The sequence below is a fragment of the Rhizobium sp. AAP43 genome, assembly GCF_001296045.1.
Lineage (GTDB): Bacteria > Pseudomonadota > Alphaproteobacteria > Rhizobiales > Rhizobiaceae > Allorhizobium.
In genome coordinates this window covers 56,213-104,767 of the sequence record NZ_LJHS01000066.1, presented here as the reverse complement: position 1 = coordinate 104,767, position 48,555 = coordinate 56,213, and the positions used below count along the sequence as shown (strand labels likewise).

Below are 48,555 nucleotides of genomic sequence, written 5' to 3'. Positions count from 1 at the left end.
ACCGGCTACTTCTACATCCCCGGCACCGAGACCTGCCTCAAGATCGGCGGCGAAGTCCGTGCGACCCTCAACTTTAACGATGACGACACCGTTCTCGATCAGGACAACTGGGAAAGCGAAGTTCGTGCCCGTCTGACGTTCGAAGCTAAGAACGACTCCGAAGTCGGCACCATCGGTTCCTACATCCGCCTGCAGGCTTCGCAGGGCGCAGAAGGCAGCCGCGCATCGGTTGGCGTCGACCAGGCTTACATCACCGTTGGCGGCTTCAAGGTCGGTCGCGTAGTGACCTGGGCTGACGACTGGGGTCTGGCTGGTGAGTCTGACGACTTCTTCGGCAATGTTCGCTTCAACACGGCCACCTACACCTATGCCACGGACGCTTTCAGCGTTGGCCTCGGCGTGGATGACCTCGCAGTGGTTGACGGCTACTCCAACTCTGTTGGTATCCAGGGCTTTGCATCGGCTGCTTTCGGTCCGGCTTCGATCGTCGTCAACGGCGTTTACGACGTTGAAGAATCTGAAGGTGGCATCGGCGCTGTTCTCTCGGCTGACCTCGGTCCGGGCACGCTCGGCATTGCTGGTGCATGGGCTTCTGGCCAGTCGGCTTACGGCTTCAACTCCGAATGGAACATCGGCGCAGCCTACACCTTTAAGGCAACCGAAAAGCTCTCGATCACCCCGCAGGTCACTTACTACAGCGGCATCAACGACGCTGGCCTGTTCGGCGACGACCGTGGCGCATTCACCTCTGACGACGCATGGGCTGCAGACCTGCTCGTTGAATACCAGATCGCTACCGGCCTGAAGGCCTCTGCTGACCTGATGTATGTTGACGAAGACAACTCCGACGACAGCTTCTCGGGCTTCGTTCGCCTGACCCGTTCGTTCTAATCCACAACGGATTAGCGAATAGCTAGAGGGTCCGGCTTCTTTTGGAGCCGGGCCCTTTCGCTCAAGCAGCAGTTCACCTGACTATTGTTGTAATTCAATATCTTTCCCGCCCTTCCCTCCATAAGGGCTACCAATCCAGGAGACGCAAATCGAAAGCATGGCAGGGGCTCGCATCGAGCCGATCACAAAAGTTTGTGCCGTTTTGCCCTATACTTTTTATATCTTATAACAATTATGCCGCTCGCGGGGAAACGAGCGACGGGCTCGTTCGCGCATGCGAATGAGATGTGGGGGACATATGCAAGTGGAACTGCCGGTCGGGACGGGTTTCGACAGCTTTGTCGAGGTACCCAATTACTCCGTCCATTATCAGTACAGTACCGGCAATATCCTGCACGAGGTGCGGGAAACCTCCCTGCGTGAGATGTTCGCCAAATATGGCGACCTGCTGTGGATGAATGGCAGCCACAAGTACAATGTCACCAATTTTATCGGAGAGCTTCACGATCTCCTTGATATCCCGAGCTTTGCGACCTTCTCGCAGTCGATGCTCGACGAACTTATCGGCAAATTGCGCAAACGCGGTAATAGCAACGCCACCATCAATCGAAAGATGGCGGCCCTCAGCAAGCTACTGCGAAAGGCCTACAAGATGGGAGACGTCCATAGTCTGCCCGAATTCAAACGGCAAAAGGAAAAAGCCGGGCGAATTCGATTCCTCGATCGCGACGAGGAGGACCTGCTGTTCTCCGAAATTCGCGCCCATTCCGAACTTTACTACCGCTTCTGCATGTTCCTCGTCGATACAGGCGCCCGCCTGAGCGAGGGACTCGATCTGCGTTGGGGCGATATCAATGCCCATCGCGTCACCTTCTGGGTCACCAAGTCGGGCCGTTCGCGCTCCGTCCCCCTCACCCAGAGGGCCGCAGCTGCCATTGCAGCGTCTGACAGGCGCCACTCCGGCCCCTTTGCCGAAATCGATCAGCAGCGCTTCCGGATTGCCTGGCACAATGCCAAGGACAAGATCGGATTTGCGGACGACAAGGATGTCGTGCCGCACGTTCTTCGCCACACCTGCGCCTCGCGCCTGGTTCAGGGCGGCATCGATATCCGCCGAGTGCAGATGTGGCTCGGACACCAGACGCTGACCATGACCATGCGCTATGCGCATCTTGCCTCGCATGACCTCGATATGTGCGTCCCCGTTCTCGAACGGGCTGCTGCATGCTGATTGCATCACTTTTTTTTGAAAGTGATGTGATAGCGCTACCATCACTTTGAAAAGATTGAGCTTTTAGATTTATGCGACAACTATTCTACAAACAAATAAAGGGTCCGGCTAGCACCGGACCCTTTCTCATTGTCTTCAGAGGAGCGCGGACAGGACCCCCGCTTCACACTCTCACAGCAACTGTTTGAGATCGGCCGCTGGGTCAGCAAGCACAGCCTTGTCGACGACCTTTGCCGTTTCCAGAAGTTTCTTGCCGGTCACATAGGCCTTGGCATCGTTGATCGCATCGACCGCAACCAGCTGGCCCTTGCGGAAATACCAGACCGAAGCGCTGCCCTCCCGGCTACCCGCACGCACCAGTGTTTCATCATATCCGAGATTGAAGCCCGCGATCTGCAGCTTGACCTCGTATTGGTCCGACCAGAACCATGGTTTCGGCTGATAGGCCGCAGTGCCACCGACGAGCTGGGCCGCGACAGCCTCTGCCTGGTCTACGGCATTCTGAACCGATTCCAGCCGAACTCTCTCACCGTTCCAGGTTTGCAGGGCGCAGTCGCCCACGGCGAAAATGGCAGGATCGGCAGTCCGGGCGTGATCATCGACGACGATACCGTTCATGGTTTCAAGACCGGCGTCAGAGGCCAGCTGGTCATTCGACAGAACACCGATGCCGACAATGGCCATATCGATGTCAAGAACAGTTCCATCGGAGAGTTCGGCAGCCGTCACCCGGCCCCCATCCTCGATCAACCGGACGAGCCCTGTCCTCTGCCTGATATCCACACCTTCCGCACTATGAATTGCCCGCATGATCTCGGCCGTCTCCTTCGCCGCGACACGCGCGAGGATCCGATCCGCCATTTCGATGAGCGTGACCGAAAGACCGAGCTTGCGGGCGACGGCGGCGGCCTCAAGACCGATATAGCCACCGCCAATGATCAGCACGTGCCGACCGGCTTTCATTTCCACGGCCAGCTTGTCCGCATCGGCTTTGTCGCGAACCGTGTAGACGCCTTCAAGATTGCCGCCAATCGCATCCGGCAGCCGGCGGGGCGATGCCCCGGTCGCGAATACGAGCGTCTCGTAGTCGATGCTGCTGCCGTCGAACAGGCGGACAAGCCGCGCTTCCCGATCGATCATCTCGACCGATGTCGAAAGCCTGAGCTCGACATTGTTCTCGACATACCATTCCTCCGGGCGAAACAGGAGGCGGTCGAAGCTCATCTCGCCCAGAAGGTACTTCTTCGACAGTGGAGGGCGCTGATAGGGGGCAACTGGCTCGGCACCAAGCATGGTGATCGGGCGCTGATCGCCCAGGGTCCGCATTTTGGCCGCGAGCGCAAACCCCGCCTGCCCCGCTCCGATGATCACCAGTCTGCCCGTCACGATCACTGCCTCTTCAAAAAATCACTTTGCACTGCCCGGTTGAGCCGACACAGCCGAGCTAGGCGTATCTTCGTGGCCCTTTGTGGTCAACAATCGATCGCGTGTCCCGCATCGGGACCAAAATGCAAAGTCCGGTAGAATTTTATCGAATGATTGCAGCATGGATACAGAAAGTTGCGCTAGTTTAGGATCAGGCAACTCGTTGAGGAGCGCGACATGCCGCTACAGTCGATACCAGACGTCAAAGCCCCCATCCCGCGGGACCAGATCTTCGAGAAATTCAAGATCGACCGGCCGGGCAAGATCGTATTTGTCGGCCATCACCTGAGCACGGCGACAAGCCTGCGCTGCGTGATCCGGACAATATCGCTCTATGGGGCCGAGCTCGACGTGTCGCCACATGTTGCCGTACCGAGCAATTTCTTTCTCGAGATCCTGGGCATCCATGATCATATCGGATGCACCGTGATCCGACGTGAGGCGGAGAAGCTGACGATTGGCTTCAACATGCTGATCGATGCAGAGTTTCTCCATCATGTCGTTCGGCTTAACTTCGAGCTTAGCCACTGAACCGGATTGCTCTGTCGCAGGACAATATCAGAGCTTCCTAAATGTTGAATCATCTTATTGATCCAATTGAAAAGCTTCACCTCTAGCGTCGTGTCGAGTGGGAAAAGGGAACACGCTGCGATGGCCATGGAAAATTCGACACATCTGGCGGGCGTGACCTCGGAAATGTACGAGCGCAAGTGGGAACGCTTTTATGTCCGTCGGCCGGCCAAGGTCATGGCCGTCAATCCGGGTTTGACCGGCATCACCATCCGCAGCTGCCAGGTCGTCGACATTTCCCGTGGCGGGGCCGCAATCGAAGTCACGACGGCCATGGGCCTCTCCTCCCATTATTATCTGCAGATCATCGGCCTTGCGGCCCGGATCGGTTGCGCCGAGGTCTATCGGAGCGCCAACAGGGTCGGTGTGAAGTTCATCGCGCCCATCTCCGAAGCCCTGCTGCATCAGATCGTGCGGGCGGACTTCATGCTCGGCGAAAAGCTGGATGCACCGTCGAAACCGTTCCAGAACGGCAGCGGCGCACGCCTCGGACGCTGATACGCCAACTGAACGCCGACCTGAATTTCCCCGCGAACATCGCCAGCCAACCGAACCAGATGCTGTCCCAAAGGGCTTGTCTTTAAACAGGCCCGACCTATCCTGTGCACCCTCACCAATGCCAGGACGCCTCCCGCATGACTGCTTTTTCGCGCTTCACACCGCTTGCCATCAGCCTTCCCGCGACCGTTCCCTTCGTCGGACCGGAAGCCATTGAACGCCTCAAGGGACAAACCGTCCGGGCCCGGATCGGCGCCAATGAAAGCGGCTTCGGCCCTGCCCCTTCCGTGCTTCAGGCCATCTGCGAGAAAGCCGGCGAGATCTGGAAATACAATGATCCGGAAAACCATGCGCTCAAGGCAGCTCTTGCCAGCCATTTGAATCTGCTGCCGGAGAATTTTGTCATCGGCGAAGGGATCGACGATCTCCTGGGGCTGATCGTTCGGCTGGTGATCGAGCCCGGCATGCCCGTGGTGACCTCGCTCGGTGCCTATCCGACCTTCAACTTCCATGTGAACGGTTTTGGCGGGCGTCTGGTAACAGCACCCTACCGGGATGACCGGGAAGACCTTGAGGCGCTTCTGGCACTGGTGAACCAGGAAAATGCGCCGCTTGTCTATTTCGCCAATCCTGACAACCCGATGGGCAGCTGGTGGGATGCAAACGATGTCGTGGCTTTCGCCCGCGCATTGCCGTCCACGACGCTCCTCATCCTTGACGAAGCCTATTGCGAGACGGCACCTGAAGGCTCGATTCCGGCTTCAGACGCGCTGATCGATCTGCCAAACGTTATCCGCACGCGGACGTTCTCCAAAGCGTATGGATTGGCCGGTGCACGTGTCGGCTATGGCATCGGTACGGCGGGCACCGTGTCTGCCTTCGACAAGATCCGCAATCATTTCGGCATGCCGCGCCTGTCGACGGAAGCCGCCCTCGCGGCCCTTGCCGATCAGGCTTATCTCACCGCTGTCGTCAATCGGATCAAGGCAGCGCGGGAGCGGATTGCCACGATCGCACGCGCAAATGGTCTCACGCCGCTTGCTTCGGCAACCAATTTCGTTGCGATCGACACCGGGCGGGACGGTGTCTATGCCCGTGCGATCGTCGACGGCCTGATGGAGCACGGCGTCTTCATCCGGATGCCGGGTGTTGCTCCGCTCAATCGCTGCATCCGCGTGTCGACGGGATTGCCCGCCGATCTCGATCTCTTCGAACAGGCCCTGCCCCTGGTCCTGAAGGCAATCGGATAAACAGTCGCGCATGAAAAAGACCGCGCCGGCCTTGTTCCTGCCGGTCACGGTCTTGAAAAGTGTTGGCCTTGGCCCCGTCCAAAGGTCCCCGCCACGTTCCCCAATCGGGTTGTTGTCCTGACGTCGCCGGCCACGCTTGGTGGCCGGGACCGTATCAGTGCATCGTCATCCATTCGCGGGCGGCACGAAGCGCCTCGGCGAGCTCGGACTTGCTCATGGTGTGGGCGAGATCCGCGCGCAGCTCGGCGGCGCGGTCGCAACCCTTGATCGCTGCGATGTTCAGCCACTTGTGTGCCGAGACCAGGTCGATCGGGCAACCGCGACCGGTCGCATACATCAGACCCATGTCGCGGAAGACGTCGGCCCGGGTTTCGCCACCCATGGTGGCATTTTCAGAATTGTGCATTTCAAAGCGTGCCATTGGTTTTGTCCCTGTTTGCCTAGTGGTTTAAACGTCCCTGTTTTTCCCTTTCGGGCCCTTCCCTCACGGCGCCGGCTCGTTGTCCGGTCATTCTCGCTTGGGTCGGGTATCGGCTGGGTTTGTCCCTGCTCGTTTGATGGGTCCAATATGCAGGAAGGCTTTTGAAAGTCGCTTAAAATGCATCCTTAATTTGCTGAAAACAAAGTACAAAAGCTTCGTAAACTTGAGTTTCTGTTAAGTATCGCAAGGCCTGCGAAACAAGAGATTTGCACGGATATTTACGAAAATTTCAGATCTCAAAATCAACCGATCATTCACCACGAACGACGAAGGGCTTCGCAGTGCATCCGCTGAAATGCCGAATTCCCACGGGAGAAACACCTCCGGAATGCTGCGGATTGCATTTTACCTTTACGTGTGCGTAAGATTATTTTTAACCGTTGCGCTTGCTTGGAAGAGGATCCAGGCAAGAGTATCGGCCAGGCATCACCATCTCGGGAGGAGACAACAGACCATGCGGACCATCATCATTGCGGCGGCGCTCGCCTTTTCGGCCATCACGGCACAGGCAGCCGAGCCGATCGAGGGCAACTGGAAGACAGCATCTGGCGCCACGGCGCAGATCGCGCCCTGCGGCGGCGCCTTTTGCGTGACGCTGAAGAGCGGCAAGCACAACGGCAAGCAGATCGGCAAGATGTCGGGCAGCGGCGACAGCTATTCGGGTGAGATCACCGATCCGGAAAACGATAAAACCTATTCGGGCTCCGGCACCGTCTCCGGCAATTCGTTGAAAATGAAGGGCTGCGTTCTGGCCGTTCTGTGCAAGAGCCAGACCTGGTCCCGCCTCTAAGGCGAACAATATCTCCAATCAAAGGGCGCCGGCATCAACCGGCGCCCTTCTCATTCATGGCCTGCCGTCTCAGATGGGCTCGCCCACATCGATGCGGTTCCCATCAGGATCCTCAAAGACGAAGGCCCTGAGACCATAGTCCTTGGCCTGAAGGCGTTTGACGACCCTCAATCCGTGCTGCTGGATGAGATCATGCAGCCGATCGATGTTCTCAACCATCATGTGCGCGATATTGAAATCGGTTGCCTTGTGATTCTTCTGAAGGCTGAGATGAATTTCCGCATGATCCCGCTTGAGGATCACGAACCCGACGGGATCGCCGTTTTCGAACACTTTCTCGAACCCAAGCAGGCCCACATAGAAATCACATGCCCTTGCCATGTCCTTGACCGGCACGGTCGTTGCGACACGTCCGAAACGGAGGGGCATTTCAGTCTCTTTGCTCATGGATGACACCATGTTGCCGGGCGGCGAGGCAGCCTGGGGACGGTGCCCTGTACCCCCTGTTCGCCCGAAGGATGCATTGGGCGAGACGGTGCTCGCCAGCAGTCGTCATGATTATCCCCTCCGAAAACGAAAGGGAAGGCTGCGGACACGCGGCTCCCAAATCCAACCAAAACTTCGCCCGCTGTCATGCCTCGCCTCTGCCGTCGTGGCGCTCCTCGCACCACCACGTATTAGAAACTGTTCATTCTTGTGAATGCAGGATGAACCGGCACCTCAGCCTTCATTCAGTCCGGGCCCGCTAGAACCGTAAACAGGGAAAAGGACAGATAGGGAGTTCTGGACATGGCTGATCTGGCGAAACGCATGACGATCCTCACGCTCACCATGGCGGTGTTTGCCGTGGCCTTCAGCCATCTGGTCATTCACAATGCGCCGACACGGCGCGAGGTGTCGACCGGTCTTGTCGCCAGCTGTGCGCCGACAGGCCTCAACACTTGCCGCCCGACGTTCTAATTGGCGCAGTCCGGACCTGAAGCAGGCCCTGACAACTCTGTAGCGGAAAACTTGTCGCCGGCCCCGAGACGTCGTTTGCTTGTCAAGTTTCGTCTCCTATAATGTGCCATGAAAACACGAATCTCATCCTCCGCCGCCCTTCCCTCGTTCAGCCCGGAGCCCTTCAAGGCTCAAGTCTTTACCGACGCCACGGCCGCCGTGGATGCGCTGACGGTGCTCTATGAGCGAAACACCAATTTCCTGATCGACGCCTTTTCAAAGCTAGCTCAGGGGGGAGCCATTGAGGGCCGATACCGCGCCTTCTATCCGCAGGTCAGCATCGAGACGACGAGTTTCGGCCATGTCGACAGCCGCCTGTCCTATGGACATGTGACATCCCCCGGCATCTACACGACCACGATCACACGGCCGCAGCTGTTCCGTCATTATCTGAAGGAACAGCTGGCGCTTCTGATGCGCAATCACCAGATGCCGATCACGCTGTCGGAATCGACAACACCGATCCCGCTGCATTTCGCCTTTGGCGAAGGCGCGCATGTCGAGGCCTCGGCCGGCGGACTTGCAGACATGCAGCTGCGCGACATTTTCGATACGCCGGATCTGACCGTCACGGATGACGAAATCGCCAATGGCGAATACGAGCCGAAGCCCGGCGAACCGCATCCTCTGGCGCCGTTCACGGCCCAGCGCATCGACTATTCGCTGGCACGGCTATCGCATTACACGGCAACGGGTGCCAAGCATTTTCAGAACTTCGTGCTGTTCACCAACTACCAGTTCTATGTCGACGAATTCTGCGCCTATGCCCGCAAGCTGATGGCGGATGGCGGTGGGGACTACACGGCCTTTGTCGAGCCCGGCAATATCATCACACCGGCCGGTCATTCCGAGCCCACCGAGGGCGTCGCCATCGGCCGCCTGCCACAAATGCCGGCCTATCACCTGAAGAAGAAGGGGCATGGCGGCATCACCGTGATCAATATCGGGGTTGGTCCCTCGAATGCCAAGACGATTACCGACCATGTCGCCGTGCTGCGTCCGCATGCCTGGCTGATGCTTGGCCACTGCGCAGGCCTGCGGAACAGCCAGCGTCTGGGCGATTACGTTTTGGCCCATGCCTATATGCGCGAAGACCACGTGCTTGACGACGACCTGCCTGCCTGGGTGCCGATCCCGGCACTTTCCGAGGTGCAGCTTGCGCTGGAAGACGCGGTCGAGGAGGTCACCGGCTACGAGGGCTTTGAGCTCAAACGCATCATGCGCACCGGCACGGTCGCCACCATCGACAATCGCAACTGGGAACTTCGTGATCAGCGCGGTCCGGTAAAGCGCCTGTCTCAGGCCCGAGCCATCGCACTCGACATGGAATCGGCGACGATCGCTGCCAATGGCTTCCGCTTCCGCGTGCCGTACGGAACTTTGCTCTGCGTTTCGGACAAGCCGCTGCATGGCGAATTGAAGCTGCCGGGCATGGCGACCGCGTTTTACAAGACACAGGTGAGCCAGCATCTGCAGATCGGCATCCGGGCGCTGGAAAAGCTCGGCGCCATGCCGCCGGAAAAACTGCACTCCCGCAAGCTGCGCAGCTTCTTCGAGACAGCGTTCCAGTGACCAGACACGGGCGGCCCTGCGCGGGCCGCCCTCTCCTTTCAGGCCCGTGGCCAACTCTTCACCTTTCGCCCGCGAAACAGCACTTTTGACGGCATGTGGAAGATGAAGTCAGGGTTGAGCACCGGCAGTGCGCTTGCTTGTTCAAGGCCTTCACGCTGATCGGACGACAGAACCACATCCAGCGAGGCCAGGTTCTGCGCCAACTGGTCCGGCTTGCTGGCCCCGATCAACACAGAGGAGACACCCGGCCTCTGAACCACCCAGGCAAGCGCGGCCTGCTGGCACAAATTCCAGCCCCACCGCCCGAGCAATCAGCGAATAACCATATCGCGGCCCGGTCTGCCTGGGAGGCGTCACCGCTTGCGCGGCGCGATCAAAACGGCCAGCGCGGTGCCGACGAAGGCAGAGACCAGGATGAGGAGATGGGCATTGACCGCCGCCTTGCCGAGGCTTTCCAGACTGTCCCTGGTTGCAGGCGCCCCGAACGACACGCTGCCTGCGACGATGCCTGCCGGATAGGTTCCAACGCCACCCGGCGCGTGGACGGGTAGAACGGACGACAGTTCCCCGCCCAGCGCGCCGCCGAAGCTCGCCGCGATCGGTGTTACGTCCATAAAGGCCAGAACCCAGGCGAGAACCAGAACCTTGACGCCCCAGTTGATCAGCGTAGCGGCCCAGGCGCGCAGAAAAGCGGCTGGCCCCGCCGGAAGGCCGCGCTCGATCTCCGCCACGAGGGTCTCGAGCTTTGTCGGAAGTTTCTTTGCAAGCCGAAGGATCGGGCGCTTCAGGGCAAAGGCCGGCAGGGGCGCGAGCACGAAGGCGAGCCAGGCAAGCACCGCCCAGACAGCCCAGTCCTGCCTGATGACGAGACCGATCCCGGCTGCCGCGAGAAGCGCATGGAGGTCGAGGAGCCGCATCACCAACAGTGCGGCCGTCGCCCGAGCCAGCGGCATACCGAACTCGGAGCGCATCAGAAGCGGAAAACTCGTCTCCCCGGTCCGCATCGGCAGCATGATGTTCAACAGATTATGCACGAGCGTCAGACGCAGCAGCCGGCGAAACTGTCCCCGCGTTTCCTGGGGGAAATAGTCGGCGATCCGCCAACAGCGAAGCGCATAGGTCGACACGAGCAGGATCAGCGCCACTGCGAGCGGGAGAACGCCGATCGCCTGGAAACGGTCGGCGAGTTCACCGAGGCCGAAGGCCCAGTGCAGGAAGAGCACATAGGCCAGAAGTGCGGCAAATGTCACGAGGCCCATGCGGTTGCGCATGATCCATGTCTGGCCGCTTTCTTCCGCATTCGATTTCATATAGTCAAGCACCCGACGACGGTTACAGGCGCCTCTACCACGATTGCACTGCCTGAGGCCATCCGGACGACATGGAGTTTTTCAGTGAGTGCGATGATTGAAGCGGGCCTGCCCTTTTCACCCGAAGTGACGGGCCTTGAGCTTTCCCTCGTGGTGCCGGTCTTCAATGAAGAAGAGAGTGTCGGCCCGCTGATCGAACGGATCGTCGATGCCATGTCCGCCTACGGCGCGCGCTGGGAACTGGTTCTGGTCGACGATGGCAGTGCCGATCGCACGCTTTTGAACGCGCGGAGCTATCTGTCGCGTCCCGGCCTCGACCTGAAGGTCGTCGAGCTTCAGCGCAATTTCGGCCAGACGGCCGCGATGCAGGCCGGCATCGACACGGCGCGCGGACGGCTGATCGCAACACTTGACGGCGATCTGCAGAACGACCCGAAAGACATTCCAGCCATGGTGGCAGCCCTTGAGGAGCGCGAACTCGACCTCTTGGTCGGCTGGCGCAAGAACCGCAAGGACGGGCTGGTCTTGCGGAAAATCCCCTCCTGGTGCGCCAATTACCTGATCGGCCGCATCACCGGCGTGAAATTGCACGACTACGGCTGCAGCCTGAAAATCTACCGTGCTTCCGTCATCAAGCAGGTGAAGTTGATGGGCGAGATGCACCGCTTCATCCCCGCCTGGGTGGCGGGTGTCGTTCCAAGCTCGCGCATCGGCGAGATGGAAGTGACCCATCACGCCCGCCAGCACGGCACCTCGAAATACGGCATATCCCGCACCTTCCGGGTGATCCTCGATCTGCTCTCGGTGATGTTCTTCATGCGCTACAAGGCGCGTCCCGGCCACTTTTTCGGCTCGCTCGGCCTCGGCACCGGCTTTCTCAGTGCAATCATCCTGTTCTGGCTTTTCGTTCAGAAGGTCGCCTTCGGCGAAGACATCGGCGGCCGTCCGATGCTGATCCTCGGCTTCATGCTCTTCCTGTCATCGGTCCAGCTGATCACAACCGGCATCCTCGCCGAGATGATCGCCCGGACCTATTACCGCGACGACGCCTCGCCGAACTATATCGTGCGGACGATCTTCGGGGCGGAGACGGATGCGTAATCTGATTATCCGTCGGCCCGACAGCGTCCTTCTCCTGCTGGCTGGCTACTTCGCCCTGCAATTTGTCGTGCGGCTGATCATGCCGGATGCGATGCGCTATGATGAGGCGCAGCAGGCCTTCTTTTCACAATGGATGGTTCAAGGCTACGATTCGCAGCCGCCACTCTACAACTGGATTCAGGCCGCCTTCGTCTCCGTGTTTGGCCTGTCGATGGCCTCGATCGCCTTCGTCAAAGCCGTGGCGCTTGTCTTGCTTTATGCCAGCCATTATCGCCTGGCGCGCGAACTCCTGACCGACAAACTCTTTGCCGCCCTGTCGACCCTCTCGCTGATGACCATTCCTCAGATCTTCTGGGAGGCGCAACGGGATCTCACGCATTCGGTCGCGCTCGTCATCTGCATCAATCTCTTTCTGCTGGCGGCCATTCGGACCATTAAGGCGCCTAGCACCTTTCTCTATGCCATGCTCGGCCTGACCGCCGGACTCGGCATGATCTCGAAGTATAATTTTGCGCTGGTCTTTTTCGGTACCTTCGTCGCAGTTGCGCTCAATCCAGATTGGCGCAGTCGGCTATTCGACCGCCGAATTCTGATCTCCGCGCTGGTGGGCATCCTCGTCGTCCTGCCCCATGGCTTGTGGCTGATCGACAATCTTTCGATCGCATCGGGCAAGACACTGTCGATCATGGCGCAGGAGGCGCCAGAGAATGCATTGGCGAAACTTCTCCAGGGACCGCTCCGGTTCCTACGTATCGTGCTTGTGATTCTCGCTCCCCTCGTTGCCGTATATGTCTTTGCCTTCCGCCAAGAACTCGTCCGCAGCCTGCGGCAATCGACCCAGTGGACGCGCTTTTTCGAGCACTTCTTCCTGACGGTCATTCTGACGATCCTTCTGCTGATCCTCACCATCGGCATGACGGCGCTTCGGGACCGCTGGCTGATGCCTTTCGTCGCGCTGGTGCCAATCTGGCTTTGCCTCAAGCTCCAGGCTTCTGCGGTGCGACCGAGCGACTACGCCCAACGCTTGCTGATCGTTCCCCTGATCGTCATGTGCCTCGCGCCGATCGCGCTCGTGCTTCGGACGAATGCACCGCAGCTATTCGGCTCCTATCAGGCGTACAACATGCCATACGGCGATTTCCTCGAACGCGTCATCGCCGAGGAAGGCCGCAGGCCGGGGCTCATGCTTGCCGACAACTGGCTAGTAGCCGGCAACCTGCATCTTCAAATGCCAGACGTGCCCGCGATGGCCATCGTCTACGATCATTTGAATGCGGCCTATCAATGGACGGCGGAGAAGCCGATTCTGCTCGTCTGGTTGGGCGGTGACGGCTCTGCAGTTCCCAAGAGCCTGACCTCCTGGCTCGACCAGAAGGGAACGGCCTACCGGCTCGGCGAGGCACGTCTGATCGATCTTCCCTTCCAGCATTCGTTCAATGAGGAAAAAGCCCGTTTCGGCTATGCCTGGGTCTATCCGCGCTAACGGGTTTACGAGGCCTCAAACCTCTATGATCTCCGGCTCGCAGCGGACAGGGAAATTTACCGAATTGGCGATGAAGCATTTTTCATGCGCGTCTTCGTGCAATTCGCGGGCGATGTCTGGAAATGTGCCGCGCTTGATCGTTACGCGGGGCTTCAGGACGATTTCAGTAAAGCGACCGCCGCCGCTTTCATCCATTTCCATCACGCCTTGCGCATTGTCCTCATAGGCCGTGACAATCACGCCCGACACGGCGCAGAAATGCAGATACCACAGCTTGTGGCAGGCCGAGACGGAAGCTACCAGCAGGTCTTCCGGGTTCCAGCGGGTGGGATCGCCTAGAAAATGCGGGTCGGCTGAGCCTGGAATATCCGGCTTGCCAGCCACGGAAATCGTGTGATCGCGGCCATAGGCCCGATAACCGGATGTTCCCGTTCCGCGATCCCCCTGCCAGGTGATCTTCACCGCATATTCGTGCCGATGCTCAGACATTGCCGTCCCTTTCGTTTTGCCCAGACCATAGGGCAAGGCGGCCAACTCATCCAAGGCCTGCCGCGCCGCTCCACCAATTTTTGAATGAGTCCCTTGCATAAAGCGATCTAAGATATATCGTAGATGCACTTCAGACATAAATTACGGAGCTTATGATGAGACACGGACACAGAGACCACAGACATTCAGGTGACGGCTGCGGCCGGGGCATACATCGCATGATGGGGATGGCCCGACGCGGCGGCCCCTTCGACGGACCGGACGGAGGTCCACGCGGTCGCGGCGAACGGCGACGCATGTTTGACGGCGGCGAATTGCGGCTCGTACTGCTGAAACTGATCGGCGAGCAGCCGCGCCACGGCTATGACCTGATCCGCGAGATCGAAACGCTGTCGGGCGGCGCATATGCCCCCTCGCCCGGCGTCGTCTATCCGACGATGACTTTGCTTCTCGACATGGGGCTTGCAGAAGAGCAGGCAAGCGAAGGTCCGCGCAAGCTGCTTGCGATCACGGAGGCGGGTCAGCAGCATCTTGCCGAACGCGCCGATGAAGTCGCCATCGCCATCGGCCGGTTGACGGCTCTGGCCAAGGTTAGCGAGCGGACCGATGCGGCTCCCGTTCGCCGGGCCATGCACAACCTCAAGACGGCCCTGCATGACTGCCTGTCGCGCGAAGGTGCGACCCGCGAAACCCAATTGGAAGTCGCCCGCATTCTCGACGAAGCGGTCGGCAAGATCGAAAGGCTTTGACAATGAAAACAGTAAAAGCGGTGATCCCTACCGAAAACGGCTGGAAATACGTGCAGCAACTTTGCAAGCACTGGGCCCACAAACTCGACGTCGAGCTTGGAGAGCAAAAGGGTATCGTGCGGTTTGCCGAAGCGACGGCCGTCATGACATGCGACGCCTCGTCCCTGACCGTGGACATCGAGGCCGCGTCAGACGACGTGCTGGAGCGAATGAAAGGCGTGGTGGCGAGCCATCTCGACCGCTTCGCCTTCCGCGAAGCGCCGCTGCCGTTTGACTGGACACCGGCCTGATCCTTCCTGGAACACGGACGTCGAAGCGGGTTCAGGTTGCCTCTGGCTGTTAAAACCTGAATCCGAGCCCCTCGTGATTTGATCGATGGTGACAGGACCCGAGCCTGCAGCCAGGTTCGCGCTCGAACACCTCCGATCTTTCATCATGACAGACGGCTCAAGACGAGCCACGGCCCATGCGCAAACCCAGAACAGGTCGGCCGTAGATCAGTCTCGTTTCGGAGCCTGAACCACGTGCTGGACGCGCGAGAACTATATCCTCACCAAAGCCTAATCTTCCCAAGATAAGATCTTTCGCCCATGGCAAAAGTTGCTAGAAAGCCTCCTGGGTAAACAAGGGCGCTTAATAGTGGGGGCTGCCATGAATTTGGTAACAAAAACATCAACATCTTGGTTTTCACGTCTGGGCGGGGCGCTGACGGGTGCATTGTTCGGTTTGGTTCTACTCATCGTGGCAATTGTCGCGCTGTTCTGGAATGAAAGTCGATCGATCGAGACCTATAAGTCTCTGGAGGAAGGATTATCGATCGTCGTTACGACCGATGCATCCCGCGTCGACCCGGCGCTTGATCGCAAACTGGTTCACATCGAAAGCGATGTGGTGCCGACCGCAGATGTAGTCGATCCTGAGACGGGGATCAGCGTCTCCGGGGCGATTGGCTTGGCGCGCAAGGTGGAGATCTATCAATGGGTCGAGGAAAAAAGCAGCACGACCGAGAAAAAGCTCGGCGGCGGCGAAGAAACCGTGACGACCTATAGCTACTCCAAGGAATGGAGCGAGAAGGCCCAGGATTCATCGGAGTTCAAGGAGCCTGCGGGGCACGAGAACCCGGATTTCTGGCTGCCGTCGTCAGAAACCCTGGTGGATACTGCGCAATTGGGGGCCTTTAGCGTCGCCGGTTCGCAGATCGCCTCGGTTGGCGCGCGCGTCGCCTTGCCGATCACCAATGAAACAGCCGCTGAAGCCTCGGAGGCCCTCGGTTATCCTGGTGAAGGCCGTGCCGTGATGCAGGCGCTCTATTTCGGCGCCGATGAAAAGGCACCGCAGATCGGCGACACCAAGGTTCGCTTTGAAAAGATCATGCTCCCAGAAGTCAGCATCGTCGGCATGCAGCACGGTGACCGTCTGACGGAATACACCACGCAGAACGGGTACACTCTGTTCCTGTTGGCCGCAGGCCGGGAACCCTTCGCCAAGATGTTCGCCGACAGCCAGGCCGAAAATGTTGTGCTGACCTGGGCCATTCGCCTGGCGGGGATTTTTGCGTTGTTCGTCGGCTTTGCGTTGATCCTGCGGATATTCAGCGTGATCGGTGACGTTATCCCGTTTGTCGGCTCCTTGATTGCCTTCGGGACGGGGCTGGTTTCCTTCGTCATGGCGCTCGCCGTTGGCGTGACTGTCATCGCAATCGGCTGGTTTGCCGTCCGGCCTCTCCTGTCGATTGGGCTCATTGTGGTCGTTGCAGCCGTTGTATGGGCCTATTCAAAATATGGTCGGAAGAAGCCAGTCGCGCCTGCCGCGTGACCGCGGGAAGCTGAAGCACGGGAGGCGACCTGGTTCTTGCCTGAACTGCGCTCGGTCATAGTGAACCAACATGGATGAGACCGGCCTTGCCAAATGACGGCAGGGCCGGTCTAACTTTTTCCGACACGAGGAGGACATCACCATGACGACACTCACCATCCCCGATCTCGCCGGCAAGGCCGTCCTGATCACCGGCGCATCGAGTGGGATCGGCGAAGCCCTCGCCCGGGCCTTCGCAGCACAGGGCGCGCTGGTCGGCCTGCACTACAATTCCAATGTGGAAGCCGCACATACCATTGCCCGCGACATCGAAGCGGCCGGGGGCTCCGTGTTTGCCGTGCGGGCGGATGCCACGGATTCGGACGCAATGGCGACAGCGGTCGAAGAGGTTGCCAGGACTTTCGGTCGGCTGGACGGGTTGATCAACAATGCCGGCAGCATGATCGCCAGACTGACCTATGAAAAGATGACCGACGCCCATTACGACAAGGTGATGGACGTCAATGGCCGGTCCGTGCTGTCGACCGTGCATGCAGCACTGCCCCACATCAAGAAGCAGGGCGGCTTCATCATCAACACGACCTCTGTCGCCGCCCGCAGTGGCGGAACCGCAGGTTCCGGCGTCTATGGCTCATCGAAGGCTTTCGTCGCTGCTGTCACCAAGGGCATGGCGCTGGAATTCGGCAAATACGATATCCGCGTCAATGCGGTGGCACCCGGCGTTATCACCACACCGTTCCAGGAGAAATATGCGCTTCCCGGCCAGCTCGATCAGGTCGCCGGTAGCGTACCGCTGAAGCGCACGGGCACCCCGCAGGATTGTGTCGGTGCCTATCTGTTCCTCGCTTCGTCCATGCTTTCGGGCTACATCACGGGACAGACGATCGACGTAAATGGCGGACAGCTGATGCCGTGAGCGACCAGTATCTCCGCAGCCAAAGGCGGCGGAGAACGGAGTGCTTGCCGAACCATATCATCCGGGAATTTGGGAGAGCCGCAGGCTGCGGCTCCTCGCAAGCAGCTTCGCGCGCCGCCTTTTGCTGTTTTGCCCGATCGACGAGCGCCTGAACGAGAGCGGCTTCCAGAATATGCATAACCTGATCCTCCGGTTGATGTAACCTCTGGTCGCACCGGCGATCCTCCATTCGACAAAGTGGATTTCTTTTTTCTGCACGCCGCTCGCCTGTCGAATTCGCCACCGGCCGTTCGACAAGATCCGTGTCTGCGATAGGATCAGCAGACGGAACGGAGGATCCCATGAAGTATCTTTGCCAGGTCTGGCTCGACGAAACCGTGATGCAAGCCTTAAGCGATGCCGAGCGACGCGAGCTGGATCGACAGTCACTCGCTTATGATCTCGCCCTCGCAGAACGCGGGCACCTCGTCATGGCCTCGCCGCTCACAGCTCCAGAAACAGCACTCACGCTCAGGGTCAGGCAGGGCGATGTGCTGACCACAGATGGCCCATTTACCGAGAGCCGGGAACATCTCGGCGGCTTTCTCCTCATCGAAGCGCGGGACCTGAGTGAAGTGACCGAGATTGTCGCCCGTGTTCCGATCGCCCGGTATGGCAGCATCGAAATCCGTGCGCTCTGCGATATTCCTGTTCATGACGCGGAGCCGGTCTGATGCGCTTCGTCTGCTTCATCCACACCAACCCGGCCGATATCGACGCGATTTCCGAGGCAGATCACCGCCGGATCGTCTCGGAACACTTTGCCTTTGACGCCGCGATCACGGCATCCGGCCATCACATCGTCTCGGAAGCGCTGGACGAGCCGGAGCATGCCGTCACGATCAGGCGCTCGGCAAAAGGGCCTGTGGTCCATGACGGCCCTTTTGCCGAAAGCCGCGAACATATTGGCGGCTTTTACCTGCTGGAGGCGGCGACGTTGAACGAGGCAATCAACATCGCCAGCCGCATCCCGTCCCTTCAGCACAGCACCATCGAGATCCGGCCAGTCCGCACCCTCACCCTGTCATCCGGCTAGGAGGGGCCGAATGGCAGATCCGGTCCACCAACAGATCGAAGGCATCTATCGCCAGTCTGCACCGCGTATCCGTGCCACGCTCATCCGTCTGCTCGGCAGTTTCGAGCTGGCCGACGAGGCCCTGCACGATGCCTTCCTGCAAGCCTCGATGGTCTGGCCATCAAAGGGCGTACCGCGCAATCCGGAACCCTGGCTCGTTTCGGCGGGCCGGTTCCGAACCATTGATCGGCTACGAAAGCGGGCACTTGCCGACCGACACCAGGACGACCTCGCCTATCTCGCCGAGATCGAGGGGCGTGCGGAGGACGATCCCATGATGATCGAAGACGACATGCTGCGGCTGATCTTCACCTGTTGCCATCCGGCCCTGCCGGACGAGGGACGGATGGCCATGGCACTGCGTGAGGTCTGCGGCCTGACCACGGAAGAAATTGCACGGGCCTTCCTGACTCTTCCGGCGACCATCGCCCAACGGATCGTGCGGGCGAAGGCGAAGATACGCGCTCAGCGCATTCCCTATGCCATACCCGAAATGCAAGACCTGCCCGAGCGCATCGAGACCGTTCTTACCGTCGTCTACCTGCTGTTCAATGAGGGGCATGGCCGTGCTGGGCCATCTGAGCGTCTGTCGGATGACGCTATCCATCTCGGAAGGCTGATCGCCGGCATGATCGCCGATACCGAATGTCTGGGGCTCCTCGCTTTGATGCTGTTCCAGCAATCGCGGAAATCGGCCCGCCTCGACAAAGGAGGTGCACTTGTGTTGCTCACGGACCAAAACAGAGACCTGTGGGACGCGGGCATGATTGCAGAGGGCGAAACGCTGTTAAGCCGCATTCATGCGACCGGAGAGATCGGCGCCTATGGCCTCCAGGCATCGATTGCCGCCTGCCACGCCCGCGCAAGGTCCGCTGAGGACACGGACTGGCACCGTATCCTTGCGCTCTATGACATGCTCCTCGAAGCGAGCCCCTCGCCCGTCGTCGCGCTCAATCGCGCCGTCGCCCTCGCCGAAGTCGACGGGGAAAGCACCGCCCTGGCCGTCGTCGATCGCCTCCTGCAGGACCCTGCGATGAAACGCTATCATGCGGCATACAGCGTGAAGGCTGACCTGGAACGCCGGCTGGGCCACGTGAAAGATGCCCGCGCCAGCTATGTCACCGCCCTTGCACTTGCAGGCCACGCCCATGAGCGAGGCTTCATCGAGGCCAGATTGAAAGAACTGGCGTGATCACCCCTCGCCTCTGTTGTCCTTCAGCCAATCCAGACCGTTGCGCAGCGTGTCCACCGCCTGATCGATCTCGGTGCGGGAGATGATCAGCGGCGGCGAGAAGAGCATGCGGTCGCCGGTGGCGCGCAGCACGACGCCTGCGTCAACGCATTGGTTGCGCACCGCAGTCCCCGTATCGTCAGGCTTCTTGAAGCGGCGGCGAGTGGCCTTGTCGGCAGTGATCTGGACGGCACCCATCAAACCGACACTAACGGCTTCGCCCACCAGTTCGTGGTCCGTCAGCGAAGCAAGGGCGGCGGCGAGATAAGGGCCGGTGTCGTCCCGGACGCGCTCCACCAGTCCCTCATCCTCGATGATGCGGATGTTCTCAAGGGCTGCGGCAGCGGCCACCGGGTGTCCGGAATAGGTGTAGCCGTGGTAGAAATCGCCGAGCTCGTTGACCATGACTTCGGCCACACGGTCGGAGACGAGAACGCCGCCGATCGGCAGATAGCCAGATGACAGACCCTTGGCGATCGGGGCGAGATCCGGCTCGAAATCATAATGCTGGTGGCCGAACCAGGAGCCGAGGCGACCGAAGCCCGAGATCACTTCGTCGGCGACGAGCAGGATCTGGTACTTGGCGCAGATGCGCTTGATTTCTGGCCAATAGGTCGATGGCGGCACGATAACGCCGCCGGCCCCCTGGATCGGCTCGGCCACGAAGGCGGCGACATTCTCCTCGCCGAGTTCAATGATCTTCTCTTCCAGTTCGCGCGCCACCTTGACGCCGAAGTCTTCGGGCGAAAGATCGCCACCTTCGGCATACCAGTAGGGCTGGTTGATGTGGTGGATGCCCTTGATCGGCAGGTTGCCCTGCTCGTGCATCCACTTCATGCCGCCGAGCGAGGCGCCGGCGACCGTCGAGCCATGATAGGCGTTCTTGCGGGCAATGACCTGCGTCTTCGTCTCATGGCCGAGCGCCTTCCAGTAGACGCGCGCCATGCGGAACCAGGTGTCGGAGGCTTCCGAGCCCGAATTGGAGAAGAAGACGCGGTTGATCTTCGGGCCGGTCTTTTCGGCGATCTTCTGGGCGAGCAGCGTGGTCGGCGGCGTCGTGGTGCCGAAGAAGGTGTTGTAATAGGGCAGTTCGAGCATCTGGGCATGCACGACATCGGCGATCGACTTGCGGCCATAGCCAACATTGACGCACCAGAGGCCGGCAAAGGCATCGAGATACTGTTTGCCCGTCGCATCCCAGATATGCACGCCTTCCGCCCGGGTAATGATCTTGGTGCCGGCAGCATTCAGCTTCTTCATGTCCGAGAAGGGATGAAGATGATGGGCAGCGTCGATGGCACCGAGATTGGAGACGGCAGAAAACGGCTTGTTCATGGACATGTCCTCGGCGGGCCGCAGTCGTCCATCGCGGCCAAACAAGGTCCGTTCCGGCGCCCGCCCACGCATTGAAAGGTGGAACTTTATCGGCTACGAACATGGCCTTCCGACGCGCATTTGGCAAGGCAGTGATCGCCGCGTTTCTCCGGCCAAATCCGTACACAGCCAGAGAAAGTTATCTGCCATGACCGCATCGTCTGAGGCCGCCGATCTCAATGCAGCCGACCCTTCCGCGCGCATTGAAGTCCTGCTCGTCGGCATGAACGGCGACCTGCGCGGCAAGATGATCCCGCTTTCGGCCGAGGACAAGGTCTGGAAAAACACGGTCCGCCTGCCGGCCTCCACGCAATCGCTCGACATCTGGGGTGATGACAATGACGACATTACCAAGATCTCGCTGACGCTGGGCGATCCTGATGGTATCTGTGTGCCGTCGAAGAATTCGCTGACCACACTGCCCTGGGGACCAAAGGGATCCAAGCAGGTGCTGGCAACGATGCACACGCTCTCAGGCGAACCGCATTATGTCTGCCCGCGCGCCATCCTCGCCAATGTGCTCAAGCGCTTCGAGGAACGGGGCCTCACGCCGGTTGTGGCGACAGAACTCGAATTCTATGTGATGGAGCCGGATTTCCGCGAAACCGGTGTGCCGATGCCGCCGAAAGCGCTCGTCATGAATGGCGAGGTCGAGGGATACCAGCTCTATGACATGCGCGCGACGGCCGCGATGGAAGACTTTCTTGCCACCGTGCGCGCCTATTGCGACCACATGGGCCTGCCGGCGGATGCGACCACCGCCGAGTTCGGCCCTGGCCAATTCGAGGTCAACCTCTTGCACAAGCCGGACGCGATGGCGGCAGCGGACGACTGCACCTATCTGAAGCGCGTCGTTGATTTTGCCGCCCGCAAACATGGTTTCAAGGCAACCTGCATGGCGAAGCCCTATGGTGACCATGCCGGCTCCGGCCTGCATGTGCATGCATCGATCATCGACAAGGACGGCCGCAACATTCTCGACGCCAAGGGCGGCGATCCGGTGAAGCTCAAGTCGATCACCGCGGGCATGCTGAAGTCGATGCAGGAAGCGCAACTCATCTTTGCACCTTTTGCCAATTCCTATCGCCGTTTCCAGCCGGGCTCGTTTGCACCCGACAAGATCGATTGGGGTTTTGGCAATCGTGGCACGGCCATCCGCATTCCGGACAAGGATGGCCCGGCCGCCCGGATCGAGCATCGCGTGGCCGGTGCCGATGCTCATCCGCATCTGCTGCTCGGAGCCATCCTCGGCGGCATCCTCCTCGGTCTCGATGAAGACCTCGATCCGGGCCAGGTTACCACGCCGGACAGTGCGCCTGAGAATCCGGATATGCTGACCTACGACTTCCTGACTGCCGTTGAGCGCTTCCGGACATCCCCCTTCATCACCGATATCTTCGGGGCCGAGTACCAGCGCATCTATGGCGACACGAAGCGCAAGGAAGCCATGGCCTATCTGCGGACCGTCTCAAGCTTCGACTACCAGACCTATCTGCCGCGGATCTAGGCAACCCCAGGAGGCGTCATAAAATTGCCAAGGACCGTCCATCTGCGCAATTTCTTGTCGAATCCAAAACAATTATGAGAAAAAACCTCCTCAAAATTGGGGTATGGACGACAAAATAACTTGCCGAGGTCCGGTGAATGACTTCATGTCCCGTGTTCGTAAATAACGAACTGGGAGTTTTTAACCTATGACCATCCAGACGCGCCGCATTCTCGGCACCTCTCTGTTGCTCGGCTCGCTCTTCCTTGGCGCAAGCCAGGCGCTGGCCGAAGCGGTTCTGCATCGTGGCAATGCCGGCGAGCCGCAGACGCTTGATTATGCCCATATCTCGATCGACATCGAGGGCTTCGTGGTCCGCGATCTGTTTGAAGGCCTCACCATTTTCGACGCCAATGGCAAGATCGTACCCGGCACGGCAGAAAGCTGGACGATTTCGGAAGACGAGACCGTCTACACTTTCAAGATCCGCGAAAACGCCAACTGGTCGGACGGCTCGCCGGTGACCGCGGAAGACTTCGTCTTCGCCATGCGCCGCCTCGAAGACCCGAAGACCGCCGCCGAATACGCCAACATCCTTTACCCGATCAAGAATGCCGAAAAGGCGAACAAGGGCGAAGTTCCGATCGACCAGCTCGGCATCAAGGCGATCGACGCCAAGACCGTCGAGATCACGCTTGAGCGCCCGACCCCGTTCTTCCTGCAGCTTCTCGCACACTATACCGCGCTGCCGATCAGCAAGGCGAACTTTGAAAAGTTCGGCGACCAGTTCGTCAAGCCAGGCAATATGGTCTCAAACGGCGCCTTCCTGCTTCAGGCCCATGTGCCGAACGACACGCTGACCGTGGTCAAGAACGAAAAGTACTGGGACGCCGCCAACGTCAAGCTCGACAAGGTCGTCTTCTACCCGGTCGACGACGATGCCGCTTCGGTTCGTCGTTTCGAAGCCAAGGAAATGGACCTCGTCTACAACTTCTCGGCTGACCAGATCAAACGCCTGCGCGAAAGCTATGGCGATCAGGTTCACGTGACCCCGGGCCTCGCCACCTATTACTACGTCTTCGACAATCGCGAGCCGCCGTACAACGACGTCAACGTTCGCCGTGCGCTGTCGATGTCCATCGACCGCGATTTCCTTGCCCAGGAAATCTATGCCGGCGCACAGCTGCCAGCCTATAATCTGGTCCCGCCGGGTCTCGAAGGCTATGGCCAGGGCCCGCAGCCTGATTTCGCCTCGATGTCGCAGATCGACCGCGAAGACAAGGCTGTCGAGCTGATGAAGGCTGCCGGTTACGGCGAAGGTGGCAAGCCGCTCGAAATCGAGATTCGCTACAACACCAATGCCAACCACGAGCGCGTCGCAACCGCTGTCGCCGACATGTGGAAAAACACCTTCGGCGCCAAGGTGACGATGACCAACCTCGACGTTGCCTCGCACTACGCCTACCTGCAGGAAGGCGGCAAGTTCAACGTTGCGCGCGCCGGCTGGAATGCCGACTACGCCGACCCGGAAAACTTCCTCGCCCTCAATGTCAGCACGAATGTCACGTTCAACTACGGCAAGTACAAGAACGCCGACTATGATGCGCTGATGAAGGCCTCCTATGAAGAGCGCGATCCGGCCAAGCGCATGGAAGAGCTCAAGAAGGCGGAAGCCCTTCTGATGAACGACCAGGCGATTGCACCGCTGATGAACACCGCCAACCTGTGGCTGGTCTCGTCGCGCGTCTCCGGCTGGGGCGACAATCCGGTGAATGAACACCTGTCGAAGTTCCTCAGCGTTTCCGAATAACCAAACTCAGGGAATGGCGCGCGGCAGCATGAGGCTGTCGCGCGTCATCTTTTTTCACCATGATGTCATTTGTCCTGCGCCGACTGATGAGCGCCGTCCCCACGGTCCTTCTCGTCGTGACGATCTCCTTCTTCCTGATGCGCTTTGCGCCTGGCGGTCCGTTCAATCTCGAACGTCCGCTGCCCCCACAGACGATGGAAAACATCCTGGCGACCTACAAGCTCGACCAGCCTCTGTGGCAGCAGTACATCAACTATCTCGGCAATGCCGTGCGCGGCGACTTTGGCCCCAGTTTCATCTATAAGGACAACACCGTCTCCGAGCTGATCGGCAAGGCCCTGCCCTATTCGATCGAGCTTGGTCTCTATGCCATCCTGATCGCATTGATCGGCGGCGTCACGCTCGGCACGATCGCAGCTCTTCGCCAGAACAGCGTGCTGGATTTCGGCCTGATGGCCTTTGCCACCGTCGGTGTCACCGTTCCAAATTTCGTTGTTGGCCCAGTTCTTACGCTGGTCTTCGCCGTCTTCCTGTCCTGGCTTCCGGCTGGCGGCTGGGGTGATGGTTCTGTTCGCAACCTCATCCTGCCGATGACGGCGCTCGCGCTGCCACAGCTTGCGGTCTTTGCCCGGCTCACGCGCGGCTCGATGATCGAGGCGCTCAACACCGACCATATCCGGACTGCACGCGCCTACGGGCTTCCCTCGCGCGTTGTCGTCGTGACGCATGCCATGCGTGGTGCGATGTTGCCGATCATCTCCTATCTCGCCCCTTGCGCGGCAGCCCTCCTCACCGGTTCCGCCGTGGTAGAGAGCATCTTCACCATCCCCGGCGTTGGTCGCTACTTCGTGCTTGGCGCCCTCAATCGCGATTACCCGCTTGTCATGGGCACCGTCATTCTGGTGGCCATATTCGTGATCTTCTTCAACCTGTTGGTCGACATTGCCTACGGCCTGCTCGATCCGAGGGTTCGCAATGACTGATACCACCCTGACCCAGACGCCGGAGATTGCCGGTCGCAGCCTGACCCAGCTCGCCTGGCTTCGCTTCAAACGCAACAAGGCTGCGATCTCGGGCTGCATCATGCTGCTGCTGATCGGCCTCTTCTCCTTCGCGGGACCGTTTTTTGTTCCGCATACCTATGACCAGGTCTTCCCGTCCTATGTCTCGATCCCGCCGAGCCTTACGGCCCGGCCTGATCCGCAGTCCCTGCAAGAGGTGGCGGACAGCACGGCCAAACGCGCGCGACTGACGCTTGAAAGCTTCGAGATCGAAAACGGTGTCTTCACGGCCAAGGTGACGTCGACCCGCCCGATCGATCCGCGCTCGGTGCGCTATTTCGACCGCGTCAACGAGTTCAAGAACACGACCGTCGCCGAAACCTCTGCCGACCAGCTGGCCATGACCCTCACCGGTTCGGTGGATCAGCAGTATTTCGTCTTCGGCACCGACAGCAATGGGCGTGACCTTCTGGTGCGCGTCATGCTGGGCGGCCAGATCTCGATCGCCGTCGGCCTTGCCGCCAGCCTTGTCTCGCTTGGCATCGGTGTCGTCTACGGCGCCACCTCCGGCTATCTCGGTGGCCGGGCTGACAATGTCATGATGCGCCTTGTCGAGATCCTCTACTCCCTGCCCTTCGTCTTCCTCGTCGTTGTTCTCGTCGTCTTCTTCGGGCGCTCGGTCATCCTGATCTTCCTGGTGATCGGCGCGGTGGAGTGGCTGGAAATGGCCCGCATCGTGCGCGGCCAGACCCTGTCGCTGAAACGCCGCGAATTCGTCGGTGCCGCAGAAGCTTTGGGGCTCACCGACTGGCAGATCATCCGCCGGCATATCATTCCGAACACGATCGGCCCGGTCATCGTCTTCGTTACGGTGGTGGTACCGAAGGTCATCCTCCTCGAAAGCTTCCTGTCCTTCCTAGGCTTAGGCGTTCAGGCACCGCTTGCCAGCTGGGGCACGCTGATCTCGGAAGGCACGAAGAACATGCAGAGTGCGCCATGGCTTCTGATCTTCCCGGCGATCTTCTTCGTGACGACGCTGTTTTCGCTGAATTTCGTGGGCGATGGCCTGCGTGATGCACTGGATCCGAAGGACCGATGAGCATGGACGACAAGACAAACAACGAAAACGTGCTCGACGTTTCCGACCTCAAGGTGACGTTCGCGACACCTGACGGCACTGTGGAAGCGGTCAAGGGCATCAGCTTTTCGGTGAACAAGGGTGAGACGCTTGCCATCGTCGGCGAGTCTGGTTCCGGCAAGAGCCAGACCATGATGGGCATCATGGGCCTACTCGCCAAGAATGGCGATGTCACCGGACAGGCCGTCTATGGCGGTCAAAACCTTGTCGGCCAGCCGCTTGCCAGCCTCAACAAGGTTCGTGGCTCGAAGATCACCATGATCTTCCAGGAACCGATGACCTCGCTTGATCCGCTCTACCGGATCGGCAAGCAGATCGCAGAGCCGCTCATCCATCACCGTGGAATGAGCAAGGCACAGGCGCGTGCCCGCGTGCTCGAATTGCTCAAGCTCGTCGGCATCCCCGATCCCGAGCGTCGCATCGACAGCTATCCTTACGAAATGTCGGGCGGGCAGCGCCAGCGCGTGATGATCGCCATGGCCCTGGCAAACGAGCCGGATCTCTTGATCGCCGATGAACCGACGACGGCGCTTGACGTCACCATCCAGGCGCAGATCCTCGACCTTCTTGCTGATCTGCAGAAGCGCTTCGGCATGGCGATCGTGTTGATCACCCATGACCTCGGCGTGGTCAAACATGTTGCAGATCGCGTCGCCGTGATGCGCAAGGGCGAGATTGTCGAGACGGGCAGCCGCGACGCCATCTTCGGCAACCCCCAGCATGAATACACGAAGATGCTGCTCGCGGCGGAGCCCACCGGCACTAAGCCGGCACCGGCCGCGGACGCGCCCGTCATGCTCGAAGGTCGCAATGTGGTTGTCGATTTCGACATTGGCCGCAGTGGACTGTTCGGCCCGTCGCGCACCTTCCGCGCGGTCGATGATGTCAGCATCCGCCTGCAACAGGGCCAGACCATCGGCATTGTCGGCGAGTCGGGTTCCGGCAAATCGACCCTCGGCCGGGCGCTTCTGAAGCTCCTGGCTGCCGATGGCGCCTTCCGCTTCGAGAGCAATGACCTCTCAGGTCTAGACCGTGGCGGCATGCGGCCCTTCCGAAAGCAGCTGCAGCTGGTGTTCCAGGACCCCTACGGCTCGCTTTCGCCCCGCCAGACGGTGGGCGAGATCATCACCGAAGGCCTCTATGTGCACGAACCGCAGCTGTCTCGCGCAGAACGTGACACCCGCGCCATCGCTGCCTTGAAGGAAGTCGGGCTCGATCCTGCCGCTCGAAACCGCTATCCACACGAGTTCTCCGGCGGCCAGCGTCAGCGCATCGCGATTGCCCGCTCGATGATCCTGAAGCCGAAGGTGGTCATTCTCGACGAGCCGACATCGGCGCTCGATCGCTCCGTTCAGCGGCAGGTGATCGAACTCCTGCGCGACCTGCAGGAGAAGCACGGTCTGTCCTATATCTTCATCAGCCACGATCTCTCCGTCATCAAGGCGATGTCGGACCATGTGGTTGTCATGAAGAACGGCAAGATCGTTGAGCAGGGTGCGACGGAGGACATCTTCGAACACCCGAAGCAAGACTATACCAAGGCGCTGATTGCGGCTGCCTTCAGCCACTGACGACAAAAGGCCCCGGTGATTTTGAACTGCCCCCCTGAGGTTGGAGGTCCAACTTTCGGGGGTCAGGTCAATCACCGGGGCCTTTTTCCATTCTGCAGACCGCAGGACCATTGCCTCAGATCGACAGCGCATCCTTCAGTGTCATCGCTTCGATCTCGCGCAGGTCGAGATCGGCTTCGATATGGCCGATATGATGCAGCATGGAGGCCGTGGCCGCCTCCACGTCGCCGCGCTCCAGCGCATCGAGGATCTCGGTGTGGTCGTCATGGCCACAGCTCGACACGCCGGTGCGGCCATAAAGCGCGATCACCAGCGACGAGCGCGCCACCAGTTCCTGCATGAATTTTTCCAGGATCGCATTGCCGGCGACACGCGCCAGCAGGAGATGGAAATCGCCGGATGCCTTGATCTCGGCACGCCTGGCACTTGCGCCCCGCTCGCCCTTGTAACGCGCCTCTTCTTCCAGATGTGATCGGAAACCGGCGATCTCGTCCGGGGTCAGGCGGTCTGCGGCGGCAGCAACGATGGCGGGCTCGATCAGACGCCGCGACTCAAAGATCTGTCGCGCCTCGTCCGGTGACGGATTGGAAACAAAGGCGCCGCGATTGCGCTCTGTCGTCACCAGGCCTTCAAAGGCCAACATCTGCAGCGCATCCCGCACAACCGTGCGGCTGACATCGAACAGTGTGCCGACCTCCGCCTCCGACAATTTCGTACCGGGCGCCAGGCGTCGGTCGACGATCGCATCGCGAAGACTGTCACGGATCGCGCGGGCGCGGTCCTCCTGCTGACCTTCGGGGACGAGAACGGCTTTGGCAATCGACTTCATCTTGCTCTCCAGATTGCCTGTTCTACCGCCGCTTGCTTGGCAAGGCAAATGGGTTGCGTACACACGCTTACAAATAATGCGATCAAAGATGATGCAAGATTGTATGCAATGTTCAATTTCTGTGCATACAGCCGTAGCATCTCGCTCACGGCGATTACATCCTCAGCCACAAAGCCAGTGAAGTCAGCCACTTAGTTTGCACCGCAGCAAACTGGCACGCGTCGTGCATCACTTCTGGCAGAGAAGGATTGCATCATGACGAAAAACGCCGATATCGAACTTGCTGCCGTATCCAAGGCCTATGGGCCGACCATCGCCGTCCATCCCGTCAGCCTGAAGATTCCCGCATCGACCTATTGCTGCCTGCTTGGTCCTTCCGGCTGCGGCAAGACCTCGACCCTTCGGATGATCGCCGGCCATGAGGCCGTCACATCCGGCGACATCCTGCTCGGCAATGCCAATGTCACCGACCTGCCGCCGGCAGCTCGCGGTACGGCGATGATGTTCCAGTCCTATGCGCTCTTCCCACATCTCGATCTCGTCGACAATGTCGCCTTCAGCCTGAAGATGAAGGGCGTCGACAAGGATACCCGCCGCCGCGAAGCACTTGAGATGCTGACGCTGATGCAGCTTGATCCCTATGCCAACCGCCGTCCGGCTCAGCTCTCCGGCGGGCAGCAGCAGCGCGTCGCGCTTGCCCGTGCCCTGATCACCAAGCCTGAAGCGCTGCTGCTCGATGAGCCGCTCTCGGCCCTCGATCCCTTTCTCAAGATCCGCATGCGGGCAGAACTGAAGAAGCTGCAGACCTCGCTCGGCATCAGCTTCATCCACGTCACCCATAGCCAGGAAGAGGCGATGGCGCTGGCGGATCTGATCGTTGTGATGAATGCCGGGCGCATCGAGCAGGCGGCCTCCCCTCGCCAGGTCTTCGAACAGCCGGCCACCGCCTTTGTTGCCCGCTTCATGGGCGATCACAATGTCATCTCGGGCCGCGTGGTGGAGAGCAGCGCGGATGAAACCGTAATCGAGACCTCAGCCGGCACCCGGTTCAAGGCACCTGCCTCGCCTGTGCCAGTGGGGCAAATCCTTGATCTCGCCTTGCGCACAGACCGGGTGGCGATCGGTGGCGAGACAGAACCGATGCTTGGCTTCAACGGCGTGGTGGCCGGCGTCGAATATCTCGGCGCGACGGTCAAGATCGCAGTCGCCGGTGCGGGGATCGAGGAGTTCACCATCGTCACCAGCGATGCCGCTTATTTCGCCATGCCCGTCAAAACGGGCGATGCCGTGCCGCTCTCGTGGGGGCCACGGGACGTGATCGTGCTGGGCAAGCCCGACGCCTGACACAAAAGCCGAAGTTCAAACCACAATAATCCAGAGGAGAATGAGCATGACTGTGAAGACCACATCCGAAAAGAAGGGCCTTACACGCCGCAGCCTGTTGAAGACCGCGTCTGCAGCGGCTGGCCTTGCCGCCGGTTCCGGCGTCATCACCGGCTTCCCGACCATCTGGGCGCAGAACCCGATTACGCTCCGCCAGTTCGGCACCGGCGTGTCGAACATCAATGCCATCGCCGAGAAGTGCAAAGCCGATCTCGGCATCACGCTTGAGATGACCGCAACGGATTCCGATGCGGCTGCCCAGCGCGCCGTCACCCAGCCGATGTCCTATGATATCGCCGACATCGAATACTGGATCCTGAAGAAGGTCTATCCGACCGGCGTCATCCAGCCGATGGAAACATCGAAGCTCAAGTATTACGACAAGGTCGTGCCGCTGTTCAAAACCGGCAAGCTGCTGCCGGACAGCGTGATTGCACAAGGCACCGCCCCGCACACCGTCGGCTATGTCGAGAGCAAGGATGCCAAGACCTTTGCCTCGGGCGAAACCGAACTCTTCACCATGATGCCGACGATCTACAATGCCGATACGCTTGGCATCCGCCCGGATCTGGTTGGCCGCGAGATCTCGTCCTGGGCCGACATCATGGACCCGGCCTTCAAGGGCAAGGCGTCGATCCTGAACATCCCGTCGATCGGCATCATGGATGCCGCGATGATCTGCGAAGCCATGGGCATCATCAAATATGCCGACAAGGGCAACATGACGAAGGCGGAGATCGACACGACGATCGACTTCCTGATCAAGGCCAAGCAGGACGGTCAGTTCCGTGCCTTCTGGAAGTCCTTCGACGAGTCGGTCAACCTCATGGCTTCGGGCGAAGTCGTCATCCAGTCCATGTGGTCGCCGGCGGTTGCAGCCGTGCGCTCCAAGGGCATCGCCTGCAAGTATCAGCCGCTCAAGGAAGGTTACCGCTCATGGGGCGGCGGTCTCGGCCTGGCAGCCCACCTCACCGGCGCCCAGCTCGATGCAGCCTATGAATACATCAACTGGTACACATCCGGCTGGGTCGGCGGCTATCTCAACCGCCAGGGCTACTACTCGGCCTGCATGGAAACCGCCAAGGAACACATGTCTGCCGACGAATGGGGCTACTGGATCGAAGGCAAGGCCGCAACTGGCGACATCATGTCTCCGGAAGGCAAGGTCATGGAAAAGGCCGGTGCGGTCCGCGACGGCGGTTCCTTCGAGGAGCGCATGGGCAAGGTCGCCTGCTGGAACTCCGTCATGGACGAGGACCGCTACATGGTCCGCCGCTGGAACGAGTTCATCGCGGCCTGATGCCAGCAAAGGCTATTCGCACCTCATCCCCCTGCCGGGACCTTCTCCCCGCCTAGCGGTTAGAAGGGGGCGAGCCGCCGACCGTGCCACACGTGCCTTCTCCCCGCTTGCGGGGAGAAGGTGGCGGCAGCCGGATGAGGGGCAACCCTCCCGCTCCGCTCTTTCCGAAGCGACAGGAGACCAACAGACATGGTGGAAGTGCGATTTCTAGGCGTCGGCGAGGAAAAGCCGAAACGCGAAATCCGGGTGCCGGCATGGCTTGCCTCCTATCTGCAGGCGCTGCCGCTGACGCTCATCCTGGGCTTCTTCCTGCTCCTGCCGATCCTCTTGATCGCCGTCGTCAGCTTCTGGGATTATGACTTCGCCCAGATGTATCCGGACTTCGTCACGTTCAATTACGAGGAGACGCTCGGCTCCTGGGTCACCTGGAAGACCTATCTCAACACCCTGAAATACGCGGTGATGGTCTGGGCCATTACCCTCGTCATCGGCTTTTGGGTTGCCTATTTCCTCGCCTTCCATATCCGGAGTGCGGCCATGCAGAGCGTGCTTTTCCTCGTCTGCACCGTGCCCTTCCTCACCTCGAACATCATCCGCATGATCTCCTGGATTCCGGTGCTCGGCCGCAATGGGCTGGTCAACACCACGCTTGTCAGTTCCGGCCTGATCAGCCAGCCGATCGAATGGCTGCTCTATTCGGATTTCGCCGTGGTGCTTGCCATGGTGCACCTCTACACGCTGTTCATGGTCACCCCGATCTTCAACACGATGATGCGCATTGATCGCTCACTGGTCGAAGCCGCGCGCGATGCCGGTGCGTCCGGTCTGCAGATCCTGATCAATGTCATCATTCCGCTGGCCAAGCCCGGCATGGCGATCGGCACGATCTTCGTCGTGACGCTGGTCATGGCCGATTTCTCGACCGTGCAGGTCATGTCCGGCGGCCAGAGCGCCTCGGTCGCGCTGATGATGAAAAACCAGATGTCGCTGCTGCAATATCCCGCCGCCGCCGCCAATGCCGTGGTGCTGCTGGCGCTGGTTCTCTTGATGGTGGCCGCGATCCTGCGCGTCGTCGACATTCGCAAGGAGCTTTGAGATGAATTCGGAAAAACGCTCGCGCGAATTCTACGTGCTCGCCGTCTTCTTCGCGCTCTTCGTGCTCTTCCTCTACGGCCCCTTGTCGGCCATCGTGATCCTCTCCTTCCAGGGCGAAAATGGCGGCCTCACCTTCCCGCTCAATGGTGTCTCCTTGCACTGGTTCGCCAACCTCTTCGAACAGCAGGCGGTCGGTGATTTCGGCGGCTCGTTCCGGCGCTCCTTCGCGCTCGGTCTGATGGTCATGGTGGTCACGGTTGTCGTCTCGCTGCTCGCAGGCCTTGCCTTCCGCCGCAAGTTCTGGGGCGCTACACCGCTCTTCTATCTGGCGGTTGCAAGCCTCGTCGTGCCCTCGATCATCGTCTCGCTCGGCATCGGCGTGCTGTTCTCACAGCTCGGCCTGCAGCCGGCCTGGTATACGTCCGGTTTCGGCGCGCATCTGACCTGGACCCTTCCCTTCGGCGTCTTGATCATGTTTGCCGTTTTCAACCGCTTCTCGCCGGCTTACGAGGAGGCCGCCCGCGATCTCGGCGCCTCCTCCTGGCAGAGCTTTCGCCATGTGGTTCTGCCGATCATCCTGCCCAGTCTGATCGGCGTTGGCCTGTTCGGCTTCACGCTCTCCTATGACGAATTCGCCCGCACCCTGATGACCTCAGGCACCTACAACACCCTGCCGCTCGAAATCTACGGCATGACCACCAATGTCACGACGCCGGTTCTTTATGCGCTCGGCACCGTCACCACGGTCTTCTCGCTGATCGTCATTGGCGGGACGCTTGCACTCATTGTCGGCCTCAACCGTCGCCATGTCAGGGGCTGAGGCTTCATGAAAATTGCCGTCATCAATCCCAACACCACCGCCAGCATGACCGCGACCATTGCGGATGCCGCAAGGCGGGTGGCGCACCCGGACACCACCATCGACGCCGTCACCTCCAGCATGGGGCCAGCCTCGATCGAAGGGTATTATGACGAGGCGCTGGCCCTGCCCGGCCTGCTCATCGAAATCGCCCGCGCCGAGCGGGAGGGTGCCTCTGCCGCCGTGATCGCCTGTTTCGACGATACCGGGCTCGACGCTTGCCGAGCCCTTGCCGCCATCCCCGTTCTCGGCATCTGCGAGGCAGCTCTCTCGGTGGCAAGCTTCATTGCCCAGCGCATCACCGTGGTCACCACGCTGGAGCGCTCGCGCCTGCCAATCGAACATCTCGTCCATCGCTATGGCAAGTCCGCCATGGTGAAGGTACGGGCCGCCGATATCCCCGTGCTCTCGCTCGAAGACCCGCATTCAAACGCCCGTGACCGGTTGCGAGCGGAAATCACCGCCGCCCTTCGCGAGGACGGGGCCGAAGCCATCGTGCTCGGCTGCGCCGGCATGGCGGATCTTGCACATCAGCTCTCTCAGGAATTCGGCGTGCCGGTGATCGATGGCGTGGCGGCAGCGGTCAAGCAGGCGGAAGGGCTTGTGGCGCTCGGCCTCACCACTGCCAAATCCCGCGCCTATGCGGCTCCGGTCGAAAAGCGTTTTACCGGCATGCTCGAAGCCTTTGCTCCATCGCGCATCGGAGCCGCCTGAGATGAGCGCGCCGGCCATTCGTCCCCTGACACGCAAAGAGCTCGATATTCTGATTGACTGGGCTGGGGACGAAGGCTGGAATCCTGGCCTCACCGATGCGGACGCGTTCTACGCCGCGGATCCCCAAGGCTTTCTCGGCTGTTTCGTGGAGGGAGAGTTGGCAGCCGGCATATCAGCCGTCGCCTATGACGAGCATTTCGGCTTCATCGGTCTTTACATCTGCCATCCACGCTTTCGCGGGCAAGGCTATGGCCGCAAGGTTTGGGATGCCGGCATGGCTCATCTGGGCAACCGACGTATCGGCCTTGATGGCGTGCCCGAGCAACAGGCCAATTATGCGGCCATGGGTTTTGCTCCGCTCTATGAAAGCATCCGATGGAGTGGTCCCGGCGGCACGGCATCGCCGTCGCCCCCAGCGCCGGCGGCAACGGTTCGCCCTCTCACGGCAATGGACATACCGGCTCTCACCGTCTTCGACAGACGCCACTTCCCCGCCCCGCGTCCGAATTTCCTGTCCCACTGGCTCGGCGGCGCGCATGACGCCTTTGTCTCGATGGAGGATGGCGCCCTGACTGGCTATGCTGTGCTTCGCCGTTGCCGGCAAGGTCGCAAAATCGGCCCGATCTTTGCCGTGGATGACGGAGCGGCGGAAAACCTACTCAGCGCCTGCGTGCAGGCAGCCGCGGGTGGCGAGGTCCATCTCGACGTGCCGGATCATCAGGTCAGTCTGACCGAAACACTCAGACGACGCGGGTTTCAGCTGGGATTCACGACAGCCCGAATGTATCGCGGTGGCCCGCCCGTTCTCGCGCTTGCCGGCGTCTACGCCATCACCACGCTTGAACTTGGTTAGGGGTCTGCCGCGTCACGCCGCCTTCGGCACGAGTACCTTCAGTTCTCCGGCGTGCATCTTGATCTCGACATCTGCCGGCATCCGCAGCAATTCGCCATCCAGCACACATGCAGCCCCCTTGCGATGTTTGGGGAAATGCAGATGCACGTGTTTTGCCGTCGAGGCGGTCACAGCTTCATTTTCCTTGAAACGCCCGCGCACGATGTCGAAGGCGAGAGCGCCGACGCCGGTCGGCTCCAGAGGATCGGCGAGGTAGACGCCAAGCTGGCCGGTATTCACTTCATCGGCGAAGAACAGCGAATTATTGCCGAGCGGGTTGTTGGAGACGGAAATGGCCGAGACCGGACGCTCATCACTGCGGCCGTCGCCATCGATATCGAACATGACCTCGAATCGGGGCGGATCGAGCATGACGCCAAAGGCAGCACTGGTGCTGGCGCGGATCTTGCCGAGCCGCGATGCAAAGTTCATCTGATTGCGCATGCGCACCATTCGCGCATGCAGACCGGCTGAGAACTGGTGCACGAAGGGGCGGCCATTGGCCGTTGCGATATCCACATCGGCAACGGTCGCATCGGCCAGTACGTCGAGCACCTTCCAGATGTCGAGTGGCAGCTTCAGCGAGCGCGCAAAGAGGTTCATGGTGCCGGCTGGCACGACGCCGAGCGGCAGGCCGGATTTCCAGGCAATGCCGGCTGCAGCCGAGATCGTGCCATCGCCGCCGCCTGCAATGACCGCGTCATAGCCTCCGTCGTCAGCAACGCGCTGCAACGTCTCGACGATCTCATCGCCACTGACCACGGCACAATCAAGCTCATGCCCCTTTGCAGCGAAGGCGCGGGTCGCACTTGCGCAATAGGCTTCCATATCGGTGGTCTTGAAGGTGCCGCCGTCGCGATTGAGTACCGCTTTGATCTTCATGGGGTCCTTTCGCGGCTCAAGGTTCGAGCCGTGCTCTCAAACGTGCCGCGCCATCAAAAGTTTCCAGAGGAGACAGAAATCGATAGCCGTCGCGCAAATTTCAAGTGCATCTGCGAAAGCCTTTGCCGCAGTGCATATAGATATGATAGATATCAATCTTGTTCCCGCTGTGATTTCACGATCCTTCCATTATTTTCCGGCCTCCCACGGAACGCAGCTGCGCCTCAGCACTGGCCCGAGCGCTGCCGACCTCTGGTTGCCGAGCTATTTGCCCAGGTGCCCGCATGACCGATTGCTCCGCCCTTGATCGCCCTCTTGAAGACGATAGACAGACCACGATCGGGCTGACGGCCACGACGATCCTGTTGATTGAGATCGCGCTGGCGGCTGGCGGCTTCGGGATCGGAACGGGCGAGTTCGTGATCATGGGCTTGCTGCCGGAAGTGGCGAGCACCTATGGCGTCAGCGTGCCGGATGCCGGGCATGTCATCAGCGCCTATGCGCTCGGCGTTGTGATCGGCGCGCCGATCATCGCAGCCCTCGCCGCGAAACTGCCCCGCCGGACCCTGCTGCTTGCGCTGATGGGCGTGTTTGCAGCCGGCAATCTGGCGAGTGCGCTCGCCACCGACTTCTGGTCCTTCACACTTCTGCGCTTCATCACGGGCTTGCCGCATGGCGCCTATTTTGGCGTTGCAGCCCTCGTTGCCGCCTCCATGGCCGAACCGCATCGGCGTGTGCGTGCCGTTGGTCGCGTCATGCTCGGCCTGACCATTGCCACGCTGGTCGGCACGCCGATCGCCACATTCCTCGGCCAATTGATGAACTGGCGGGCGGCCTTCCTGCTGGTCGCCGGCATCGGTGCGCTCACGGTTGCGCTGATCGCGCTTTATCTGCCCAAGGACAAGGTCGCCGAAGGTGCCAGCATCCGGCGCGAACTCTCGGCCTTCGGACGGCTTCAGGTCTGGCTTTCGTTTGGTGTCGCAGCCGTCGGCTTCGGCGGGATGTTCGCGATCTTCAGCTATATCGCCAAGACCGTCACGGACACGGCCGGCATGCCGGTGAGCATGGTCGCGGTCGTGCTCGCGCTCTTCGGGATCGGCATGAATGTTGGCAACATCGTTGGCAGCCGCATGGCCGACTATTCCCTGAACGGCACGATTGGCGGCATGCTGGCCTTCAACATCATCCTCATGTCGATCTTCTCGTTGACGGCACACAATCCCGTCATGCTCTGCGTCTGTGTCTTCCTCACCGGATGCGGCTTTGCCGCCTGCCCGGCCGTGCAGACACGGCTCATGGATGTCGCCGCCGACGCGCAGACGCTCGCCGCCGCCACCAACCACTCCGCCTTCAACATTGCCAATGCGCTCGGCGCCTGGCTCGGCGGCATCGTAATTGCGGCCGGCTACGGCTACGGTGCGACCGGCTATGTCGGCTCCGTGCTGTCGGCCCTCGGCCTTGTCATTTTCCTGATCTCGGTCGCGCTCGACAGGAAGCCGTCACGCGGCTGAGGCTTCGTCCTCGACGCTATCCGGCTCGACCATCCGTCGCACACCATTCTTGCATTCGACATGGCGGCTGCCCCACTGCTCCAGCACCATGATCACGGGCCGCAGGCTCTGGCCAAGAGGCGTCAGGGTGTAGTCGACCCGCGGCGGTACGACCGGATACACGGTGCGCGACACAAGGCCCTGCTCTTCCAGTTCGCGCAGCTGCTTGGTCAGCATGCGTTGCGTTACGGCCTGCAAACGACGTTGCAACTCGCTGAAGCGCAGCGTGCCGGCGGTCAAAAGGTGAAACAGGATGACGCCCTTCCATTTCCCGTCGAGGAAACTCAAGGTCGTTTCGACCGGGCAGCCCGGAAAACTATTGGTCATCTTGGCGCGCGGCTTGGACATTGGACAGTATCCTTCTTGATACCGAGGTTCAATTCTGTGCCTACAGACACAAAATGTGCATTCTTGCGGTATGCGATTCTATGTCCTTAATGGACAGCGTTGTAAACGCGAGACAGGAGACCCGCATGCGCGCGATCGGATTTTACACACCCCAGTCCATCACCTCGGAGACTGCTCTCGTCGATCTCGATATCGCCATGCCCCAGGCAAGCGGCCGGGATCTTCTGGTGGAGATCAGGGCGGTATCGGTGAACCCGGTCGATACCAAGGTGCGACGCAATCATCAGCCGGCAACTGGAGATACACGGATACTCGGCTACGATGCGGCCGGAGTGGTGAAGGCCGTCGGCCCGGATGTGACGCTCTTCAAGCCCGGTGACGAAGTCTACTATGCCGGAGCGATCGGGCGCCCGGGAACCAATGCCGAATATCATCTGGTCGATGAGCGGATCGTCGGCAGCAAGCCGAAGAGCCTCGGCTTCGCCGAGGCCGCCGCCCTGCCCCTGACGGCGATCACCGCCTATGAGGCACTCTTCCATCGCCTCCGCGTCGATCAGCCGGTCGTTGGCGCTACGCCTGCTATCCTGATCACCGGTGGAGCCGGCGGCGTGGGTTCGATCGCGATCCAACTGGTCAAGACACTGACAAATCTTTCCGTCGTCGCCACCGCATCCCGGCCCGAGACCGCCGCCTGGGCAAAATCGCTCGGTGCCGACCACGTCATCGATCATAGCAAGCCGCTGGCCCCTGAATATGCGGCTCTTGGCATCGGGTCGCCCGGCTTCATCTTCTCCGTGACCCACAGCAGCCAGCATCGCCTCGACCTCGCCGAGATCATTGCCCCGGCCGGACGGATCTGCCTGATCGACGACTTCCCGGAAGGCTTCGACATCATGGCCTTCAAAGGCAAGGCAGTCTCGCTGCATTGGGAGATGATGTTCTCGCGTCCGATGTTCGAAACGCCTGACATGGTCGAGCAGCACAAATTGCTGAACCACGTGGCTGGCCTGATCGATGAGGGGAAGATCCGCACCACGCTCGACACGGTCGTCGGGCAGATCACGGCGGAAAACCTCAGGAAGGTGCATGCCCTGATCGAGAGCGGCCGGGCATGCGGCAAGCTGGTTCTCGAAGGCTTTCCGAGCTGACGTCAGCTGCCGGCAACCGCCAGCCCTTGCCGGGCCGGCGCACTTGGCGCCATCATGCGGCAGAGCGCATGATGGCAGCACTGCCGAGGGGCTTGGTGTTGGGTTTGAGGGCAGAGCCTTCAACGGAAACGAGATTTTCCTGCCCCCAGCGTCCGAGTGCGAGAATGACCGGCTGAAGGCTGCGGCCGAGTGGTGTCAACGCATATTCCACCCTCGGCGGCACAACCGGATAGACAGTGCGGGCCACGAGGCCGGCGAGTTCCATTTCACGCAGCTGCTTGGATAGCATGCGGTGCGTAATGCTCGACATGCGCTTGGCCAGTTCGTTGAAACGCAGCACCTCGTCCTTCAGCAGATTGTGGAGGATGACTCCCTTCCATTTGCCGTCCAGAAGCTGCAGCGTTGCCTCGATCTGGCAACCGCCGACTTGCGCGGTCGTGGAGTTCCTGTCGTCAGCCATGCCTTATCCTTCTCGCAAATTCCGACATGCCCGAAGACCCGTTCATGTCTGTTCCCTGATATGTCAGGCCGCGCGCAGCGCCAAGGCTGCGGGCGGCCAAGATCGGTCGACACTGCGTCAACACTTACGTGACGTTCCGTCGGCGGCCTGAGTTTCAGTGATGAGGAAATGGGGCGAAGTTGGGCGGTGAAAAGCCGCTTCGCGGCAACGTGACCGGCGTAAGCGAGAGGCTCACGGCGTGTTGATAACCCAACACAGCCAGATGCCGGGACCGTGATCGACGGCCGCAGTCCGCCAGGTCAAGCCTGCAGAACGATGACCTTCGTTCCAACCGGGACGCGAGCATGCAGATCGATAACGTCATGGTTCATCATGCGCACGCAACCGGACGACATGGCCTGTCCGATCGACCAGGGCTGGTTGGTGCCGTGGATGCGGAACATGGTGTCGTTGCCGCCGCGATAGAGATACATGGCGCGGGCACCCAGCGGATTGTTGGCGCCGCCCGGCATGCCGCCTGCGTATTTCCGGTTCTTTTCCGGATCGCGGCGGATCATGTTCGGCGTCGGCGTCCAGGTCGGCCATTCGGCATTGCGACCGACATAGGCATTGCCGGCCAGGGCAAGCCCGGCGCGGCCGACGCCGATGCCATACCGCATGGCCCTGCCATTACCGAGGACGTAATAGAGCCGGCGGGCGGGCGTATCGACCACGACCGTGCCAGCTGGATGGACCGTTTCATAGGCCACTTCCTGACGACGCAGTTCCGGCTTGATCTTCTCCAGCGGCACCTTCTTCAGCGGAAAGGGCTCATCTGGCAGATCGCCATAGAGAGCCTGCTGGTTCGGCATGGATTGGCAACCGGCCAGGAGAAGCGGCAGGCCGATCAGGAGGCCTCGGCGCGAAATGGTCATGGATTGAAGGTCCTCGGAGATGATTCTTCTACCGGGGATCCTAGGAAATTTATGGTTAATGACCGGTTAAATCAGCAGGCGCTTGTTAAACTTGATGGCGAAATCGTGATCCTGTTCGCGCCCGGAACCGGATGCAGAGATCTGTCGGCAAATGCACAAGCAGATCCCAAAATGGAAAGGGCGGCCTCTCGACCGCCCTGCTCATTCACATGTTCGGAGAAACCGGCCCTTCGCCGGCGATATCGCAGCGGCGGTCCGTGCGGCCCGGTCTCCCGAACATTTACATGTTCGGACAAACCGGCCCTTCGCCGGCGATTCCGCAGCGGCGGTCCGTGCGGTCCGGCCTCCCAAACATTTACATGTTCGGATAAACCGGCCCTTCGCCGCCTTGTGGCGGCACCCAGTTGATGTTCTGGTTCGGGTCCTTGATATCGCAGGTCTTGCAGTGGACGCAGTTCTGCGCGTTGATGACGAAGGTTTCTTCGCCCTCCTTTTCCACCCATTCATAGACGCCGGCCGGACAGTAGCGGGTCGACGGGCCGGCATAGATGCCAAGCTCGGACCGCTTCTGCAGGTCCATGTCCTTCACCTTCAGATGGACAGGCTGGTCTTCCTCGTGGTTGGTGTTGGACAGGAAAACCGAAGACAGGCGGTCGAAGGTCAATACGCCATCCGGCTTCGGATAGGCGATCGGCTTGTGCTTGGCCGCCGGCTCCAGCGACTGGGCGTCGGTCTTGCCGTGCTTCAGCGTGCCGAAGAAGGAGAAGCCGAAGAGCTGGTTGGTCCACATGTCCAGACCGCCAAGGCCAACGCCGAGCGCCGTACCGAGCTTCGACCAGAGCGGCTTGACGTTGCGCACGCGCTTCAGGTCCTTGCCGATGTCGGTCGAGCGCCATTCGTTTTCGATCTCGATCGGCTCGTCATTGGCGCGGCCAGCAGCAATCGCTTCGGCAATCTTGTCGGCCGCCAGCATGCCGGAGAGCACCGCGTTGTGGCTGCCCTTGATGCGCGGCACGTTGACGAGACCGGCAGAACAGCCGATCAGCGCGCCGCCCGGGAAGGAAAGCTTCGGCACCGACTGGTATCCACCCTCGGTGATCGCGCGAGCGCCATAGGACAGACGCTTGCCGCCCTCGAAGGTGTCGCGGATGGCCGGATGGGTCTTGAAGCGCTGGAATTCCTCGAACGGATAGAGATAGGGGTTCTTGTAGTTCAGGTGCACGACGAAACCGACGGCCACCATGTTGTCTTCGAGGTGGTAGAGGAAGGAACCGCCGCCAGTCTTCATGCCAAGCGGCCAGCCGAAGGAGTGCTGCACCAGGCCCTGCTTGTGATGCTCGGGCTTGACCTGCCAGAGCTCCTTGATGCCGATGCCGAATTTCTGCACGTCGCTGTCGCGGGAGAGATCGAACTTGGCAATCAACTGCTTGGCAAGCGACCCGCGCACGCCTTCGCCGATCAGCACGTATTTGCCCAGCAGTTCCATGCCGCGGGTGAAGTTCGGGCCCGGCTCGCCGTTCTTCTCGATGCCCATGTCGCCGGTCGCGACACCGATCACGGCACCCTCGTCATTGTAGAGCACTTCGGCGGCGGCGAAGCCCGGATAGATCTCGACACCCAGCGCTTCGGCATGAGCACCCAGCCAGCGACAGACATTGCCGAGCGAGACGATGTAATTGCCGTGATTGCTCATCAGCGGCGGCATGGCAAAGTTCGGCAGGCGCACCGAGCCGGCAGGCCCGAGGAAGAGGAACTGGTCGTCCTTCACCTCCGTCTTGAACGGATGATCGGCTTCCTCACGCCAGCCCGGGATGAGGCGGTCAATGCCGATGGGATCAACCACGGCGCCGGAGAGGATATGCGCGCCAACTTCCGCGCCCTTTTCAAGCACGACCACCGTCAGGTCCGGATTGACCTGTTTCAACCGGATCGCGGCAGAGAGACCCGCAGGCCCTGCGCCGACGATCACCACGTCGAATTCCATGCTTTCGCGTTCCGGCAGTTCCATTTCGGTGCTCATGGTCATTTCCTTATCAGGCGGTCCCGTCCGCCCTCCTCCTTGACAAAACCCAACCCGATTGTCGAGCCGAAGCGCGACGCTGGGCGACGCAAATTCCGGCACGGTCGTATGAGTTTCAAGAATATCTTACGTGCACGTAAGCGTCAATGCGACGATTTTACGGCTGCGCCCTTGCCGCTTGCCAACGTCTCTTCGTCTGATCCCTCAGAACAGGTTTAGGGCAAAACGAACTTGCCAACCGGTCGGTTGCCCCGCAAGTGAGTGCGTGACATTTGCCGCCGGAAGCGAAAGACCATGATCGATTATACCCCCGCCGCCCTGACCGAGGCTCTCACCGGCCTTCATGCCGACCTGCGCGTTCTTGGACCCGAGGCACTGGCCGGGCGACATCCGGGCGAGCATGAACACAATCTCGGCGCAGGGGTCATGGCACAACCGGCCAGCACAGAGGCGGCAGCGGCGCTGATTGCCTGGTGCCGAGAGAATCGGGTCGCCATCGTGCCTCAGGGCGGATCGAGTGGACTGGTCGGCGGCGGGGTCAGCCGGGCTGAAGAGGTAATCCTGTCTTCCGCGCGGCTGAACTCCATCCTCGCCATCAGACCCGACGAATCGACCGTCGAAGTCGAGGCCGGAGTGACGCTCGAAGCTTTGCAGTCTGCACTTCGCCCGCACGGCCTCACCACCGGCATCGATCTCGGCTCACGCGGCAGCGCCACGATCGGCGGCATGCTGGCCACCAATGCCGGCGGCATTCTCGCCTTCCGTAATGGCGTCATGCGCCACCAGATCCTCGGTCTGGAAGCCGTGCTCCCCTCTGGCGAGATCTTCTCCGACATGACGCGGGTGGTGAAGGTCTCGGCCGGACCGGATTTGAAACAACTCTTCATTGGCGGCGAAGGTGCCTTCGGCTTCGTCACACGCGTGGTCATGACCGTCGAACGCCTGCGGCCGCACAGGGCGACCGCCCTTCTCGGCGTCGTGGACGCCGCCTCGGCGCTCTCAGTCGCAGCGCATCTGAACCAGCTTGGCGGCGTTACACTCGAAGCGGCGGAAATGATGTGGCCTCGGTATGTCCAGGATCACGCGGCGCTGAAGGCCTTCGACCTCGACTGGCTCGACGAAGGTGCCGCCATGCTCTTGGTCGAGGTCTCGGCCGAGACGCAAGAGATAGCCACACTTGCGCTGGAAGAGGCGCTGGCCGAACTCTGGGAGCCCGCCGGTCTGCGCGGCGGCATCCTGGCCCAATCCTCCGAACAGGCGCGCCGCTTCTGGGACCTGCGTGAGGATTCCGGCTTCTATTTCGGTCAGTTCCCCAACGCCCCCTCCTTCGACATCTCGGTGCCGCCATCCGAGATCGACGACTATGTGGCCGGTCTTCTTGGAGGGCTGCGCCAGATCGGCAGCGGTTACGATGCCTATGTGTACGGCCATGTGGCGGATGGAAACCTGCATATCGCCCTTGCCACAGCCGGCCCTCTGCCGACCGAGATCAAGCACGCAGTTGAACACGTGGTCTATGCAGGCGTGACTGCACGCGGCGGCAGTTTTTCCGCCGAACACGGCGTCGGCCTCGAGAAACGCGATGCCTATGAAGAGCATGTGCCAGCCGCGAAACGGCTGCTTGCGCGGCAGATCAAGGCCCTACTCGATCCGCAGGGCCTGTTCAATCCAGGCAAGGTCCCGTTCTGAAGCGCATTTCCGGATTTCCCGCATAACCCCGGAAAAGTCGCGTCTGCCTGTTCTCTTCGCGCCAAATCCCGTCGCACGTCAAAATCTGCCTTTGAACGTCTGCGCGCTTTGCCGCAATCTCTGCCAAAACGCCAGCAGGGGAACGCGACATGGCACTGACATATGGTTTCATCGGGCTCGGCCATCTCGGCCGCCATCTGGCCGGCAGCCTGGTGCGGGCGGGGTTCACAGTCGTCGTCAACGACCTCGATCCCAAGAATGCCGAAGAGCTGGTTGCGGCTGGCGCCCGGTTCGCGGCCGACCCGCAAGCCGTGGCGGAAGCCGTCGATGCCGTGATCACCTGCCTGCCCTCGCCCAAGGTCAGCGAGCGCGTGCTCACCGGAGAGCGCGGCATTCTGAAGGGGCTGAAGCCCGGTTCGACCTGGATCGAAATGAGCACGCTCGATGAGCAGGAAGTCTTGCGGCTGGGCAAGATCGCCGCAGACGCTGGCATCCGCATGCTGGAATCCCCGGTCACCGGCGGCGTGCATCTTGCTGCATCAGGCGAAATCACCGTGATCATCGGCGGCGACAGCGATCTCTTTGATCTGCATCTGCCGGCCTTCCAGGCCATGGGCAAACAGATTTTTCGCGCAGGCCCGCTTGGCAAGGCAGCGGTGATCAAGGTGATCACAAACATGCTAGCCTTCATCCACCTGATCGCCACCGGCGAAGCCCTGATGCTTGCGAAGAAGGGCGGCATAGACCTCACCGATGCCTTCAACATCATCAAGGCCTCCTCCGGCAACAGCTTCGTGCACGAGACCGAGGGCCAGGTGATCCTGAACGGCAGCTACAACATCAATTTCACTATGGACCTCGCCGTCAAGGATCTGGGCTTCGCGCTGGGCTTTGGCCGCGAGTTCGGCGTGCCCCTCGACCTCGCCTCCCATGCACTGCAGACCTTTATCCGTGCACGCGCCGCATATGGCGGCGATGCCTGGTCGTCGCAGGTCGTGAAGCTCCTGGAGGACGCGACCGGCACAGACCTGCGCGCGCCGGGCTTTCCCGCCGAGCTTTGAGACGGACAGGCGGAAATGCGCGGTCATGGCACCGTCAACAAGGCCGTCAGACTGTGACATTCAGCACAAGCTGTCAGACAGGTGAAGCCAATTGACGAAACCAAGCTGGCAATAGGTCGCGACCGCCTGCGTTGCCGGGCTTTTGGCGACTTTCGGCACTGCAAGGCCGGGTGTCTTGCGCAACCCAAACTTCACCGCACCGCGAAAGCCGCATCCCGGAACACCTAAAACGAGCAAAAATCACGCTTTTCCGGATAGTTGGCCTTACGAAACAACTTACTCCATTAACCTGTCCTAAACGGGGCTTGCCTAAGGTTGCGCTAACGTGAGCAGCAGTCGGTCCTGCACGGTATTTGCGCCGTTCGCCCGGACCTGAAACATGATCGGGTGACACCTTGCGCGAAATTCTCAACCTTCTCAGAACCGTTCGGGTCGCCTTCTTGACCGCTGTTGGTTCCTCCGGGATGGCTGCCCTTCTCGCTCTGGTCGCGCTCATCATGACGCCTCCGACGGAAGAATTTGTCAGACAGCTGATGATGGCCGCAGCGGTCGGCAGTGCGGCCGCCAGCATCGCCCTGATTTCGCATCTCGGCCCGGTCTCGGCCGTGTGGCGTGTGCTGAGCACGCGGACCCGACGGGTCGAGCGCCGCGCCAATGTGGATGAAATGACCGGCTGCTGGAACCGCCGCCGTTTCATGGAAATCCTCAACAACAAGCTTGCAGACATCGAGGCTGCGAAGGAAGCCGGTCGTGCTTACGAGGAAGTCACCATGCTCCTCCTCGATGTCGACCACTTCAAGATGATCAACGACACCTTCGGTCACGCCAATGGCGATGAAGTGCTGCGCATGCTTGGCCAGTGCGCCCGCGAAGACCAGAACTGGATCGTCGGTCGCCTCGGTGGTGACGAATTCGCCATTCTCGTGCCGGGGAGCGATCCGCGTCTGCTGGACCAGGAAGCCCGCCGCTTTGCAGAACGGCTCTCCGCCCTCCTGCGCAATAACGACAAGGCTCGCGGCTTCCAAGGGATTTCGATTGGCGTCGCCAGCGCACCCCAGGATGCCGCACGCTCGCAGGATCTGATGCACAAGGCCGATGTCGCCCTTTATGCGGGCAAGCGCAACGGCCGTGGCAAGATCACCTTCTACCATCGCGATATGGAGCATGAGGAAGCGGAAGAGCGTCAGATCGCCCACGATCTGCATGCCGCGCTGCTGCTCGATCAGCTCGAACTGCATTACCAGCCGATTATCGACCTGAATGGCGACATTTGCTCGGCAGAGGCCCTGCTGCGCTGGCGCAACCGTGGACGTGGTTATGTGCCGCCGGATAAGTTCGTCCGCGTCGCCGAAAAATCGGAAATGATCCACCGGCTCGGGGAATGGGTGTTCAAGCGCGCCTGTCGCGACTTGCGGGCGAGCGGCTATCCGCGCTTTTCCGTCAACGTCTCCGGTGCGCAATTCAAGAATGACGGCATGGTCGAGATGTTCCGCCGCGTGCTGCGCGAAAGCGGTTGCGAGGCCAGCCAGTTCACCCTTGAGATCACCGAAACCGTGGTCCTGAGCGCGACCCCTGCCGTCCAGCGCGCCCTGAAGGAATTGCGCGAGATGGGCTTCAAGATCGCGCTCGACGACTTCGGCACCGGCAACAATTCCTTTGCTCTGCTGCGCGATCTGCCGGTCGATTTCATCAAGATCGACAAGAGCTACACGCAGCGCCTCGAGACCGACAAGATCGCCCAGATCTTCGTTACGGCCATTGGCGAGATTGCCAAGGAACTCGACATGATCGTGGTTGCCGAAGGCATCGAAACCGAGGAACAGCATACGTGTTCACGGATCGCGGGTGCCGTCCGCTTCCAGGGTTATCTGCATGGCCGGCCCGAGCCGATCCGCGGCCAACAGCGTCAGCCGGTCCTCCTGGAACAGGTCGCGTCCTGAGCTTGCCTTTGCCCCTTCCCCGCCGCGCCGCTCCTTGCTAGTTTCGCCTGATACTTATTTCATCAGGAAGGACGTAACCCCATGGATCTCGGCATCTCCGGAAAACGCGCGCTCGTGCTCGCTGCCTCGCGCGGCCTCGGCCTCGGCATCGCCAAGGCGCTTGCAGCAGAAGGCGTGCATGTGCTGATCTGCGGGCGGACTGAAGCGAAACTGAAAATCAATGTCGAAGAGATCCGGGCCTCAGGCGGCAAGGCAGACTATGTTGTTGCCGATCTCGCCGATGCCCATTTCGTCGACCAGATGCTGGCAGCCGTGCACCATACGCTGGGCGGTATCGACATCCTCGTGAACAACACCGGCGGACCGGTGCCAGGCACCGTCGAGGACATGGATGCGGAAAAGCTCTACACCTTCTTCCAGTCCATGGTCGTTCGCGTGATCACCCTGACCAATGCGCTTGTGCCCCTGATGAAAACCCAGGGTTTTGGCCGCATTCTGACCGTCGCCTCCTCCGGCGTCTTCGAACCGATCGGCAACCTCGCGCTCTCCAACACGCTGCGTGGCGCGCTTGTCGGCTGGAACAAGACACTGTCGAGCGAGGTCGCGTCCTACGGCGTCACCGCCAATATGATCTTGCCCGGCCGCATCCATACCGACCGCATCGACGAACTCGACGGGGCCAACGCAAAGCGCCAGGGCACGTCGGTCGAGGACGTGCGCGCCAATTCGATCAAGTCGATTCCGGCCGGCCGTCTTGGCAAGGTCGAGGAATTCGGCGCGGCCGCCGCGTTCCTGTGCTCGGTTCCGGCAAGTTACATCAGCGGCACCATGCTCAGGGTGGATGGCGGCGCGGCCAAGTCGATCTGAAGGCGGCTCGGCGCCAGGCGGCAGTTAGCCGCCTCGGCAACCATCCAATTCGAGATCGTTTATTTAGTTATCACTAAATTTGTAGTGACCGTATCAACGACATGGCAAGGACAGGGGGCGTAATCATGCCTTCGCACTCCTTGCCATGAAGGTATTTGATATGCTCCCCGCCGGACATGATGACCGGTTTCCGTCACTTTTCGACGCGTCACCCCTCGATGATCCTGGCGATGAGACCGGGATTGCGTCATTGCGCGCATCACGCCCCCTGATCTTCATGCCCCGCCTGTTTGTCCAGGGTAGGATTAT

Annotated in this window: 48 protein-coding genes (1 of these 48 running past the window's edge); 35 read left to right on the top strand and 13 right to left on the bottom strand. The window is 60.5% G+C overall.

Annotated elements, in window-relative coordinates; genetic code table 11:
* Together IP76_RS22645 and IP76_RS22640 are read left to right on the top strand one after the other, a co-directional pair.
* On the top strand, positions 1–891 hold an 891-nt coding region (locus tag IP76_RS22645; protein ID WP_054160503.1), incomplete at its 5' end, for a porin.
* Between the two features lie 298 nt (positions 892–1,189).
* Positions 1,190–2,122: a site-specific integrase gene (locus IP76_RS22640; protein ID WP_054160502.1), complete on the top strand. Its 933-nt coding sequence runs from the start codon at positions 1,190–1,192 to the stop codon at positions 2,120–2,122.
* A 171-nt stretch (positions 2,123–2,293) separates the two neighbouring features.
* Here the strand turns inward: IP76_RS22640 and IP76_RS22635 are convergent, their stop codons facing one another.
* Positions 2,294–3,508 carry an NAD(P)/FAD-dependent oxidoreductase gene (locus IP76_RS22635; protein ID WP_054160516.1) on the bottom strand — a complete coding sequence of 405 codons (1,215 nt, stop codon included), beginning with the start codon at positions 3,506–3,508 and terminating at the stop codon, positions 2,294–2,296.
* Positions 3,509–3,724: 216 nt separating this feature from the next.
* On the opposite strand from IP76_RS22635, the gene IP76_RS22630 reads away from it, so the two are divergent.
* From IP76_RS22630 to IP76_RS22620, 3 genes are all read left to right on the top strand, one after another.
* Positions 3,725–4,078, top strand: coding sequence for a hypothetical protein (locus IP76_RS22630; RefSeq protein WP_054160501.1), 354 nt, complete (start codon positions 3,725–3,727; stop codon positions 4,076–4,078).
* A gap of 120 nt (positions 4,079–4,198) precedes the next feature.
* The gene (locus tag IP76_RS22625) at positions 4,199–4,615 is read left to right on the top strand and encodes a PilZ domain-containing protein (protein WP_054160500.1); all 417 of its coding nucleotides are present in this window, start codon (positions 4,199–4,201) and stop codon (positions 4,613–4,615) included.
* Between the two features lie 137 nt (positions 4,616–4,752).
* Positions 4,753–5,865 carry a pyridoxal phosphate-dependent aminotransferase gene (locus tag IP76_RS22620; protein WP_054160499.1) on the top strand — a complete coding sequence of 371 codons (1,113 nt, stop codon included), beginning with the start codon at positions 4,753–4,755 and terminating at the stop codon, positions 5,863–5,865.
* A gap of 154 nt (positions 5,866–6,019) precedes the next feature.
* Here IP76_RS22620 and IP76_RS22615 read toward each other — a convergent pair whose 3' ends face one another.
* Positions 6,020–6,286 carry a sel1 repeat family protein gene (locus IP76_RS22615; RefSeq protein WP_054160498.1) on the bottom strand — a complete coding sequence of 89 codons (267 nt, stop codon included), beginning with the start codon at positions 6,284–6,286 and terminating at the stop codon, positions 6,020–6,022.
* A gap of 514 nt (positions 6,287–6,800) precedes the next feature.
* Between IP76_RS22615 and IP76_RS22610 the strand changes: the two genes are divergently transcribed.
* A complete protein-coding gene (locus tag IP76_RS22610) occupies positions 6,801–7,136 on the top strand; it encodes a DUF2147 domain-containing protein (RefSeq protein WP_054160497.1) in 336 nt (111 codons plus the stop codon).
* 69 nt (positions 7,137–7,205) lie between these two features.
* Here IP76_RS22610 and IP76_RS22605 read toward each other — a convergent pair whose 3' ends face one another.
* Entirely contained in the window at positions 7,206–7,565 is a 360-nt protein-coding gene (locus IP76_RS22605; RefSeq protein WP_245281544.1) for a VOC family protein, read from the bottom strand.
* A 360-nt stretch (positions 7,566–7,925) separates the two neighbouring features.
* Here IP76_RS22605 and IP76_RS23210 point away from each other — a divergent pair, with 360 nt between their 5' ends.
* Positions 7,926–8,096, top strand: a complete 171-nt coding sequence (locus IP76_RS23210; RefSeq protein WP_156318699.1) for a hypothetical protein — start codon at positions 7,926–7,928, stop codon at positions 8,094–8,096.
* 108 nt (positions 8,097–8,204) lie between these two features.
* The gene (locus IP76_RS22600; RefSeq protein ID WP_054160495.1) at positions 8,205–9,707 is read left to right on the top strand and encodes an AMP nucleosidase; all 1,503 of its coding nucleotides are present in this window, start codon (positions 8,205–8,207) and stop codon (positions 9,705–9,707) included.
* A 38-nt stretch (positions 9,708–9,745) separates the two neighbouring features.
* Here the strand turns inward: IP76_RS22600 and IP76_RS22595 are convergent, their stop codons facing one another.
* Together IP76_RS22595 and IP76_RS22590 are read right to left on the bottom strand one after the other, a co-directional pair.
* Positions 9,746–9,994, bottom strand: coding sequence for an aldo/keto reductase (locus IP76_RS22595; protein ID WP_245281543.1), 249 nt, complete (start codon positions 9,992–9,994; stop codon positions 9,746–9,748).
* 66 nt (positions 9,995–10,060) lie between these two features.
* Positions 10,061–11,017 carry a lysylphosphatidylglycerol synthase transmembrane domain-containing protein gene (locus tag IP76_RS22590; RefSeq protein WP_054160493.1) on the bottom strand — a complete coding sequence of 319 codons (957 nt, stop codon included), beginning with the start codon at positions 11,015–11,017 and terminating at the stop codon, positions 10,061–10,063.
* A 93-nt stretch (positions 11,018–11,110) separates the two neighbouring features.
* On the opposite strand from IP76_RS22590, the gene IP76_RS22585 reads away from it, so the two are divergent.
* Entirely contained in the window at positions 11,111–12,118 is a 1,008-nt protein-coding gene (locus IP76_RS22585; protein ID WP_054160492.1) for a glycosyltransferase family 2 protein, read from the top strand.
* Positions 12,111–13,601, top strand: coding sequence for a glycosyltransferase family 39 protein (locus tag IP76_RS22580; RefSeq protein WP_054160491.1), 1,491 nt, complete (start codon positions 12,111–12,113; stop codon positions 13,599–13,601). Before IP76_RS22585 ends, IP76_RS22580 begins: the two co-directional genes overlap by 8 nt.
* Before the next feature lie 15 nt (positions 13,602–13,616).
* Here IP76_RS22580 and IP76_RS22575 read toward each other — a convergent pair whose 3' ends face one another.
* Entirely contained in the window at positions 13,617–14,090 is a 474-nt protein-coding gene (locus IP76_RS22575; RefSeq protein ID WP_054160515.1) for an OsmC family protein, read from the bottom strand.
* 218 nt (positions 14,091–14,308) lie between these two features.
* On the opposite strand from IP76_RS22575, the gene IP76_RS22570 reads away from it, so the two are divergent.
* The 7 genes from IP76_RS22570 (at position 14,309) to IP76_RS22540 (ending at position 19,876) form a co-directional block, all read left to right on the top strand.
* Complete coding sequence (locus IP76_RS22570; protein WP_306765503.1) at positions 14,309–14,839, top strand: PadR family transcriptional regulator; 531 nt, start codon at positions 14,309–14,311, stop codon at positions 14,837–14,839.
* A 2-nt stretch (positions 14,840–14,841) separates the two neighbouring features.
* A complete protein-coding gene (locus IP76_RS22565) occupies positions 14,842–15,129 on the top strand; it encodes a DUF2218 domain-containing protein (RefSeq protein WP_054160490.1) in 288 nt (95 codons plus the stop codon).
* A 361-nt stretch (positions 15,130–15,490) separates the two neighbouring features.
* Positions 15,491–16,654: a TMEM43 family protein gene (locus IP76_RS22560; RefSeq protein WP_054160489.1), complete on the top strand. Its 1,164-nt coding sequence runs from the start codon at positions 15,491–15,493 to the stop codon at positions 16,652–16,654.
* Between the two features lie 142 nt (positions 16,655–16,796).
* A complete protein-coding gene (locus IP76_RS22555; RefSeq protein ID WP_054160488.1) occupies positions 16,797–17,570 on the top strand; it encodes an SDR family NAD(P)-dependent oxidoreductase in 774 nt (257 codons plus the stop codon).
* Positions 17,571–17,911: 341 nt separating this feature from the next.
* Positions 17,912–18,283, top strand: coding sequence for a YciI family protein (locus IP76_RS22550; protein WP_054160487.1), 372 nt, complete (start codon positions 17,912–17,914; stop codon positions 18,281–18,283).
* Complete coding sequence (locus tag IP76_RS22545; RefSeq protein WP_054160486.1) at positions 18,283–18,645, top strand: YciI family protein; 363 nt, start codon at positions 18,283–18,285, stop codon at positions 18,643–18,645. Before IP76_RS22550 ends, IP76_RS22545 begins: the two co-directional genes overlap by 1 nt.
* 10 nt (positions 18,646–18,655) lie before the next feature.
* Complete coding sequence (locus IP76_RS22540) at positions 18,656–19,876, top strand: RNA polymerase sigma factor (RefSeq protein ID WP_054160485.1); 1,221 nt, start codon at positions 18,656–18,658, stop codon at positions 19,874–19,876.
* On the opposite strand, the gene IP76_RS22535 is transcribed toward IP76_RS22540, so the two are convergent.
* A complete protein-coding gene (locus tag IP76_RS22535; RefSeq protein ID WP_054160484.1) occupies positions 19,877–21,250 on the bottom strand; it encodes an aspartate aminotransferase family protein in 1,374 nt (457 codons plus the stop codon).
* A gap of 187 nt (positions 21,251–21,437) precedes the next feature.
* Here IP76_RS22535 and IP76_RS22530 point away from each other — a divergent pair, with 187 nt between their 5' ends.
* From IP76_RS22530 to IP76_RS22510, 5 genes are all read left to right on the top strand, one after another.
* Entirely contained in the window at positions 21,438–22,796 is a 1,359-nt protein-coding gene (locus tag IP76_RS22530; protein ID WP_054160513.1) for a glutamine synthetase family protein, read from the top strand.
* Positions 22,797–22,983: 187 nt separating this feature from the next.
* Positions 22,984–24,585, top strand: coding sequence for a peptide ABC transporter substrate-binding protein (locus IP76_RS22525; RefSeq protein ID WP_054160483.1), 1,602 nt, complete (start codon positions 22,984–22,986; stop codon positions 24,583–24,585).
* Positions 24,586–24,644: 59 nt separating this feature from the next.
* Positions 24,645–25,568, top strand: coding sequence for an oligopeptide ABC transporter permease OppB (oppB, locus tag IP76_RS22520; RefSeq protein WP_054160482.1), 924 nt, complete (start codon positions 24,645–24,647; stop codon positions 25,566–25,568).
* The gene (locus IP76_RS22515; RefSeq protein ID WP_054160481.1) at positions 25,561–26,685 is read left to right on the top strand and encodes an ABC transporter permease; all 1,125 of its coding nucleotides are present in this window, start codon (positions 25,561–25,563) and stop codon (positions 26,683–26,685) included. The genes oppB and IP76_RS22515 overlap by 8 nt, the downstream gene beginning before the upstream one ends.
* 2 nt (positions 26,686–26,687) lie before the next feature.
* The gene (locus IP76_RS22510; RefSeq protein WP_054160480.1) at positions 26,688–28,295 is read left to right on the top strand and encodes an ABC transporter ATP-binding protein; all 1,608 of its coding nucleotides are present in this window, start codon (positions 26,688–26,690) and stop codon (positions 28,293–28,295) included.
* Positions 28,296–28,410: 115 nt separating this feature from the next.
* On the opposite strand, the gene IP76_RS22505 is transcribed toward IP76_RS22510, so the two are convergent.
* Positions 28,411–29,124, bottom strand: a complete 714-nt coding sequence (locus tag IP76_RS22505; RefSeq protein ID WP_054160479.1) for a GntR family transcriptional regulator — start codon at positions 29,122–29,124, stop codon at positions 28,411–28,413.
* 255 nt (positions 29,125–29,379) lie between these two features.
* On the opposite strand from IP76_RS22505, the gene IP76_RS22500 reads away from it, so the two are divergent.
* The 6 genes from IP76_RS22500 (at position 29,380) to IP76_RS22475 (ending at position 35,328) form a co-directional block, all read left to right on the top strand.
* Complete coding sequence (locus tag IP76_RS22500) at positions 29,380–30,468, top strand: ABC transporter ATP-binding protein (RefSeq protein ID WP_054160478.1); 1,089 nt, start codon at positions 29,380–29,382, stop codon at positions 30,466–30,468.
* A gap of 40 nt (positions 30,469–30,508) precedes the next feature.
* Positions 30,509–31,807, top strand: a complete 1,299-nt coding sequence (locus tag IP76_RS22495; protein ID WP_054160477.1) for a PotD/PotF family extracellular solute-binding protein — start codon at positions 30,509–30,511, stop codon at positions 31,805–31,807.
* 189 nt (positions 31,808–31,996) lie between these two features.
* A complete protein-coding gene (locus IP76_RS22490) occupies positions 31,997–32,902 on the top strand; it encodes an ABC transporter permease (protein ID WP_054160476.1) in 906 nt (301 codons plus the stop codon).
* A gap of 1 nt (position 32,903) precedes the next feature.
* The gene (locus IP76_RS22485) at positions 32,904–33,722 is read left to right on the top strand and encodes an ABC transporter permease (protein ID WP_054160475.1); all 819 of its coding nucleotides are present in this window, start codon (positions 32,904–32,906) and stop codon (positions 33,720–33,722) included.
* Positions 33,723–33,728: 6 nt separating this feature from the next.
* Positions 33,729–34,475 carry an aspartate/glutamate racemase family protein gene (locus IP76_RS22480; RefSeq protein ID WP_054160474.1) on the top strand — a complete coding sequence of 249 codons (747 nt, stop codon included), beginning with the start codon at positions 33,729–33,731 and terminating at the stop codon, positions 34,473–34,475.
* Position 34,476: 1 nt separating this feature from the next.
* Positions 34,477–35,328, top strand: coding sequence for a GNAT family N-acetyltransferase (locus IP76_RS22475; protein WP_054160473.1), 852 nt, complete (start codon positions 34,477–34,479; stop codon positions 35,326–35,328).
* 12 nt (positions 35,329–35,340) lie between these two features.
* Here the strand turns inward: IP76_RS22475 and IP76_RS22470 are convergent, their stop codons facing one another.
* Positions 35,341–36,249 (bottom strand): diacylglycerol kinase family protein, encoded by a 909-nt coding sequence (locus tag IP76_RS22470; protein WP_054160472.1) that lies wholly within the window; start codon positions 36,247–36,249, stop codon positions 35,341–35,343.
* 284 nt (positions 36,250–36,533) lie between these two features.
* On the opposite strand from IP76_RS22470, the gene IP76_RS22465 reads away from it, so the two are divergent.
* Positions 36,534–37,760, top strand: a complete 1,227-nt coding sequence (locus IP76_RS22465; protein WP_054160471.1) for an MFS transporter — start codon at positions 36,534–36,536, stop codon at positions 37,758–37,760.
* On the opposite strand, the gene IP76_RS22460 is transcribed toward IP76_RS22465, so the two are convergent.
* Positions 37,749–38,147 carry a helix-turn-helix domain-containing protein gene (locus tag IP76_RS22460; RefSeq protein ID WP_054160470.1) on the bottom strand — a complete coding sequence of 133 codons (399 nt, stop codon included), beginning with the start codon at positions 38,145–38,147 and terminating at the stop codon, positions 37,749–37,751. The genes IP76_RS22465 and IP76_RS22460 overlap by 12 nt on opposite strands.
* Before the next feature lie 125 nt (positions 38,148–38,272).
* Between IP76_RS22460 and IP76_RS22455 the strand changes: the two genes are divergently transcribed.
* On the top strand, positions 38,273–39,295 hold the full coding sequence (locus IP76_RS22455; RefSeq protein ID WP_054160469.1) for a zinc-binding alcohol dehydrogenase family protein: 1,023 nt from the start codon (positions 38,273–38,275) through the stop codon (positions 39,293–39,295).
* A 52-nt stretch (positions 39,296–39,347) separates the two neighbouring features.
* Here IP76_RS22455 and IP76_RS22450 read toward each other — a convergent pair whose 3' ends face one another.
* The 3 genes from IP76_RS22450 to IP76_RS22440 all read right to left on the bottom strand — a co-directional run bounded on the left by IP76_RS22450 (position 39,348) and on the right by IP76_RS22440 (position 42,689).
* Positions 39,348–39,755, bottom strand: a complete 408-nt coding sequence (locus tag IP76_RS22450; RefSeq protein WP_054160468.1) for a helix-turn-helix domain-containing protein — start codon at positions 39,753–39,755, stop codon at positions 39,348–39,350.
* Positions 39,756–40,054: 299 nt separating this feature from the next.
* A complete protein-coding gene (locus IP76_RS22445) occupies positions 40,055–40,669 on the bottom strand; it encodes a L,D-transpeptidase (protein WP_054160467.1) in 615 nt (204 codons plus the stop codon).
* A gap of 355 nt (positions 40,670–41,024) precedes the next feature.
* Positions 41,025–42,689 carry an electron transfer flavoprotein-ubiquinone oxidoreductase gene (locus tag IP76_RS22440; protein ID WP_054160512.1) on the bottom strand — a complete coding sequence of 555 codons (1,665 nt, stop codon included), beginning with the start codon at positions 42,687–42,689 and terminating at the stop codon, positions 41,025–41,027.
* Positions 42,690–42,983: 294 nt separating this feature from the next.
* Here IP76_RS22440 and IP76_RS22435 point away from each other — a divergent pair, with 294 nt between their 5' ends.
* The 5 genes from IP76_RS22435 to IP76_RS22415 all read left to right on the top strand — a co-directional run.
* Complete coding sequence (locus IP76_RS22435) at positions 42,984–44,378, top strand: FAD-binding oxidoreductase (protein WP_054160466.1); 1,395 nt, start codon at positions 42,984–42,986, stop codon at positions 44,376–44,378.
* A 149-nt stretch (positions 44,379–44,527) separates the two neighbouring features.
* Positions 44,528–45,439: an NAD(P)-dependent oxidoreductase gene (locus tag IP76_RS22430; protein WP_197278405.1), complete on the top strand. Its 912-nt coding sequence runs from the start codon at positions 44,528–44,530 to the stop codon at positions 45,437–45,439.
* A gap of 395 nt (positions 45,440–45,834) precedes the next feature.
* Positions 45,835–47,379, top strand: coding sequence for a bifunctional diguanylate cyclase/phosphodiesterase (locus IP76_RS22425; RefSeq protein ID WP_054160465.1), 1,545 nt, complete (start codon positions 45,835–45,837; stop codon positions 47,377–47,379).
* Positions 47,380–47,460: 81 nt separating this feature from the next.
* Complete coding sequence (locus IP76_RS22420) at positions 47,461–48,246, top strand: SDR family oxidoreductase (RefSeq protein WP_054160464.1); 786 nt, start codon at positions 47,461–47,463, stop codon at positions 48,244–48,246.
* A gap of 145 nt (positions 48,247–48,391) precedes the next feature.
* Positions 48,392–48,555 carry the 5' portion of a hypothetical protein gene (locus IP76_RS22415; RefSeq protein ID WP_156318697.1) on the top strand. 94 nt of this gene lie beyond the right edge of the window, so the window shows 164 of its 258 coding nt (coding positions 1–164); it begins with the start codon at positions 48,392–48,394; its stop codon lies off the right edge, out of view.

Excerpts from the sequence above, each read along its gene's own strand:
- IP76_RS22545 (WP_054160486.1), top strand. The coding sequence starts at position 18,283 with ATGCGCTTCGTCTGCTTCATCCACACCAACCCGGCCGATATCGACGCG.
- IP76_RS22420 (WP_054160464.1), top strand. The coding sequence starts at position 47,461 with ATGGATCTCGGCATCTCCGGAAAACGCGCGCTCGTGCTCGCTGCCTCG.
- IP76_RS22535 (WP_054160484.1), bottom strand. The coding sequence starts at position 21,250 with ATGAACAAGCCGTTTTCTGCCGTCTCCAATCTCGGTGCCATCGACGCT.
- IP76_RS22460 (WP_054160470.1), bottom strand. The coding sequence starts at position 38,147 with ATGTCCAAGCCGCGCGCCAAGATGACCAATAGTTTTCCGGGCTGCCCG.
- IP76_RS22630 (WP_054160501.1), top strand. The coding sequence starts at position 3,725 with ATGCCGCTACAGTCGATACCAGACGTCAAAGCCCCCATCCCGCGGGAC.
- IP76_RS22530 (WP_054160513.1), top strand. The coding sequence starts at position 21,438 with ATGACCGCATCGTCTGAGGCCGCCGATCTCAATGCAGCCGACCCTTCC.
- IP76_RS22590 (WP_054160493.1), bottom strand. The coding sequence starts at position 11,017 with ATGAAATCGAATGCGGAAGAAAGCGGCCAGACATGGATCATGCGCAAC.
- IP76_RS22565 (WP_054160490.1), top strand. The coding sequence starts at position 14,842 with ATGAAAACAGTAAAAGCGGTGATCCCTACCGAAAACGGCTGGAAATAC.
- IP76_RS22430 (WP_197278405.1), top strand. The coding sequence starts at position 44,528 with ATGGCACTGACATATGGTTTCATCGGGCTCGGCCATCTCGGCCGCCAT.
- IP76_RS22515 (WP_054160481.1), top strand. The coding sequence starts at position 25,561 with ATGACTGATACCACCCTGACCCAGACGCCGGAGATTGCCGGTCGCAGC.
- IP76_RS22570 (WP_306765503.1), top strand. The coding sequence starts at position 14,309 with ATGATGGGGATGGCCCGACGCGGCGGCCCCTTCGACGGACCGGACGGA.
- IP76_RS22580 (WP_054160491.1), top strand. The coding sequence starts at position 12,111 with ATGCGTAATCTGATTATCCGTCGGCCCGACAGCGTCCTTCTCCTGCTG.
- IP76_RS22450 (WP_054160468.1), bottom strand. The coding sequence starts at position 39,755 with ATGGCTGACGACAGGAACTCCACGACCGCGCAAGTCGGCGGTTGCCAG.
- IP76_RS22620 (WP_054160499.1), top strand. The coding sequence starts at position 4,753 with ATGACTGCTTTTTCGCGCTTCACACCGCTTGCCATCAGCCTTCCCGCG.
- IP76_RS22435 (WP_054160466.1), top strand. The coding sequence starts at position 42,984 with ATGATCGATTATACCCCCGCCGCCCTGACCGAGGCTCTCACCGGCCTT.
- IP76_RS22600 (WP_054160495.1), top strand. The coding sequence starts at position 8,205 with ATGAAAACACGAATCTCATCCTCCGCCGCCCTTCCCTCGTTCAGCCCG.
- IP76_RS22540 (WP_054160485.1), top strand. The coding sequence starts at position 18,656 with ATGGCAGATCCGGTCCACCAACAGATCGAAGGCATCTATCGCCAGTCT.
- IP76_RS22560 (WP_054160489.1), top strand. The coding sequence starts at position 15,491 with ATGAATTTGGTAACAAAAACATCAACATCTTGGTTTTCACGTCTGGGC.
- IP76_RS22640 (WP_054160502.1), top strand. The coding sequence starts at position 1,190 with ATGCAAGTGGAACTGCCGGTCGGGACGGGTTTCGACAGCTTTGTCGAG.
- IP76_RS23210 (WP_156318699.1), top strand. The coding sequence starts at position 7,926 with ATGGCTGATCTGGCGAAACGCATGACGATCCTCACGCTCACCATGGCG.
- IP76_RS22465 (WP_054160471.1), top strand. The coding sequence starts at position 36,534 with ATGACCGATTGCTCCGCCCTTGATCGCCCTCTTGAAGACGATAGACAG.
- IP76_RS22550 (WP_054160487.1), top strand. The coding sequence starts at position 17,912 with ATGAAGTATCTTTGCCAGGTCTGGCTCGACGAAACCGTGATGCAAGCC.
- IP76_RS22495 (WP_054160477.1), top strand. The coding sequence starts at position 30,509 with ATGAGCATGACTGTGAAGACCACATCCGAAAAGAAGGGCCTTACACGC.
- oppB (WP_054160482.1), top strand. The coding sequence starts at position 24,645 with ATGATGTCATTTGTCCTGCGCCGACTGATGAGCGCCGTCCCCACGGTC.
- IP76_RS22485 (WP_054160475.1), top strand. The coding sequence starts at position 32,904 with ATGAATTCGGAAAAACGCTCGCGCGAATTCTACGTGCTCGCCGTCTTC.
- IP76_RS22475 (WP_054160473.1), top strand. The coding sequence starts at position 34,477 with ATGAGCGCGCCGGCCATTCGTCCCCTGACACGCAAAGAGCTCGATATT.
- IP76_RS22615 (WP_054160498.1), bottom strand. The coding sequence starts at position 6,286 with ATGGCACGCTTTGAAATGCACAATTCTGAAAATGCCACCATGGGTGGC.
- IP76_RS22605 (WP_245281544.1), bottom strand. The coding sequence starts at position 7,565 with ATGCCCCTCCGTTTCGGACGTGTCGCAACGACCGTGCCGGTCAAGGAC.
- IP76_RS22575 (WP_054160515.1), bottom strand. The coding sequence starts at position 14,090 with ATGTCTGAGCATCGGCACGAATATGCGGTGAAGATCACCTGGCAGGGG.
- IP76_RS22440 (WP_054160512.1), bottom strand. The coding sequence starts at position 42,689 with ATGAGCACCGAAATGGAACTGCCGGAACGCGAAAGCATGGAATTCGAC.
- IP76_RS22470 (WP_054160472.1), bottom strand. The coding sequence starts at position 36,249 with ATGAAGATCAAAGCGGTACTCAATCGCGACGGCGGCACCTTCAAGACC.
- IP76_RS22625 (WP_054160500.1), top strand. The coding sequence starts at position 4,199 with ATGGCCATGGAAAATTCGACACATCTGGCGGGCGTGACCTCGGAAATG.
- IP76_RS22500 (WP_054160478.1), top strand. The coding sequence starts at position 29,380 with ATGACGAAAAACGCCGATATCGAACTTGCTGCCGTATCCAAGGCCTAT.
- IP76_RS22455 (WP_054160469.1), top strand. The coding sequence starts at position 38,273 with ATGCGCGCGATCGGATTTTACACACCCCAGTCCATCACCTCGGAGACT.
- IP76_RS22585 (WP_054160492.1), top strand. The coding sequence starts at position 11,111 with ATGATTGAAGCGGGCCTGCCCTTTTCACCCGAAGTGACGGGCCTTGAG.
- IP76_RS22445 (WP_054160467.1), bottom strand. The coding sequence starts at position 40,669 with ATGACCATTTCGCGCCGAGGCCTCCTGATCGGCCTGCCGCTTCTCCTG.
- IP76_RS22480 (WP_054160474.1), top strand. The coding sequence starts at position 33,729 with ATGAAAATTGCCGTCATCAATCCCAACACCACCGCCAGCATGACCGCG.
- IP76_RS22490 (WP_054160476.1), top strand. The coding sequence starts at position 31,997 with ATGGTGGAAGTGCGATTTCTAGGCGTCGGCGAGGAAAAGCCGAAACGC.
- IP76_RS22510 (WP_054160480.1), top strand. The coding sequence starts at position 26,688 with ATGGACGACAAGACAAACAACGAAAACGTGCTCGACGTTTCCGACCTC.
- IP76_RS22610 (WP_054160497.1), top strand. The coding sequence starts at position 6,801 with ATGCGGACCATCATCATTGCGGCGGCGCTCGCCTTTTCGGCCATCACG.
- IP76_RS22555 (WP_054160488.1), top strand. The coding sequence starts at position 16,797 with ATGACGACACTCACCATCCCCGATCTCGCCGGCAAGGCCGTCCTGATC.
- IP76_RS22525 (WP_054160483.1), top strand. The coding sequence starts at position 22,984 with ATGACCATCCAGACGCGCCGCATTCTCGGCACCTCTCTGTTGCTCGGC.
- IP76_RS22505 (WP_054160479.1), bottom strand. The coding sequence starts at position 29,124 with ATGAAGTCGATTGCCAAAGCCGTTCTCGTCCCCGAAGGTCAGCAGGAG.